The sequence below is a fragment of the Mycobacterium sp. NPDC051804 genome (genome assembly GCF_044452905.1).
Classification (GTDB): Bacteria; Actinomycetota; Actinomycetes; order Mycobacteriales; family Mycobacteriaceae; genus Mycobacterium.
The window spans coordinates 569,015-625,667 of record NZ_JBITCD010000005.1; the positions used below are offsets into that span (position 1 = coordinate 569,015).

At 64.9% G+C, this 56,653-nt stretch carries 56 protein-coding genes (2 of these 56 cut by a window edge); 27 read left to right on the forward strand and 29 right to left on the reverse strand.

The window, feature by feature from the left end; all coding sequences use genetic code 11:
• On the reverse strand, positions 1 to 655 hold the 5' portion of the coding sequence (locus tag ACIA48_RS22535; protein WP_396736567.1) for a hypothetical protein. It extends 38 nt beyond the left edge of the window; 655 of the gene's 693 nt are visible here — the first part of the coding sequence; it begins with the start codon at positions 653 to 655; the stop codon falls past the left edge of the window.
• Between the two features lie 108 nt (positions 656 to 763).
• A complete protein-coding gene (locus ACIA48_RS22540; RefSeq protein WP_396736569.1) occupies positions 764 to 2,233 on the reverse strand; it encodes a carboxyl transferase domain-containing protein in 1,470 nt (489 codons plus the stop codon).
• A gap of 26 nt (positions 2,234 to 2,259) precedes the next feature.
• Between ACIA48_RS22540 and ACIA48_RS22545 the strand changes: the two genes are divergently transcribed.
• The 7 genes from ACIA48_RS22545 to ACIA48_RS22575 are packed head-to-tail and all read left to right on the forward strand — an operon-like array spanning position 2,260 to position 9,211.
• Entirely contained in the window at positions 2,260 to 2,994 is a 735-nt protein-coding gene (locus ACIA48_RS22545; RefSeq protein ID WP_396736572.1) for an enoyl-CoA hydratase, read from the forward strand.
• Positions 2,994 to 4,103, forward strand: a complete 1,110-nt coding sequence (locus tag ACIA48_RS22550; protein ID WP_396736574.1) for an MBL fold metallo-hydrolase — start codon at positions 2,994 to 2,996, stop codon at positions 4,101 to 4,103. Before ACIA48_RS22545 ends, ACIA48_RS22550 begins: the two co-directional genes overlap by 1 nt.
• Before the next feature lie 26 nt (positions 4,104 to 4,129).
• Complete coding sequence (locus ACIA48_RS22555) at positions 4,130 to 5,716, forward strand: serine hydrolase (RefSeq protein WP_396736576.1); 1,587 nt, start codon at positions 4,130 to 4,132, stop codon at positions 5,714 to 5,716.
• The gene (locus ACIA48_RS22560) at positions 5,713 to 8,103 is read left to right on the forward strand and encodes a cation-translocating P-type ATPase (protein WP_396736579.1); all 2,391 of its coding nucleotides are present in this window, start codon (positions 5,713 to 5,715) and stop codon (positions 8,101 to 8,103) included. The genes ACIA48_RS22555 and ACIA48_RS22560 overlap by 4 nt, the downstream gene beginning before the upstream one ends.
• Positions 8,104 to 8,112: 9 nt before the next feature.
• Positions 8,113 to 8,394, forward strand: a complete 282-nt coding sequence (locus ACIA48_RS22565) for an antitoxin (protein WP_396736581.1) — start codon at positions 8,113 to 8,115, stop codon at positions 8,392 to 8,394.
• 3 nt (positions 8,395 to 8,397) lie between these two features.
• The gene (locus ACIA48_RS22570; protein WP_396736583.1) at positions 8,398 to 8,844 is read left to right on the forward strand and encodes an SRPBCC family protein; all 447 of its coding nucleotides are present in this window, start codon (positions 8,398 to 8,400) and stop codon (positions 8,842 to 8,844) included.
• Positions 8,845 to 8,848: 4 nt separating this feature from the next.
• Complete coding sequence (locus ACIA48_RS22575) at positions 8,849 to 9,211, forward strand: glyoxalase superfamily protein (RefSeq protein ID WP_396736586.1); 363 nt, start codon at positions 8,849 to 8,851, stop codon at positions 9,209 to 9,211.
• A gap of 74 nt (positions 9,212 to 9,285) precedes the next feature.
• On the opposite strand, the gene ACIA48_RS22580 is transcribed toward ACIA48_RS22575, so the two are convergent.
• From ACIA48_RS22580 to ACIA48_RS22645, 14 genes are all read right to left on the reverse strand, one after another.
• A complete protein-coding gene (locus ACIA48_RS22580; protein ID WP_396736589.1) occupies positions 9,286 to 9,852 on the reverse strand; it encodes an isomerase in 567 nt (188 codons plus the stop codon).
• Positions 9,852 to 11,078 (reverse strand): cytochrome P450, encoded by a 1,227-nt coding sequence (locus ACIA48_RS22585; RefSeq protein WP_396736592.1) that lies wholly within the window; start codon positions 11,076 to 11,078, stop codon positions 9,852 to 9,854. Before ACIA48_RS22585 ends, ACIA48_RS22580 begins: the two co-directional genes overlap by 1 nt.
• Positions 11,075 to 11,488 (reverse strand): hypothetical protein, encoded by a 414-nt coding sequence (locus ACIA48_RS22590; protein ID WP_396736594.1) that lies wholly within the window; start codon positions 11,486 to 11,488, stop codon positions 11,075 to 11,077. The genes ACIA48_RS22585 and ACIA48_RS22590 overlap by 4 nt, the downstream gene beginning before the upstream one ends.
• A complete protein-coding gene (locus ACIA48_RS22595) occupies positions 11,488 to 12,540 on the reverse strand; it encodes a dihydrodipicolinate reductase (protein ID WP_396736597.1) in 1,053 nt (350 codons plus the stop codon). The genes ACIA48_RS22590 and ACIA48_RS22595 overlap by 1 nt, the downstream gene beginning before the upstream one ends.
• Positions 12,533 to 13,582, reverse strand: coding sequence for a dihydrodipicolinate reductase (locus ACIA48_RS22600; protein ID WP_396736600.1), 1,050 nt, complete (start codon positions 13,580 to 13,582; stop codon positions 12,533 to 12,535). The genes ACIA48_RS22595 and ACIA48_RS22600 overlap by 8 nt, the downstream gene beginning before the upstream one ends.
• The gene (locus ACIA48_RS22605) at positions 13,579 to 14,796 is read right to left on the reverse strand and encodes a cytochrome P450 (protein WP_396736603.1); all 1,218 of its coding nucleotides are present in this window, start codon (positions 14,794 to 14,796) and stop codon (positions 13,579 to 13,581) included. The genes ACIA48_RS22600 and ACIA48_RS22605 overlap by 4 nt, the downstream gene beginning before the upstream one ends.
• The gene (locus tag ACIA48_RS22610) at positions 14,793 to 15,215 is read right to left on the reverse strand and encodes a hypothetical protein (RefSeq protein WP_396736606.1); all 423 of its coding nucleotides are present in this window, start codon (positions 15,213 to 15,215) and stop codon (positions 14,793 to 14,795) included. Before ACIA48_RS22610 ends, ACIA48_RS22605 begins: the two co-directional genes overlap by 4 nt.
• Before the next feature lie 21 nt (positions 15,216 to 15,236).
• Positions 15,237 to 15,932 (reverse strand): hypothetical protein, encoded by a 696-nt coding sequence (locus ACIA48_RS22615; RefSeq protein ID WP_396736609.1) that lies wholly within the window; start codon positions 15,930 to 15,932, stop codon positions 15,237 to 15,239.
• Entirely contained in the window at positions 15,929 to 16,057 is a 129-nt protein-coding gene (locus ACIA48_RS22620; protein ID WP_286201645.1) for a hypothetical protein, read from the reverse strand. The genes ACIA48_RS22615 and ACIA48_RS22620 overlap by 4 nt, the downstream gene beginning before the upstream one ends.
• A 1-nt stretch (position 16,058) precedes the next feature.
• Positions 16,059 to 16,844, reverse strand: a complete 786-nt coding sequence (locus ACIA48_RS22625; protein ID WP_396736612.1) for a CbbQ/NirQ/NorQ/GpvN family protein — start codon at positions 16,842 to 16,844, stop codon at positions 16,059 to 16,061.
• A 61-nt stretch (positions 16,845 to 16,905) separates the two neighbouring features.
• Positions 16,906 to 18,438, reverse strand: a complete 1,533-nt coding sequence (locus tag ACIA48_RS22630; protein ID WP_396736615.1) for a nitric oxide reductase activation protein NorD — start codon at positions 18,436 to 18,438, stop codon at positions 16,906 to 16,908.
• Between the two features lie 129 nt (positions 18,439 to 18,567).
• Positions 18,568 to 19,170 (reverse strand): TetR/AcrR family transcriptional regulator, encoded by a 603-nt coding sequence (locus ACIA48_RS22635; protein WP_396736618.1) that lies wholly within the window; start codon positions 19,168 to 19,170, stop codon positions 18,568 to 18,570.
• Between the two features lie 58 nt (positions 19,171 to 19,228).
• On the reverse strand, positions 19,229 to 19,960 hold the full coding sequence (locus tag ACIA48_RS22640) for a hypothetical protein (protein ID WP_396736620.1): 732 nt from the start codon (positions 19,958 to 19,960) through the stop codon (positions 19,229 to 19,231).
• A gap of 40 nt (positions 19,961 to 20,000) precedes the next feature.
• Entirely contained in the window at positions 20,001 to 20,600 is a 600-nt protein-coding gene (locus tag ACIA48_RS22645) for a TetR family transcriptional regulator (RefSeq protein ID WP_396736623.1), read from the reverse strand.
• A gap of 101 nt (positions 20,601 to 20,701) precedes the next feature.
• Here ACIA48_RS22645 and ACIA48_RS22650 point away from each other — a divergent pair, with 101 nt between their 5' ends.
• Genes ACIA48_RS22650 through ACIA48_RS22660 form a run of 3 tightly spaced genes read left to right on the forward strand, consistent with a single transcriptional unit; the run spans position 20,702 to position 24,830 of the window.
• A complete protein-coding gene (locus tag ACIA48_RS22650; protein WP_396736878.1) occupies positions 20,702 to 21,490 on the forward strand; it encodes an SDR family NAD(P)-dependent oxidoreductase in 789 nt (262 codons plus the stop codon).
• A 9-nt stretch (positions 21,491 to 21,499) separates the two neighbouring features.
• The gene (locus ACIA48_RS22655; RefSeq protein WP_396736626.1) at positions 21,500 to 22,573 is read left to right on the forward strand and encodes a dihydrodipicolinate reductase; all 1,074 of its coding nucleotides are present in this window, start codon (positions 21,500 to 21,502) and stop codon (positions 22,571 to 22,573) included.
• Between the two features lie 52 nt (positions 22,574 to 22,625).
• Positions 22,626 to 24,830, forward strand: a complete 2,205-nt coding sequence (locus ACIA48_RS22660) for a molybdopterin-dependent oxidoreductase (RefSeq protein WP_396736629.1) — start codon at positions 22,626 to 22,628, stop codon at positions 24,828 to 24,830.
• Here ACIA48_RS22660 and ACIA48_RS22665 read toward each other — a convergent pair.
• From ACIA48_RS22665 to ACIA48_RS22690, 6 genes are all read right to left on the reverse strand, one after another.
• Positions 24,814 to 25,473, reverse strand: a complete 660-nt coding sequence (locus ACIA48_RS22665; RefSeq protein WP_396736633.1) for an NAD(P)-binding oxidoreductase — start codon at positions 25,471 to 25,473, stop codon at positions 24,814 to 24,816. The genes ACIA48_RS22660 and ACIA48_RS22665 overlap by 17 nt on opposite strands.
• A gap of 107 nt (positions 25,474 to 25,580) precedes the next feature.
• Entirely contained in the window at positions 25,581 to 27,044 is a 1,464-nt protein-coding gene (locus ACIA48_RS22670) for a long-chain fatty acid--CoA ligase (RefSeq protein WP_396736636.1), read from the reverse strand.
• Positions 27,045 to 27,102: 58 nt separating this feature from the next.
• Complete coding sequence (locus ACIA48_RS22675) at positions 27,103 to 27,873, reverse strand: SDR family NAD(P)-dependent oxidoreductase (protein WP_396736638.1); 771 nt, start codon at positions 27,871 to 27,873, stop codon at positions 27,103 to 27,105.
• 13 nt (positions 27,874 to 27,886) lie between these two features.
• Positions 27,887 to 29,452, reverse strand: coding sequence for an AMP-binding protein (locus ACIA48_RS22680; protein ID WP_396736640.1), 1,566 nt, complete (start codon positions 29,450 to 29,452; stop codon positions 27,887 to 27,889).
• Entirely contained in the window at positions 29,449 to 30,195 is a 747-nt protein-coding gene (locus ACIA48_RS22685; protein ID WP_396736643.1) for a GntR family transcriptional regulator, read from the reverse strand. Before ACIA48_RS22685 ends, ACIA48_RS22680 begins: the two co-directional genes overlap by 4 nt.
• Positions 30,192 to 31,799, reverse strand: coding sequence for an SMP-30/gluconolactonase/LRE family protein (locus tag ACIA48_RS22690; protein WP_396736646.1), 1,608 nt, complete (start codon positions 31,797 to 31,799; stop codon positions 30,192 to 30,194). The genes ACIA48_RS22685 and ACIA48_RS22690 overlap by 4 nt, the downstream gene beginning before the upstream one ends.
• A gap of 138 nt (positions 31,800 to 31,937) precedes the next feature.
• Here ACIA48_RS22690 and ACIA48_RS22695 point away from each other — a divergent pair, with 138 nt between their 5' ends.
• From ACIA48_RS22695 to ACIA48_RS22750, 12 genes are read left to right on the forward strand one after another with little or no spacing between them, the layout of a single operon-like run.
• On the forward strand, positions 31,938 to 32,783 hold the full coding sequence (locus ACIA48_RS22695) for an SDR family NAD(P)-dependent oxidoreductase (protein ID WP_396736649.1): 846 nt from the start codon (positions 31,938 to 31,940) through the stop codon (positions 32,781 to 32,783).
• Complete coding sequence (locus ACIA48_RS22700; RefSeq protein WP_396736652.1) at positions 32,783 to 34,201, forward strand: SRPBCC family protein; 1,419 nt, start codon at positions 32,783 to 32,785, stop codon at positions 34,199 to 34,201. The genes ACIA48_RS22695 and ACIA48_RS22700 overlap by 1 nt, the downstream gene beginning before the upstream one ends.
• Positions 34,202 to 34,203: 2 nt before the next feature.
• Entirely contained in the window at positions 34,204 to 36,045 is a 1,842-nt protein-coding gene (locus ACIA48_RS22705) for a flavin-containing monooxygenase (protein WP_396736881.1), read from the forward strand.
• Positions 36,038 to 36,952: an SDR family NAD(P)-dependent oxidoreductase gene (locus ACIA48_RS22710; RefSeq protein ID WP_396736655.1), complete on the forward strand. Its 915-nt coding sequence runs from the start codon at positions 36,038 to 36,040 to the stop codon at positions 36,950 to 36,952. The genes ACIA48_RS22705 and ACIA48_RS22710 overlap by 8 nt, the downstream gene beginning before the upstream one ends.
• The gene (locus tag ACIA48_RS22715) at positions 36,945 to 38,102 is read left to right on the forward strand and encodes a CaiB/BaiF CoA transferase family protein (protein WP_396736658.1); all 1,158 of its coding nucleotides are present in this window, start codon (positions 36,945 to 36,947) and stop codon (positions 38,100 to 38,102) included. The genes ACIA48_RS22710 and ACIA48_RS22715 overlap by 8 nt, the downstream gene beginning before the upstream one ends.
• A gap of 3 nt (positions 38,103 to 38,105) precedes the next feature.
• The gene (locus ACIA48_RS22720) at positions 38,106 to 39,257 is read left to right on the forward strand and encodes an acyl-CoA dehydrogenase family protein (RefSeq protein ID WP_396736661.1); all 1,152 of its coding nucleotides are present in this window, start codon (positions 38,106 to 38,108) and stop codon (positions 39,255 to 39,257) included.
• A 5-nt stretch (positions 39,258 to 39,262) separates the two neighbouring features.
• Complete coding sequence (locus ACIA48_RS22725; RefSeq protein ID WP_396736664.1) at positions 39,263 to 40,180, forward strand: acyl-CoA dehydrogenase family protein; 918 nt, start codon at positions 39,263 to 39,265, stop codon at positions 40,178 to 40,180.
• On the forward strand, positions 40,177 to 41,094 hold the full coding sequence (locus tag ACIA48_RS22730) for a Gfo/Idh/MocA family protein (protein ID WP_396736667.1): 918 nt from the start codon (positions 40,177 to 40,179) through the stop codon (positions 41,092 to 41,094). Before ACIA48_RS22725 ends, ACIA48_RS22730 begins: the two co-directional genes overlap by 4 nt.
• Positions 41,091 to 42,263 (forward strand): acyl-CoA dehydrogenase family protein, encoded by a 1,173-nt coding sequence (locus ACIA48_RS22735; RefSeq protein WP_396736669.1) that lies wholly within the window; start codon positions 41,091 to 41,093, stop codon positions 42,261 to 42,263. The genes ACIA48_RS22730 and ACIA48_RS22735 overlap by 4 nt, the downstream gene beginning before the upstream one ends.
• A complete protein-coding gene (locus ACIA48_RS22740; RefSeq protein WP_396736672.1) occupies positions 42,263 to 43,201 on the forward strand; it encodes an acyl-CoA dehydrogenase family protein in 939 nt (312 codons plus the stop codon). The genes ACIA48_RS22735 and ACIA48_RS22740 overlap by 1 nt, the downstream gene beginning before the upstream one ends.
• A 12-nt stretch (positions 43,202 to 43,213) precedes the next feature.
• Positions 43,214 to 44,926 carry a thiamine pyrophosphate-binding protein gene (locus ACIA48_RS22745; protein ID WP_396736675.1) on the forward strand — a complete coding sequence of 571 codons (1,713 nt, stop codon included), beginning with the start codon at positions 43,214 to 43,216 and terminating at the stop codon, positions 44,924 to 44,926.
• A 54-nt stretch (positions 44,927 to 44,980) separates the two neighbouring features.
• On the forward strand, positions 44,981 to 46,405 hold the full coding sequence (locus ACIA48_RS22750) for an aldehyde dehydrogenase family protein (RefSeq protein WP_396736678.1): 1,425 nt from the start codon (positions 44,981 to 44,983) through the stop codon (positions 46,403 to 46,405).
• Here the strand turns inward: ACIA48_RS22750 and ACIA48_RS22755 are convergent.
• A complete protein-coding gene (locus ACIA48_RS22755; protein WP_396736681.1) occupies positions 46,402 to 46,722 on the reverse strand; it encodes a DUF1330 domain-containing protein in 321 nt (106 codons plus the stop codon). The two genes, ACIA48_RS22750 and ACIA48_RS22755, sit on opposite strands and share 4 nt — an antisense overlap.
• Positions 46,723 to 46,726: 4 nt before the next feature.
• On the opposite strand from ACIA48_RS22755, the gene ACIA48_RS22760 reads away from it, so the two are divergent.
• Entirely contained in the window at positions 46,727 to 47,626 is a 900-nt protein-coding gene (locus tag ACIA48_RS22760; RefSeq protein WP_396736684.1) for an amidohydrolase family protein, read from the forward strand.
• Between the two features lie 61 nt (positions 47,627 to 47,687).
• Complete coding sequence (locus ACIA48_RS22765; RefSeq protein WP_396736687.1) at positions 47,688 to 48,452, forward strand: VOC family protein; 765 nt, start codon at positions 47,688 to 47,690, stop codon at positions 48,450 to 48,452.
• 4 nt (positions 48,453 to 48,456) lie between these two features.
• On the opposite strand, the gene ACIA48_RS22770 is transcribed toward ACIA48_RS22765, so the two are convergent.
• Entirely contained in the window at positions 48,457 to 49,113 is a 657-nt protein-coding gene (locus tag ACIA48_RS22770) for an SDR family oxidoreductase (protein ID WP_396736690.1), read from the reverse strand.
• Positions 49,114 to 49,303: 190 nt separating this feature from the next.
• Here ACIA48_RS22770 and ACIA48_RS22775 point away from each other — a divergent pair, with 190 nt between their 5' ends.
• Positions 49,304 to 49,681, forward strand: a complete 378-nt coding sequence (locus tag ACIA48_RS22775; protein ID WP_396736693.1) for an RNA-binding S4 domain-containing protein — start codon at positions 49,304 to 49,306, stop codon at positions 49,679 to 49,681.
• A gap of 3 nt (positions 49,682 to 49,684) precedes the next feature.
• On the opposite strand, the gene ACIA48_RS22780 is transcribed toward ACIA48_RS22775, so the two are convergent.
• Positions 49,685 to 50,131: a cupin domain-containing protein gene (locus ACIA48_RS22780; RefSeq protein WP_396736696.1), complete on the reverse strand. Its 447-nt coding sequence runs from the start codon at positions 50,129 to 50,131 to the stop codon at positions 49,685 to 49,687.
• Positions 50,132 to 50,153: 22 nt separating this feature from the next.
• Here ACIA48_RS22780 and ACIA48_RS22785 point away from each other — a divergent pair, with 22 nt between their 5' ends.
• Both ACIA48_RS22785 and ACIA48_RS22790 read left to right on the forward strand, forming a co-directional pair.
• Positions 50,154 to 50,591 carry a hypothetical protein gene (locus ACIA48_RS22785; protein WP_396736699.1) on the forward strand — a complete coding sequence of 146 codons (438 nt, stop codon included), beginning with the start codon at positions 50,154 to 50,156 and terminating at the stop codon, positions 50,589 to 50,591.
• The gene (locus ACIA48_RS22790) at positions 50,588 to 51,184 is read left to right on the forward strand and encodes a GNAT family N-acetyltransferase (protein ID WP_396736884.1); all 597 of its coding nucleotides are present in this window, start codon (positions 50,588 to 50,590) and stop codon (positions 51,182 to 51,184) included. Before ACIA48_RS22785 ends, ACIA48_RS22790 begins: the two co-directional genes overlap by 4 nt.
• On the opposite strand, the gene ACIA48_RS22795 is transcribed toward ACIA48_RS22790, so the two are convergent.
• The 4 genes from ACIA48_RS22795 to ACIA48_RS22810 all read right to left on the reverse strand — a co-directional run.
• Positions 51,175 to 54,459 carry a LuxR C-terminal-related transcriptional regulator gene (locus ACIA48_RS22795; protein ID WP_396736702.1) on the reverse strand — a complete coding sequence of 1,095 codons (3,285 nt, stop codon included), beginning with the start codon at positions 54,457 to 54,459 and terminating at the stop codon, positions 51,175 to 51,177. The two genes, ACIA48_RS22790 and ACIA48_RS22795, sit on opposite strands and share 10 nt — an antisense overlap.
• A 146-nt stretch (positions 54,460 to 54,605) precedes the next feature.
• On the reverse strand, positions 54,606 to 55,055 hold the full coding sequence (locus ACIA48_RS22800; RefSeq protein WP_396736705.1) for an Hsp20/alpha crystallin family protein: 450 nt from the start codon (positions 55,053 to 55,055) through the stop codon (positions 54,606 to 54,608).
• Between the two features lie 116 nt (positions 55,056 to 55,171).
• Positions 55,172 to 56,053: a winged helix-turn-helix transcriptional regulator gene (locus ACIA48_RS22805; protein ID WP_396736707.1), complete on the reverse strand. Its 882-nt coding sequence runs from the start codon at positions 56,051 to 56,053 to the stop codon at positions 55,172 to 55,174.
• Positions 56,054 to 56,653: the 3' end of a carotenoid oxygenase family protein gene (locus ACIA48_RS22810; RefSeq protein WP_396736887.1), read on the reverse strand. It continues 918 nt past the right edge of the window; 600 of the gene's 1,518 nt are visible here — the last part of the coding sequence; its start codon lies beyond the right edge, outside the window; it ends in the stop codon at positions 56,054 to 56,056.

The window sequence follows — 56,653 nt, forward strand, 5'->3', positions numbered from 1 at the left end:
TGGCGCGGGTGATGGCGGGCAACACGATCAGCCCGTCGAGCTCTTTCTGGGCGCGCGCGTACGCGGCCTTGCGCTCCTCGTTCGTGGCGCCGCCGTCCGAGGCGAGGCGCAGCAGATGATGTGCGCTTTCGAGACGTTCCTGCGCCTCGGCGGAGAAGTCGCTACGACGTCTGCGGGTGGCCTCCGCCTCGGCCACGTCGAACGCGGCAACGTATTCGTGGACCGCGTCGCGGTACTCCAGTTGGGCATCGCGATCGTCGAGCATGTCGTCGACGCCATCCGGACGCAGCAGGTCCGCGCGGCTGCGGGCCTTGTGGAACGCGATGGTCAACGGGTCGCGCATATCGGTCATCAGTGGGAAGTCCAGCAGCTTGGCCACGTCGATCTCGTATTCGAGCCAGCGGGCATCGGTGTTGTCATGGCGGGCCAGCACTTTCGTCATCTCCCGGCGGTTGGCGGCCTCGTTGGTGCGGGCCCGGCCCGACGCCTCCGCGAGTGCGACCTTGGTCTGCTGTTTGATCCGGTAGCGCTCGAGCCGTCGTTGCGCGCGACGTTCATTGGCCGCCTGTACGGCCTTCAATCCACCGCCGATGACCCCACTGAGCGGGAAGATCAGCCACCAGAAGTTTCCGGCGAAATGCAGGAAGGCTTCCACCCCTCCCAGAATGCCATCATTGGGCGGCCACGCGTCTCGCGAGATCTACACCAGGGTCGTTGTTTCGCTGGCGCGCACAGCCCTCACGTACATTTCGCGAAAGTTCGCTCAGAGTCCGATCTGGCGGTAGCGCGCGAGCCGGGCGTTGAGTCGCTCGGCGTCCGGCGTCGAGCGCAACGCGTGCAGTTCGTTGGCGATGGTGTCAGACAGTCGTCGCGTGAAGGCCAGCGGCTCGTCGGCCGCATCGGGAGACTCGGGCACGATCGCGTCGACGATACCGCTGTGCAGCAGGTCAGCCGACCGAACACCTTGTGCCGCAGCAAGTTCCGGGGCGTGCTCGGTGTCGCGAAACACGATGGCGCTCGCACCCTCCGGTGGCAGCGGGGCCAGCCAGCCGTGCAGTGCGGCCAGTACGCGGTCAGCGGGCACCATCGCCAGCGCCGGTCCGCCGCTGCCCTGGCCGAGCAGCACTGACACCGTCGGCGTGTCCAGCGTGACGAGATCAGCCAGGCACCTGGCGATTTCACCGGCCAGGCCGTCCTGTTCGGCCTCGACGGTGAGGGCCGGCCCGGCCGTGTCGATGACGAGCACCAGCGGCAGCTTCAGTCCCGCGGCCAGCGCCATGCCGCGGCGCGCCTCGCGCAGCGCCGCCGGGCCGACCATGCCGCCGAGCACACGCTGCTGGCCGAGCACCACGGCCGGTTGTCCGCCGAATCTGGCCAGCGCCAGCAGTGTGGTCGCGTCCTCGCCGCGCCCGGTGCCCGACAGCAGCACCCGCTCGGATGTGCCGTGCTGCAACAAATAACCCACGCCGGGTCGGTCCGGCCGGCGCGAGGCCACCACCGAATCCCACGCGGGGACGTCGGGTATTGTCACCGCTTCCGGCGGCGGCGGTGGAGGGTCGGGCGGGTCGGCGAGAACCTTCAGCGTGCGGTCGAGCACCGAACGCACCGCGTCCAGCGGGACGACACCGTCGATGACGCCGTGGCGCTCGAGGTTCTCGGCGGTCTGCACGCCCGAGGGGAAGGGCTCGCCGTAGAGGTGTTCGTACACCCGCGGGCCGAGGAATCCGATGAGCGCACCCGGTTCGGCGGCGGTCACATGACCAAGGGACCCCCACGACGCGAACACCCCGCCCGTCGTCGGATGGCGCAGATACACCAGATACGGCAGATGCGCCCGCTTGTGCAGTTCTACGGCCGCGGCGATCTTGACCATCTGCAGGAACGCGACCGTACCCTCCTGCATGCGGGTGCCACCCGAACTCGGCGACGCGACGAGCGGCAGTCGCTCGGCCGTCGCGCGCGCGACCGCATTGGTGATCCGTTCGGCCGCGGCCACCCCGATGGAGCCGGCCAGGAAGTCGAACTCGCAGGCCACCAGCGCCACCCGCCGACCGAAAACGGTGCCCTCACCCGTCAGCACCGACTCGTCCAGGCCGGTCTTCGCCGACGCGGCGGCCAGCTCGTCGCGATACTCCTCGCTGCCGCCCACATCGAGCGGCGTGGTGTCCCAGCTGCGGAACGAATCGGGGTCCAGCACGGCATCGCGCAGGTCAAGGGCACCGATCCGACTCACACCCAGAGGGTATATAGGGTGGCCGCATGATTGGTGTGACCCGCGACGGCGATGTCATGACGCTGGAAATGCAGCGTGCCGACCGCCGCAACGCGCTCAACGGCGCACTTGTCGACGGCCTGCGCGAAGCCGTCGAGAAGGCCGCGGCCGAAGACGTCCGGGCCATCGTGCTCACCGGCCAGGGCCACGTGTTCAGCTCGGGGGCGGATCTGACCGACGCCGCCGGTGTGGCCGAGGAGCTGCCCGACAAGGCCAAAGCACTCAACATCGCGATCGACCAGGCCCCTGTCCCGGTTATCGGCGCGATCAACGGCCCCACCATCGGGGCGGGCGTCATCCTCGCGATGATCTGCGATCTGCGGGTTGTCGCCCCCGAGGCCTACTTCCAGTTCCCCGTCGCCAAATACGGCCTGGCCCTAGATAACTGGAGCATCCGGCGGCTCACCTCGCTGGTCGGTGCGGGCCGGGCCAGAGGCATGCTGCTGGGCGCCGAACGGCTGACCTCCGAGGCGGCGTTGCACACCGGCATGGCGAATCGCATCGGCACGCTGGCCGACGCGCAGGCCTGGGCCGCAGAGCTCGCGGGCTATGCGCCCTTGGCACTGCAGCACGCCAAGCGCGTGCTGAACGACGACGGCGCCTACGACGACCCTCGGCCCGAGCACACGGACATGTTCGACCGCGCCTGGGCCAGTCAGGACGTCATCGAGGCGCAGGTGGCGCGCATCGAAAAGCGGCCGCCGAGGTTCCAGGGGGCCTGATGATCGGGGCGGCGCTGCGCATCGGCTTCGGGACGGCTTCACTGCTGGCCGGGGGATGGGCATTGCGCGCGCTGCAGGGCACCCCGTCGGCCCTCGGTGCCTCACCGGTCGACATCGACGCTGTTGCCAAGCGGTCCCCGAACTACAGAGACGGCGTCTTCCTCAACATCGAGTCGGCGAGCCCCGTCGAATTGACCCGCCAGGAGCAGTTCCTGCTGGTGCGTGAGGTCATCGGCGGCAGTTCGAACCAACAGCCGTCCTCGGACGTCCCGTTGGTCACGCCCGACCCGAGCGTGGCGGTGGGCGATCTCGCCGTCACCTGGTACGGCCACTCGTCGGCGGTCATCGAGGTCGACGGCTACCGCGTGCTGGCAGATCCCGTCTGGAGCGACCGCTGCTCGCCGTCGAAGACCATCGGCCCGCGGCGGCTCCATCCCGTGCCCGCCCCGCTGGAGGCGATGCCTGCCATCGACGCGGTCATCATCAGCCACGACCATTACGACCACCTCGACATCGACACCGTCAAACAGCTGGCACGCACCCAGCGGGCGAAGTTCTTCGTCCCGCTCGGCATCGGCGCCCATCTCCGGGCCTGGCACATCCCGCCCGATCGGATCGTCGAACTCGACTGGAACGAGAGCGCCCGCCTCGGCGACCTCACGCTCGTGTGCACGCCCGCGCGGCATTTCTCCGGACGGTTCCTGACCCGCAACACCACGCTGTGGTCGTCGTGGGCGCTGATCGGCCCCAGCCATCGCACGTTCTTCGGCGGGGACACCGGATATTCGAAGATCTTCGGCGACATCGGCGCAGAACACGGACCGTTCGATCTGACCCTGATGCCGGTGGGCGCGTATCACCCCGGCTGGCCCGACATCCACATGAATCCCGAGGACGCGGTCCGTGCGCACCGCGACGTCACCGATGGCGGGCTGCTGGTCCCGATCCACTGGGCGACGTTCCGGCTGGCCCCGCATCCGTGGTCCGAGCCGGTGCAGCGATTGGTCAAGGCCGCCGAATCCGACAACGCCCTGATCGCCGTGCCGAAGCCCGGGCAGCGGGTGCAGCCCGACGCGGCGTTGGCGAACGACCCGTGGTGGCTGCTCTAACCATTTCAACGGGATACGGTGCACCCATGAACGCACTGGCCAGGCTGGCTGTCGTGGGATTGATCGCGGTCCTGCCGGGCTGTACCGCCGACAAGCCCGCCGAACCGGCACCGCCGTCCACGCCGACCCAGGCGGACGTACCGCCGCCACTCGTGCCCGCGATGCCCTTGCCCGAGAACGGCGTCGACAAGGCCGTGGCCAAACTCGACGGCATCGCCGAGGATCTGATGCGTAAGTCCGGGATCCCCGGCATGGCGGTCGCCGTCGTGTATCGCGGGGAAACCGTGTACGCGAAGGGTTTCGGTGTCAAAGATGTCCGAAACGGCGATGACGAGAAGAACCGGGTCGACACCGATACGGTGTTCCAGCTGGCGTCGTTGTCCAAGCCGCTCTCCGCCACCGTGGTCGCCCATCAGGTCGGTGTGGACGCGATCGGCTGGGACACCCCGATCGTGTCCAAGCTTCCGTGGTTCGCGCTGTCCGACCCGGTGGTCACACAGATGGTCACCGTCGGCGACATGATGTCGCACCGCTCCGGACTGCCTGACCACGCGGGCGACATGCTCGAGGACATCGGCCATGACCGCCGGTATGTGATGGAGCGCCTGCGTGACCAACCGCTGGATCCGTTCCGGATCTCCTACGCCTACACGAACTACGGCTACACCACAGGTGCCGAGGCGGTCGCGGCGAGTGCCGGCAAGCCGTGGGACATTCTGGCCGACGATGTGCTGTTGGATCCGCTTGGTATGCCATCGACGAGTTATCGCTTCGCCGATTACGAATCGCGCGCCGACCGCGCGATCGGTCACATCCATGTCGACGGTAAGTACGAGCCGCGCTACGTGCGTGACGCGGATCCTCAGGCACCCGCCGGTGGTGCGAGTTCGTCCGTCAACGACATGACCCGCTGGCTCGCAATGGTGCTCGCGAACGGCAAGCACGCTGACGAGCAGATCGTCGACGCCGACGCGCTGTTGCCTGCGCTCACCCCGCAGATCGTGTCGAGTCCTGCGTCGGAGCCCGCAATGCGGTCCGGTTTCTACGGATTCGGATTCAACGTCGGGACGACGTCGGCGTCCCGTACCGAACTCAGCCACTCCGGCGCGTTCGAACTCGGTGCGGGAACGAACTTCGCGATTCTGCCGTCGGCGGACGTGGCGATCGTCGCGCTGACCAACGCCACCCCTTCGGGCGTACCCGAGACACTGACAGCACAATTCGCGGATCTGGTGCAATTCGGTGAGGTCCGCGAGGACTGGTACGGCCTCTACAGCGGGGTCTTCGCCGAGATGGAAAAGCCGGTGGGGTCACTCGTCGGTAAGCAGCCGCCGTCAAGTCCCGCTCCCGCCGCGCCGTTGCCCACGTACGTCGGCACCTACAACAACGGCTACTGGGGTCCGGCACGAGTCACCGAGAAGGACGGAAAGCTGATGCTCGCGCTCGGCACGAAACTCGATGTGCCGCTGGAGCATTGGGACGGCAACGTCTTCACGTTCAAGTTCGTCACCGAGAACGCGCCCCCGGGGACCATTTCCAAGGCAACGTTCGACGGCGACAAGCTGGTGCTGGAGTACTTCGACGAGTCGGGTAAGGGGACATTTACAAAGTGACCACCGCCCCGGGACTTCAGACAGCAGGTCTCACCGATGCCGAAGTCGCACAACGTGTCTCCGAAGGCAAGACCAACGATGTGCCGACCCGCGCAGCACGCAGCGTATCCGAGATCGTGCGCGCCAATGTGTTCACCCGTATCAACGCCATTCTGGGTGTGCTGCTGATCATCGTGCTGTCCACCGGGTCGGTGATCAACGGAGCGTTCGGGCTACTCATCATCGCCAACAGCGCGATCGGCATCATTCAGGAGTTACGGGCCAAGCAGACGTTGGACAAGCTGGCCATCGTCGGCCAGGCGAAACCCTTGGTGCGCAGGCAATCCGGCACGACGGCGGTGCTTCCAGCAGAGGTGGTGCTCGACGACATCATCGAGCTGGGACCGGGCGACCAGATCGTCGTCGACGGCGAGATCGTCGAGGAGTCCAACCTCGAGGTCGACGAATCCCTGCTGACCGGTGAGGCCGACCCGATCGCCAAGGATGCCGGCGACAACGTGATGTCGGGCAGCTTCGTCGTCGCGGGCAGCGGCGCATACCGTGCCACCAAGGTCGGGAAGGAAGCCTACGCGGCCAAACTCGCCGACGAGGCCAGCAAGTTCACGCTGGTGAATTCCGAACTGCGCAGCGGAATCAACAAGATCCTGCAGTTCATCACCTACCTGTTGATACCCGCGGGCCTCCTGATCATCTACACCCAGCTGTTCACCACCGACTCGGGGTGGCGGGAGTCAGTCTTGCGGATGGTCGGCGCACTGGTGCCGATGGTGCCCGAGGGCCTCGTGCTGATGACGTCGATCGCGTTCGCCGTCGGTGTCGTCCGACTGGGCCGCAGGCAATGCCTGGTCAACGAACTACCTGCGATCGAGGGCCTGGCCCGTGTTGACGTCGTATGTGCCGACAAGACCGGCACACTCACCGAAAACGGTATGCGGCTGTCGGATTTGAAGAAGCTCGATGAATGTGCCGTTGCGGACGTGCTGGCACAGCTCGCGGCGGACGATGCGCGACCCAACGCCAGCATGCAGGCCATTGCCGAGGCCTACAAGATGCCGCCCGGATGGGAACTCACCGCCGCCGCACCGTTCAAGTCCGCCACCAAGTGGAGTGGAGCGTCGTACGGCGACCACGGCAACTGGGTGATCGGTGCGCCCGACGTGCTGCTCGAACCGGGCTCCGAAATCGCCAAGCAGGCAGAGGAAATCGGTGCTCACGGGCTGCGGGTGCTGCTGCTCGGCTCCTGCGACATGCCCGTCGATCACGCGGAGGCGCCCGGACGCGTCACGCCCGCCGCGCTGGTGGTCCTGGAGCAGCGTGTGCGGCCCGATGCCCGCGAAACTCTCGACTACTTTGCGGAGCAGAAGGTTTCGATCAAGGTCATCTCGGGTGACAACGCGGTATCCGTCGGTGCGGTAGCCGGCTCACTCGGCCTCGACGGCGAGACGATGGACGCGCGCCAGCTGCCCGACGAGCCCGATCAGCTGGCCGACACCCTCGAGGAGTACACCACATTTGGCCGAGTGCGACCCGATCAGAAGCGGGCGATGGTGCACGCGCTGCAGTCTCGCGGGCACACGGTGGCGATGACCGGTGACGGTGTCAACGACGTGCTGGCTCTCAAGGACGCCGACATCGGCGTGGCGATGGGATCGGGCAGCTCGGCCTCCCGTGCGGTGGCGCAGATTGTGTTGCTGGACAACAAGTTCGCGACGCTGCCGTACGTCGTCGGTGAGGGCCGCCGGGTGATCGGCAACATCGAGCGGGTGTCGAACCTGTTCCTCACCAAGACCGTGTACTCGGTGCTGTTGGCAATTCTCGTCGGTCTCGGTGGACTGTCGTCGAAGGTCTTCGGCACCGACCCGCTGCTCTTTCCGTTCCAGCCGATCCACGTCACGATCGCGGCGTGGTTCACCATCGGCATCCCGGCGTTCATCCTGTCCCTGGCGCCGAACAACGAACGGGCCCACACGGGATTCGTGCGACGGGTCATGACGGCAGCGCTGCCGTCGGGAATCGTCGTGGGGATCGCGACGTTCACGTCGTACCTCGTGGCATATCAGGGGCGGGCTGCCACCGAGGCGGAGCAGATGCAGGCGTCGACCGCGGCGCTCATCACGCTGCTGGTGACCGGAGTCTGGGTGCTCGCGGTGGTGGCACGGCCGTATCAGTGGTGGCGCGTGGCGTTGGTCGTGATTTCGGGTTTGGCGTACGTGGTGATCTTCTCGATTCCGCTGGCGCGAAAGGCGTTCATGCTCGACCCGTCGAACGTCAAAACCACGACGATAGCGCTGATCATCGGCCTCGTCGGCGCCGCGGCGATCGAGGTCATCTGGTGGGTCCAGGGAGCGGTCTTGGGGGAACGGCGCAGGTTGTGGCGTTCGGAGTAGGGTGGCCGCATGGCATTCCTTGACAAGCTGAAGAGCCTGGTCGCGAAGAATTCCGACAAGGTGGACATGGCGATTGACAAGGCGGGGGACCTCGTCGACAAGAAGACTCAGGGCAAGTACGCCCAGCATGTCGACAAAGTGCAGGGCGCCGCCAAGAAGGCCGTTCAAGACAACGCCAACCAATCCGGGCAGGTGCCTCCCGCCCAGCAGTCCGGTCAGGCCCCGCCACCGCAGCCGCCGCCGGGAACTCCGCCGCAGCAGGAACCGCCGACGGCCCCACCCGTTTCGTAGGCGATGGCCAAACTTTCCGTATCCGTCGATGTCCCGTTACCGCCGGAGACGGCGTGGGAGTGCGCATCCGATCTGTCCCGCTTCAAGGAGTGGCTCAGTATCCACCGGGTGTGGCGGAGCAAGCTGCCCGAGACCCTGGAGAAGGGCACGGTCATCGAGTCGATCGTGGAAGTCAAAGGCATGCCCAATCGGATCAAGTGGACCATCGTGCACTTCAAACCGCCGGAGTCGATGACGCTCAACGGTGACGGGCGCGGCGGCGTCAAGGTCAAACTCATCGGCAAGGTACGGCCCTCTGGCACAGATCCGGAGGGGTCGACGGTCACGTTCGACATACACCTGGGGGGTCCCGCGTTGTTCGGCCCGATCGGTATGGTCGTCGCCGGCTCGCTGAAGGGCGATATCCGAGAGTCGTTGAACCGCTTCAAATCTGTGTTCGCCCCGGCCTGATCGCATGCGATTCGAGCGCGCCGTCCCGGTGCTGCGGGTTTTCGACCAGACCAAGGCTGAGGACTTCTACCTCGACTATCTGGGCTTCGTCACGGACTGGGAGCACCGGTTCGGGCCGGACTTTCCGCGGTATGCGCAAATCAGCCGCTCGGAGTTGATCATTCATTTGTCGGAACATCACGGTGACGGCACACCGGGTAGCGTCGTGTTCGTGCCGATGCAGGGTATCCGCGAGTTCCACGCCGAAATCACCGCTCGTGATTACCGATTCGCGAAACCTGGGCTGGAAACCGAGCCATGGGGTTTGACGGTCGACATCACCGATCCGTTCGGCAACCAGCTGAGGTTCTGCGAACAATCGGGCTGATTTTCTGCGGCGAGTGGCCACTTATACGACGCAAAACGGCCGAATCCGTACGCTAAGTGGCCACTCGAGCTCTCTCAGCGGCGGAGTTGGCGACGCACCAGCTTGGTGAACTCGACCGTCGAGCGGCGGACCGACTCGAACTCCAGCGAGACCAGCAGAGTGTCCACCATGGCGAACGGCAGGGTGGTGGCCACCGCGCCGCGGCCGTACTCGATATGCCACGAGCCGGGATGGATGGTCATGCCGCGGGCCTGCCCGCGCGCCATGTGCGCGTGCTCTCCCGGCAACAGCGTATGGCCGGAAAGGTCATCCGATTCCACGTCATACCAGTCGATTTGGCCGGCTATCAAAAACTTGTGCACATCCACATGCTTATATCGGCCCGAAAAGCCCTGAGTTCCAGTGGGTGTACCGAAGATGACGATGTACTCGCGCGGGCTGAAGTAAAGGAACCGCACCTTGCCGAGGATGCCGCCCGCCGTACTCCCCACCCAGCGCCCCGGCACCGGGTCGATGAGGTCGGGGTATTCGTCGGCGAGCGCTTCGATGGCCCGGGTGATCAGCTCACCGTTCTCCACCGGCAGGCCGACGACCTGCTTGGCCACTTTGCCCAGCACGTCAGGATCGATCTTGTATGACATCAGCCGAACTCTATCGACAGACTGGTCGGTCCGCTGAGGCCTAACAGCGGTTTCCATGGCACCGATTCGGTGCGACGTGGGTGGGGGATGCGGTGGGCGAGGATCTTCAGGGCTTCTGCGAGTTCGAGCCTCGCCAGGTTCGCGCCGAGGCAGTAGTGCACGCCGCCGCCGAACGTCAAAATCGGTGGCGGTTCGTCGCGGGTGATGTCGAAACGCGTCGGATCGTCGTAGATCGCGCTATCGCGATTGGCGGCATAGGTGTTCACGAGGATGAACGTGCCCGCGGGAAAGGTGTAGTCGCCGATCGCGACGTCTTCGGCAACGCTGCGCACCGTGCTACACATCGACGGTGAGTGACGCATCGTCTCCTCGACGGTACGCATCGCGAGGTCCGGCTGGTCTCGCAGCAGCGCCCACTGCGCGGGGTGATCGCAGAGCACCTGCATCGACGCGGCGAGCTGGCTGCGCGTGGTATCGGTGCCCGCCACCAGAATGCTGAACGCCAGCATCCTCAACTCCGAAGCATCCAGGCGATCACCGGCATCCTCGATGCGAATGAGGTCGGAAAGCAGATCGTCGGTCAAGCTCTGCCGCCGCACCGCAACCATCTCGTCGATGTAGTCGTCGAACTCGCCCCACGCCTTGAGGACGACGGGCTCCTCTTCGGCCAGGTTGCAATCGAAGCTGACGATTTTGAAGATGTCGTCGGCCCACCGCGAGAACTGTCGCCAGTCCTCCCGCGGAGCGCCGAGCAGCGCGCAGATGACGGGAATGGGGTAGGGCCGTGCGATATCCGCGACGAACTCGCAGCCGCCCGTATCGGCCACCCGATCGATGAGCTCGTTCACGACGGTGTGGATGGTGTCGTGCATCCGCGCCGTCGCCCGAGGTGTGAACGCCCGCGACACGAGGCTGCGCAGCCGACGGTGTTCGTCGCCCTCCATGTTCAGAATGCTGCGGGTCACCCTGTCCCACAGGGGTCCTGACGTGATGCCGTGGGCGGAGAGGTGGATGCCCTTGGGGACGACGAACCGCGGGTCGCGAAGGACGGTCCGGGCCAGGTCGTACGAGAGCACCTCCGGGCCGATCGGGCCCAACGCGATCGGCGCGGCCTGCTGTGCGGCCCGAAACTGGGGATAGATCTCCTGCGGAGTATCGGTGACGTCGTAGGTGAGCGTCGGAAGGCCGGCGTCGAAGACGCTGGGTTTGGCGGCGGCGACGGTCATGGAATGTTCGTGTCCAGCAGCGTCAGCGGCAGGCCGAGCATCGACAGGTCGATCTCCTCCAGATGTGTGCCATCGCCCTCCAGTCTCTGCCGGAAGCGGACCGCGGCTCCGTACCGTTCGGAGACGGCTTCTGCCGCCGCCGCTCCGGGCACCTGCAGGACGACGGTGTAGATACCGTCGCCGTTGTCGCCGAGGAACCGCTGCACCGATTCGGCAACCTCTGCGGTGGCTCCCGTTAGGGGACTGATGATTTCGATGCCGTGCGTCCAGTCCAGGCTGATCCGGACTCCGAGTTCAGCCAGTTCGGCGGGCCCCAGGGTGAAGCCGAGGTCGGTGAACATCTGCGCGACCTTGTCGTGGCGTTCGGCGGCGACCGCGAAGACGACGTGGTGCAACGACGGCGCGCTCATCAGCGCACCAGGCCCCTGGGTTGGATGAGGCCGAGGTCGAGGTGCGTGTGCCAGCCCGGCGCGGCGTCGCAGACGTCGGGGATCGCGTTGATCGCACCCATCGCGGTCCAGTCGTAACCCGGATGCGTCATCTTTCCATCCGGTCCCTCGACACCCTCGAGGGTCAGGGCAGTCGGCGGATCGCCCTCGATCTCGATGCGGTACAGCGTCTTTCCAAAGTCCCACGGCGGATCGAGCTTGTCAGACGTGGACGTTGTATAGAGCGCCTCGAAGACGATCAGCGGAGCCCCGTCGACCATCGCCGCATACGTGTGGCGCTGTGCCGCGACGGTCCCTTTGGGAATCGCTCCGAGTTCATGCGCGACGTCCTCGGTGGCGACGGCGGCCTCCACGCCCGACGTCACCTCGTCGATCGTGACGCCGAGTCCGTCGGCGAGCATATACATCGACTGGGCGAAGAACACGGCGCCGATCCCCAGAATCGTTGGCTCAGAGAGGAATTTGTCCTTCTCCTTGCCGAAGCCCAGCCAGTCGATGTGGTCCAGCGGTGCATCATGCAGCACGTTCACGATTTCGAGCATTCTGATCTTCTCGATCTTGCTGACCACCCGCGCGAGGGTCAGCGGCAGGATGTCGCCGGCATACCCGGGGTGTATCCCGCCGGCGTGAAATGACGTCCCACCGTCGCTGCAGGCCGCCCGGATCTGGTCGCCCCCGTCGCGGAAAGTTTCAGTGGGATGGAAGAACCCGCTTGTGGTGACGACGTTCTTGCCGGACCGCAACAGGCGGCACACCGTGTCGACATCCATGATGACCGGCGTGTAGAACACGCAGTCGGCGTCCATCGCGATGATCGATTCGACATCGTCGGTCGCGAGGACGCCCGTCGGGCCGATGCCCGCGATCTCGCCCGCGTCTTTGCCGACCTTGTCCGCGCTGTGCACCAGGACGCCGACAAGGTCGAAGACCGGATTGTCAGCGAAGTGCCGGACTCCCACCTGTCCGACGTCGCCCGTCATCCATTGAATGACTCGATAGGTCTTGTCAGACATTGACGACACCTCGCGGTAGGAGTAACGGCAGGTTGTTGTACGTGGCGATGCCCGGCGGCGCCGCGACGACGGCGGGGATCGCTGTGATGGCGGGCACCGCGGTGATGGTCAGACCGAGCAGGATGTATTCCTCGATCGTCTCCGCGACGAAGTCCGGTGGCGGCTCGAACGCGAGGGTCGTCTTGATCGTCGGTCGACCCTCGACCGTGATGTTGTAGCCGAATCCCATCTCCCAAACGGGTTCCAGTGATTGGCCTTTGGTCCACACCGCCCGCACCTCGACGACGTCCCGGTCACCGACGAAACCTTTCCAGCTCACGTCGATTCCCGCGACGCATCCCTTGGCAATGAGCCATTCGCCAGGAAGTTGGACGTCTTCGGTGGCCTGGGCGTACTTGGCTTCGCAACGGATATCGTCGAGTTCGACCCCAATCGCATCGGCGACGAGCATGACCGCTTCACGGAAGATCCCAGATCCTTCCTCGGTCACCGCAAGCAGATCCGGACTGTCGATCGGGTATCCGAAACCCATGATTTTCTCGGTCTCCGGCGAGTTGTAGATGGTGGTGTCGAACGACTCTTCGATGTACACGCGATCGATCCGGTCCGACAGGCCCGCCGAGACGATCGCGAAGAGTTGGATGAAGCCAGGATTGAGTCCGCTGCCGAAGATCGTTGAGTTGCCGACCTCACATGCCTTGGCGATGCGGTCGCGCCCGCCACCGAGCCGGTGGCCGGTGATGAACTCGGATGTGGTCACCACGTTGATGCCCGCCTCGAGAATGCGGACGAGGTGGTCGACGTCGGCGAACATCTGGTTGTAGACAACGCAATCGGGTTTCAGCGCAATCAAGGCGTCGACGTCATCGGTGGCCGTTACACCGAGCGCGTGGATGCCGCATAGGTCGCCGACGTCTCGGCCGACCTTGTCCGGTGACCAGGCGTAGCACCCGACCAACTCGAGCTGTGAGTTCGCGACGATCGCGTGGACCGACTTCACTCCGATGTTGCCTGTCGTCCACTGGACGACCCGGTATGTCACTGCGATCTCTCACCGGGCGTGAAAGTCACTGGGATGGATCGGAACCCCCGGGTCACGGAGTTTCCGTGGAACACTGCGTCCTCGTTCGCTGCGAGTCGGTAGTCGGGCATGCGCGACAGCACCTGCTCGACGCCGATCTGGAACTCCAGACGTGCCAGGTTGGAGCCGAGGCACCGATGAACGCCCGCGCCGAAACCGAGGTGGCGATTGGACGTGCGATCCAAGATGCAGCGGTCCGGATCGGCAAACTGCTCGGCATCGCGGTTCGCGGACGCGTAGTTGACGATGACGGATTCACCGGGGCAGAAGGTGTGCCCGCTCAGTTCGACTTCGCGGGTGACCGTTCGCGGAATCCCGTGTATCGACCCCGAGTAGCGAAGGAACTCCTCGATAGCGCGCGGTCGCAACTCAGGGTCGTCGATGAGGCGGTCGCGCTCCTCGGGATGCGTTGCAAGATAGTGGAAAGCGAATGACATGGCGCTGGCCGTGGTCTCTAGGCCTGCCTGTACCAACAACATCGCGTTGCCGACGATGTCGCCGAACTGCAACTTCTCACCGTCGATTTCGGTATTGAGAAGGACGTCGATCATGTCGTCCTTCGGGGGCTGCGCGGTGCGCGCTGTGATCGCATCGTGGAGGTGCTGATACAGCCCGCCCCACGCTGCCATGCGGGCTTCTTCGGTGGCGCCGTTCAGCGCGGTGTCGGTGAGTTCGATGCACAACGGCACATCGTCGATCGGCAGCCCGAACAGGTACTTGAAGAAGACGACGCCCGGCTGTCGCCACGCGACCTGCGCGAGGTCTCCGCGACCCTGATCGATGAAAGCGTCGATGAGTCGATCGGTTTCGTCACGGATCTGGGGTGTCAGCGCCTTCATCCGTGCCGGTGAGAAGTACGGGTTGAGCACCTTGCGGAACTGCTGCTGCCGCGGCGGATCCAGCGTGATCACCAGATCGCCGGCAAGCTGCTCGGACGCCTCGGGTGTCGGGTTGGACGAGAAATGTTCCCAGTCCTGCAGGATCCGGTAGCAGTCCTCGTAGCGGACGGCCACCCAGGCGCCGCCGGGCGTTGCGCTCAGGAACGGTGTATCGGTGTGCGCAAACGGTGAGTTGCGGCGCATCACCTCGTAGACGTCGTAAAGGAAGTCGTTGTCCTGGAAGTCCTCGTGTCGAAGATCCCAGTTGTCGGCATGCTCCTCAAGAGATTTCGTCACGGTGCCCCTTGCTGGGCGGCCTGCCGCGCCTCCCGCTCTTCGTGAATGCGCACCAATTCGCGGAACCCGATCCGGTTGTACTTCGGGACGGGCTGAATGCCCCACTCGTCCTGCGCGGTGTCCTTGCCCTCAGCGCCCTCCGGCGGACCCAACGGCGGATAGGGCACCTTGCACTCCAGGGTGTCGTCGGAGTAGCGCACCTTCAGCAGCTCGCTGCAGATCTCGGTGAGACTCAGCGTCGGATAGCCGTAGTAGACCGCCATGAACGGCAGCGTGAAAGCGCCCTCGATGACGAGCGCGACGAGGCATACCAGGACGGCGCGCTTGATCCACTTGTGCATCCGAGCGTAGTAGGGCGTGGTGCCCGGTGGCAGATCCTCGGACTTCTGTTCTGCTTCGGTCTCAGGTGTTGTCGTCACAGCAGTACTCCTCGAATGGGTTCAGTCGGAGAAGATTTCGCGATTGACCGTGTGCAGGTACGGGATCGCCAGGAAGGGGGTGATGTAGAAGATGTCGTAGAGCCACCAGCCGATGACCGGGAAGACCACGCCGGCGAAACGGACATCGGCGTACATGGTCATGTTGAAGACGTAGAGGCACCAGATGAGCACACCCATCCAGCAGGTGACGATCATCCACTGATGGCCCCAGCGCTTCATCTGCAGGAACCCGATGGCCGCGGCGCACCGCATCGCGAATACCGTGACGATCATCCCGAACACCATGGACTTCTCGCCCGGTCCGGCCGCGCCCCCGACCCAGAATTCGTTGTAGTGCCAGAAGTATCCGGCGTCGAACATCGCACCCCAGCCGACCATCAGCACGCGATTGATCAGCGTGTGGTTGGCGACGAGATCCAGCGCCCAGCCCAGGCTGTTGAGCATTCCGTCGATCAGCACGAGATAGCCGATCAGCGTGACGATCATGGGGCGCATCGACAGACCGGCGCGCGCCGCCTGGCGCTGCAACCACACCCCCCGCAGGAAGATCGGCAGTCCGAAGATCCCGGGGGCCCACATGCCCATCAGGCCGGCACCGACGATCATCCACTTGTCGGCCCGGCGTTGTGCCAGCCGTGATTCCTCGTCGTGCTCTTCGAGGCTTACCGTGCCGCCGGACCGCACATCCAGGCTCACAACTCCCACCACCCCCGGGCGAAGGACATGTAGAGCTGGATTCCGAACATCGTCAGCAGGTAGCCGTATATGACGATCTGCAAGATGATCAGCGCCCTCTTGCGCTTGCGTTCCTTTTGGTCCATATCAGTTCACTCCTTCCAAGAGGCTGGCTGCCGCGACTTCGCGCAGTCCTTCTGAGATGGCCCCGTCGCTCGACAGCGGCGCGAGGATGCAGGCCTCGGCAGCTTCCAATTCGGTTGCGCCCGCGGCAATCAACTGCGCGGCGGTGACCAGCACCCGGGTGGACGGGGGTTCGAAGTGGAATGCTTCGTCCGCGGTCCTGATCGCCGTCGCGCACTGCACGAGCCGATGGGCCGACCCCGGTTCAATGCCCGCCTCGGCGACGATCACCTCCGCCTCACGGTCCGGCGGGAGATAGCGCATCGGCAGCGTGACGAAGCGCTGGCGGAACGACGGCTTCAGTTCCTTCAACGAACTGCGGTACGCGGGGTTGTAGGAACACACCAGCATGAAGGTCTCGGGCGCCTGCACCACCTCGCCCGCCCGGTCCAGGTAGAGCGCGCGACGATGATCGGTGAGCGAATGCAGGATCGCCAACGAATCGTGGCGGGCCTCCACGACCTCGTCCAGATAGCAGATGGCCCCGGCCTTTACGGCTCTGGTGAGCGGACCGTCCGTCCAAACGACGTCGCCGCCGGTCACCATGAAGCGTCCGACCAGATCCGAGCTCGTCAGGTCATCGTGGCAGCTGATAGTGACGACGGGCCGCCGCAGGAGCAGGCCCATGTGCTCGACCAGTCGTGTCTTTCCGCACCCGGTCGGGCCGGTGAGCATCACCGGCAGACGCTGGCGATACGCCTGCTCGAACAACTGAACTTCGTTGCCGTTGGAGTAATACGTCTCGTTCACGCGGCCTCCTCGCAGGCTCGGATGCCCCGTGCTGTGCGCATTGTTCGCTTGCAAGCTGCGCTCACGCGGCCACCAACTCTCGATGTACATGGGCCAGAACCCTCGGAAGCTCTTCTATTCGCCGGATACGTTGGGAGCGGCGGGGTCCGAAGACCTCGGGCAGCGGATCGACGCGGGTTGGGCCGACGCCGACGTAGTACATGCTCACGCCCGCATCGCTGGCTTCCTCAACGGCATGCGCGGCGTCCGCCCAGGCGTAGCGGCCCTCATAGCCCTCGTCGGAGATCAGGCCGTCGCCGATCACGATGAGCAGTCGCCGTTCGGACGGCTGGGCGAGCAGCCGGCTGGTCAGATGGCGAAGTGGTGCGCCGAGCCGGGTGTAACCGCCCGTGGCGAGGCCCAGACCACCTGGGGGTACGAACCGGCGGTCCTCGAAATCCTTGAGGCAGGTGACCTCGACGCGGTGGCGGGTGTTGCCGGTGAAAACGAAGATGCCGTGACGCTCGCGGGCGAGCGTCATCGCCTGTGAAAGCGCGTCGGCGCAGGCTAATTCGAGCTTGAAGATCTTGCCGCCGTGCACTCCCAGCGACGAGCTGCCGTCGAGCAGCAGTGCGGTAGTGACGTCACGGCTGCTGGGCAGCAGATCACGGAAGATGCGTGGCTCGATGGCCTCGCCGGTCGTCAGATCGATGTAGTGGTTGACGTATTGCTCGACGTCGAGATCGGAACCGTCTTCCAGCCTGTTCTTCATGGCGCGGTGGGTGTGCTCGGAGAACCACTTCCGCAGATCGGTCGAGGGCATCGCCTGATGGCGGTGCTGACTCGCATGGGGGCGCTCGAGCACCGCGACATGGTCGGCCATGAAGCTGTCGGTCCAGGCGTTCCACTCCGGGTACGGAATGCCGGGCCGGTGCTCGGGCGTGATGTCTAGATCGTTGTCCTGCGGCCGGCTCGGCGGAGGCAGGTTCGGATTGCGCACGCCGCCATCACCGCCCACGGGGACGGAATACGGTCGCGGCAGCCGCTTCTGCGTTGTGGTCCAGGGCATCCGGCCGAAGGTGCGACGCAGTTTGTCGGCGATGCCCTGCGGATCGGTGTACACCCGGGGAAGGGTGCCCAGGAGCGGGTCGACAGTCAGCTTCTGCGAAGTGCGCGCCAGCGCGACCGCGCGGTTGAGCATCTCCTTCGCGTCCATATCGCTGGGCGCCGCCTCGAGGTCGGGCAGCAGCCGTTGTATTTCTGCCAGCAGCCCGGGCCAGGTGTCCGCAATCCAGCCCACGGCGACGCCCGCCTCGACGAGGGTCAGCGCGCTCAGCTCCCGCGCGGAGAGTTCGTTCAGTCGATAGTCGACCACACGATCCTTCGACGGTGAACATTGGAGCGCCACACCGCATGTCAGGCTTCGCCGTGTCCAGTCGCGAACCGGCGGCGGATACGGGACATGGATGAAATCGAGGGTCGAGCTCAGACCGAAGTCCCGCCGCTGCCCGCTCACGAGGCGCACACCCTCGCGGCGCTGCCCGCTGAGGGCGACGGCCGTGACGGCGCAGCTGCGTTCTACAGCGAGCGCATGCGTATCGGAGAGCTCAGACATGTCGATCGCTCAGAACGTGCCGATGTTCGAGAACATCCAGTACCAGAACCAGATGATCAAACCGGTGCCGCCCCACGCGGCGACGTATCGCAGGATCTCCCATACCCAATCCACGTCAGGCCTCCTTCGTCATCGGATCTCGAGCCCTCGCACGGCGGTGTCGACCAATTTGGCGAGCATCGTGTCCCGGATCTCGGCGTTGGCCGTAGTCGTGAGCACGCCGTAGACACCGAGAAGGAAGAACGCGGCACTGTAGAACGCGTCGACGGCCGGATGTACTGCGCCGTCGACACGTGCCCGCTCGATCTCGTTGACCAGCAGCACGATCACCGGGTGGTCGGTCCATTCGTCCTTGGTCGGCCGCGTCGGCGAGAAGTGCAACGCCAGAAGCTCTTTGAACAACAGTGAGCCGAGCCGCTGTTCGAGGCCGGTCACCAGGTGTACGGCCTCGTCCAGCACCGTCGGCAGATCGTGTGTGCCGTTCAGAAAGCGGGCGAAGTCGGCGGCCATCCGTGCTTCTTCGCGGCTCTCCAGCTCGAGGAGGACGTGCTCCTTGCTCGGAAAGTGGAAGAAGAACGTTCCGTGCGCGACACCGGCGGCGGTCGCGATCGCGTTCACGTCGGCGCCGGACATGCCTGCGAGCTTGAACTCGGCGATCGCCGCGCCGAGGATGCGTTCCCGCGTCTGCAACCGCCGCGTTTCCCGCGCCGACTGCTTCACCTGAGGCGTCATGGTCCGCTCTTTGTAACTCGTTTACTGACCAAAGTCAATGAGTTGAGTCATTGACTGGCTAGTCGGAGAAGATCTCGCGGTTCACCGAATGCAGATAAGGGATGGCGAGGAAGGGGGTGATGTAGAAGATGTCGTAGAGCCACCAGCCGACCACGGGCAAGACCACGCCGGCGTAGCGGACGTCGGCGTACATGGTCATGTTGAACACGTACAGGCACCAGATGAGCACACCCATCCAGCAGGTGACGATCATCCATTGGTGACCCCAGCGCTTCATCTGCAGGAACCCGATGGCCGCGGCGATTCGCATGGTGAAGACGGTGAGGATCATGCCGACTTCCATGGCTTTCTCGCCGGGTCCCGCGGCACCGCCCAACCAGAGTTCGTTGTAGTGCCAGAAGTAACCGGCATCGAACATTGCACCCCAGCCGTTCAACAAGATTCGGGCCAGGATGGTGTGGTTGGCGACGAGGTCCAGTGCCCAGCCCACGGTGTTGATCGCGGCGTCGATGATCACGAGGTAGCCGAGCAGCGTGACAAGCATCGGACGTACCGTCAGCCCCTCGCGTTGCGCCTTGCGAAGCAGCCACACCCCACGAAGAAACAGGGGCAGACCGAAGACGCCGAGCGCCGCAGTGCCGATGAGCAGGCTGCCGGAGATGAGCCACTTGTCGGCCTGGCGCTGTGCCGCCTGTGACGCCGCCATGTGCTCGTCAAGGCCGCTGCCGGAGAGTTTTGCACTCGCTGCGGCGTCGCGTTTACGGCCCAGATTCACCGTGGGCAGATTCATGCATACTGACTATAGTCAATCAACAACGGTAGTCAATCGGCTACTTGGCCCCGATGCTGCGCAGTGTCCTCGTCACGTAGTCGTCGATCATCGCGGACTGCCCCGGCCAATCGTGCGTCGTCGTCAACAGTGCGTAGAGGCCCAGCAGGAAGAACACCGCGCTGTTCATCGGGTTCACATCGGGGTCTACCTCACCGCGTTTCCGGGCGTGTTCGATCTCCTGCGCAACCTCGACGATCACCGGGTGCTGCCGACTCTCATCGGTCGGTCGGGTCTGCGAAAAATGAAGCGCGAGAAAGTCCTTGAATAGCCCAGCGCCGAGGCGGCGTTCCAAGCCCATCACAAGTCGCACCGCCTCACCCAGCGCCGATGTGAGGTCGTGTTCGGAACCGGTGGCACGCGCCAGTTGCTTGGCGATGCGCTCCTCTTCGCGCTGCTCGAGTTCGAGCAACACGTGTTCCTTCGTCGGGAAATGGAAGAAGAAGGTGCCGTGGGCAACGCCTGCCGCGGCGACGATCGCGCCGACATCCGCTTCGGCCATCCCGGCGCGTTTGAACTCGGCGATGGCCGCTCCCATCAAACGTTCACGAGTCTGCAGACGTTTGGTTTCTCGCGCTGAGGGCTTGTCTACCACTGCCATACGTCAACTCTACCGTTTGAACGGCGACGCATAGCGAACTTCTTATTGACTTCAGTCAATGAAGGTCGTTAGATGATCAGCACTCGATGGAGAGGACGCGTATGGCGCTGGAGCAGTTCAACCTCGCTGGGCAGGTGGCCATCGTTACCGGCGCGGGTAAGGGAGTCGGTCAAGGGATCGCACGAGTGCTCGCCGAGGCCGGTGCGACCGTCGTCGGTACCGCGCGTACAGAGTCTGACATCGTTGCGACGATAGATGGCATCGAGAAGGCCGGCGGTAAAGGGCTTGCGTTGGTTGCCGACGCTATGAGCCGTCCGGACGGTGAACGCGTCGTGTCGACGGCCATGGAGACGTTCGGGCGCATCGACATCCTCATCAACAACGTCGGCGGCTCGACATTCGGGTCGTTTCTCGACATCACCGACGAGGACTTCAGGCGCACCTTCGACTGGTGTGTGACCTCCGCCTTCATCATGAGTCAACTCACCGCCAAGCACATGATCGAAGCGGGCCACGGCAGCATCGTCAACATCTCCTCGGGCTCAGCACGTTTCGGCATCCGTGCCCTCACCGCGTATTGCGTCGCGAAGGGTGGCATGGAAGCGCTGACCCGGGCGATGGCCCAGGAGTTGGCGCCAAAGATTCGCGTCAACGCGATCGCACTCGGCTCCTTCGCCACCGAAGGGCTGCAAAGTGGCCTTGACATGATGCCCGGGGCGCTGGACACGATGCTCAGCCTGACGCCGCTGCATCGTCTCGGAAACGTCGAGGACCTCGGCCGGCTCTGTGTTTACCTGTCTACCCGCGACTGCTACGCCACGAACGCTATCTTTCACGTGGACGGCGGCATCGACTCGAACAACCTACCGCTGCCCATTCCCGACTACTGAGGACGTCGAATGCGAAGAGTTGTGCAGTTCTCCACCGGCAACGTCGGCCAGCATTCGCTCAAGGCCATCATCGGACGGCCGGATCTGGAGCTGGTGGGTGTGCACGCGGCCAGTCCTAACAAGGTCGGGCGCGACGCGGCAGAACTATGTGGGTTGGCCGAGCCGACAGGCATCCTCGCGACCGATGACATCGATGCGCTGATCGCGCTCGAGCCCGACTGCGTCGTCTACACCGCTCAGGCCGAGACCCGTCCGATGGAGGCGGTGGAGCAGTTGGTGAAGCTGCTGGCCGCCGGCATCAACGTCGTGGGCTCGTCGATGGTGTGGCTGGTGACGCCGCGGCAAGCCGACGACTGGCTCACCGGCCCGCTCGGGAAGGCATGTGACGAGGGCAACTCGTCGCTGTATGTGAACGGCATCGACCCTGGCTACTCGGGCGACACCGAGGTGCACAGCGCGCTGAGCCTCGTCACCCGCGCGACGTCGGTTCTCGTCCAGGAGATCTTCGACTACGCGAACTACGACGATTACGAGTTCACCGGTAAGTCAATGGGTTTCGGCCTCAAGGCGGACGACGAGCAGCCGATGTTCTTCCTGCCGGGTGTCTTGACGACGATGTGGGGCGGCCCGGTCCGCAACCTCGCCGATCAGTTGGGCATCGAGCTCGACGAGGTGCGGCAGCGCATCGAGCCCTGGTACACGGATCAGCGGATCGAGTGCAAGCTGTGCACGGTCGAACCCGGCGGCATGGCCGCGATCAAGTTCGCCGTCGAAGGGGTGCGCGACGGCGTTCCGGTGATCACGATGGAACACATCACCAGGCTCACCGCGGTGGCCGCTCCGGACTGGGAGTTTCCGCCCGACGGTAAGCCCGGAGTGCACCGGGTGGTGGTCGAGGGCGAACCGCGGGTGGAGCTGAACACCCACGTCTCCGATCCGCTGCTCGATGTCACTGAAGCCGGGTGTGTGTCCACCGCGGCGCGGGTGGTCAACGTGATCGACTGGGTGTGTGACGCCCCCAAGGGATTGATCGCCGTGGAGGACATTCCGCAGGCAGAGGTGGTTCGCGGGCTGTTTTGGTGACGTCTTCGAGCATTGCCGCCCGCAATGCTGAGCACTCGCCTAGCATCGGGTGATGCCGCAGACCACGACGCGACCAGGCATATGCCGGATCTGCTCGGCACACTGCGGGGTGCTGGCGACGGTCACTGACGGCCGGCTCACGAAGGTGACGGGTGACCCCGACAACCCGATGTTCAAGGGCTACACCTGCGTCAAGGGCCGCACACTGCCCGAAATCCACAACAACCCCTCGCGGCTCCTGCACAGCCAGAAGCGTCAGACCGACGGTAGCTACGCGCCGATCGGATCCGAGCGCGCGATGGACGAGATTGCGGCCAAACTACAGGATTTGATCTCCACCCACGGCCCACGCTCGATTGCGATGTACCTGGGCACCAACGGTCTGCCGTATCCGGCATCGGCGTTGATGGGCAACGCGTTTCTCAGAGCCATCGAGTCGCCGATGTTCTTCACCGCCAACACAATCGATCAGCCGGGCAAGCAGATCGCATTAGCTGCACACGGGCACTGGCTCGGTGGGGACGTCGACTTCCACGAGGCCGACAGCTGGCTGTTGGTTGGAACGAACCCGCTGGTGTCCAAGGCCATCGGCATCCCAGGGCAGAACCCGGCGCAGAACCTGAGGGCGGCGATCAGCCGTGGGATGAAGCTCATCGTGATCGACCCACGCCGGTCGCAGACGGCCGCGCGCGCAGCGATCCACCTGCAGCCCCGTCCGGGCGAAGACGTGACGATCATCGCTGGGATGATCAACCTCGTCATTCGGGAAGGTCTGTGCGACAACGCATTCATCGAAGAGAACGTGGCTGGGTTTGACGACCTGGCGGCAGCGGTGGCCAGCTTCACACCGGCTTACGTCGCCGAGCGTGCCGATATTCCTGAGGATCAGTTCGTCGACGCCGCACGGGTGTTCGCGACCCACGGTGAGCGGCGCGGAATGGTGAACGCGGGTACCGGCGCGAACTTCGCAATGCACGGCAGCCTGCTCGAGTATCTGTGTTTGGCCCTGACCACGATCTGTGGCCGCTGGCAGCGAGCCGGCGAAAAAGTATTGCGGCCCAACACATTGATGCCGGCGTTCACAGCGAAAGCGCAGCCGCATCCGCCGTACGAGGGGTGGGGCTACGGCGAGAAGCTGAGGATGCGCGACCTCACCGACACCGTAGCAGGGATGCCCACCGCGGCGCTCGCCGATGAGATCCTGCTCGAAGGCGACGGTCAGGTGAAGGCGCTGATCTGTATCGGAGGCAACCCGATGGCGGCGTGGCCGGATCAGCGCAAGACGCTGCGCGCGCTGGAGAGCCTCGACCTGCTGGTCACCCTCGATACGGAGATGTCGTTGACGTCGCGGCTCGCGGACTATGTCATCGCCCCGATGATGCAGATGGAAACGCCCGCAATGACGATGGGCAGCGAGCTCATCAAGTACTACACGAGCGGTACCGGAATCCCCGCCGCATACGGACAGTACGTACCGCGACTCCTCGACCCACCGGCGGGTTCCGACCTCACCGAGGAGTGGCAGTTTTTTCTCGGGCTCACCAAGCGCATGAACTTGGATCTGTGGTTTGTCAACTTCTTCGGTGGCGGTGGGGGCAGGTTCATGGAGTCACCCCCAGTGGTGCTCAACATGAATCGCGATACCGAGCTGAGCACCGAAGAGCTGTTCGCGCAGATGTGCTCGGGCTCGCGCATTCCGTTCGAGGAAGTCCGCAGCCATCCGCACGGCAAGATCTTCGACGTGGATGCCGTGGTCGAGGAGCGGGATCCAGATTGCACCGCGCGGCTCGACGTGGGTAACGCGTTTCTGCTCGATGAATTGTCAGAGGTCATGGCAGAGGATTTCGTCAGTGCGCGAACCGATTCCGCGTTTCCTTTCCGCCTGATCCCGCGTCGCAGTCAGAACTTCATGAATTCCTCAGGCACCAACTTGGCCGCGCTACACAAGGGCAAACCGTACAACCCCGCTTACATGCACCCCGACGCTATCGACTCGCTCGGGTTGCAGTCCGGGGCCTCGGTTCGCATCAAGTCGCCGCATGACAGCGTTCCGGCGGTACTGGAAGCCGACGACACTTTGCGTCTTGATGTGATCGCCATGCACCACGCCTTCGGCGGAATGCCTGGAGAAGATGACGAGTTTCGTGACAGGGGGACCAACGTGGGCCGACTCGTCCCCACCGACGTCGACTACGACCGCATCACCGGCTTGCCGCGGCAGGGCAACATCCCGGTCGTTGTCACAGGGCTGACGTAACCGCATCGGCAATCGGAGTCTCGCCGCCGATCAACTCGAACGTTCGGCCTGCCGTGGCGGGGGAGTCGAGTACCGCTAGCAGTACCTTGGCGACGTCGTCACGCGGGATGTCGCCGCGGCCGGTCTGATCCGACAACTCGACCCGGCCGGTGCCCGCGTCATTCGTGAGATGCCCGGGCCGCACGACGGTGACGTCGAGTGCATTACGCGCTCGAATCACATCGTCCGCATGGCCTTTCGCGCGCAGGTAGGCGACGAACACCGGGTCGCCGATCTCGTCGGGTGCCTCGACGTCGGCTCCGATCGCTGAGACCATCACATACCGCCGCACCCCTGCGGCCTCGGCGGCGTCGGCGAGCAGAACGGCGGCGTCACAGTCGACGGTCTGCTTGCGCGCTGCGCCGCTGCCCGGCCCTGCACCGGCCGCGAACACGACCGCGTCGGCGCCCTGCACGTGGGCGGTGACGTCGGCGGCCGAGGTTTCTTCGAGGTCCACCACCACCGCCTCGGCACCCGTCGCTTCCACGTCGGCGACGTGGTCGGGGTTCCTGATCAGCCCGACCGCCGTGTCACCGCGCTCCGCGAGCAGCCGTTCGAGGATCAGGGCGATCTTGCCGTGCCCACCGGCGATGACGACGCGCATGTCGCCATGCTACGGGGACCCGCATCTTCTGCGCCGAACGTGGGTTACCCGCACGTGTATTCGCTCTTTGGCGTAGCACAACCCCACACTCGCTGGTCCGGATCTCATTAACTCAGGCGTTCCCGCAGATCGCGTTTGAGCACCTTGCCATAGCTGTTCTTCGGCAGCTCGTCGATGTACTCATAGCGCTTGGGCCGCTTGAAGCGGGCGATGCGCTCGAGCAGGTGTGCGTCCAGTTCTGCAGGAGATGCCGAGCCCACGATGAACGCGACGACGACCTCACCCCACTCCTCGTCGGGTGCCCCCACGACACCCGCTTCGTCGACCCCGGGATGTTCGAGCAGGATTTCCTCGACCTCACGCGGATAGATGTTGCTTCCGCCGCTGATCACCACGTCCTTCGAGCGGTCCCGCAGCGTGAGAAAACCACGCTCGTCGAACGACCCCATATCGCCGGTACGCAGCCATCCGTCCTGCAATGTCCTCGCAGTGGCCTCGGTGTCGTTCCAGTACCCGGCCATGACAACGTCTCCGCGACAGACGATTTCACCGATCTCACCCGCCGACGCGGGTGTGTCGTGGTCGCGAAGCACCGCGACATCGACACCCGATCGGGCATAACCCACGGAACCCAGAACCGCGTCGTCGGCGTCGATGTGGTCGGCCTTGCGCAGGCCTGTGATGGTCATCGGCGCCTCACCCTGGCCGTAGAGCTGCACGAAGATCGGGCCGAACGCCGCCATCGCCTTCTTCAGGCTGTCGACGTACATCGGGCCGCCCCCGTACACGATTGTGCGGAGATTCTGCGGGCGCGGCCGTCCGGTCTGAACGAGCCGCTGCACCATGGTGGGTGCGAGGAAGGCGCTGCAGCCGGGATGATGCTCACAAAGGTCGAGGAATTCATCCGGCTCGAACGCGGCCGAGGAGGGAATCACTTGTCGCGCGCCGCGTGACACGTAGGGCGGGATGTACAGCCCCGAGCCGTGCGACATCGGCGCCCCGTGCACCAGGCTGCAATTGTGATCTGGCGAGTCGAAGTCCGCCAGATGCGAGACTGTCATCGCCATCAGGCTGCGGTGCGACAGCATCGCGCCCTTTGAACGGCCGGTGGTTCCGCTGGTGTAGAACAGCCACGCCAGGGTCGACGGGTCGGTGACCCGCGGCCGGTCGACCATGGTACCGGTCATTCGCGCCGAATAAGCCTCCGAATCAACGGTTTCGACGTCAACGTCGGTGATCGATGTCAGCTCCGGGCCGATCTTGGGCGATGCGAACACCCGGGAGACTCCGGCGTTCTCGATGATCTGGACCATTTCGCGGGGATGAAGTTTGTAGTTGATCGGCACGACCACGCACTCGGCCGCCCACGTCGCGAACATCAGCTCGACGATCTCGGGGCGATTCTCGCTGGCGACGGCTATCCGGGTGCCGGGCGCCCCGAGGGTGGACGCCATCCGCAGCGCCCGCTCACGCAACTCGGACCACGTGTGCAGTTGACGCTCACCGCAGAACACCGCGCCACGATCGCCGAACCGATCGGCGGCCTGATCCAGGAGGCCGAACAGATTCATGATTGCTGGTCCCCCTGCCCTTCGGGCTGGAGGTGCCCCCACTTCGCGCAAGCGCTCATCACTGCCGCGGAACCCAATCGGCATTCAGCGCGAAATCCGAGAGGTACTTGGTCGACGTCCAACCACCGTCGACGGCGATCTCCTGTCCATTGATGAAGGCCGCCCCATCGGAACAGAGGAACGCGACGGTGCTCGCGATGTCGTCGACCTCGCCCAGTCGCGGATAAGGCGTCATTTCGGTGTTGATCTTCTTGAACCTCGGATCTTCCAGGCGCGTCGCGACCATCGGTGTCAGCGTCACCCCGGGGGCGACGGCGTTGCACCGGATCCCCTGCGGTCCGTACTGCGCGGCGATGTGTCTGGTCAGCGATGTCAGGCCGCCCTTGGCCGCCGAGTACGCGCCGCCGCGCAGCCCGCCAACAATCGCGAACGTCGACGTGATGTTGATGATCGCCGAGCCGGGCTGCATGTGCACGACGACTTCGCGGGCCAGTCGGAACGGCGCGCGCAGCATCAAACCCAGGAAATAGTCGAGTGATTCGTCGTCGGTCTCGTGCAGCGGTTTGGGGCTCCCCACTCCGGCGTTGTTGATGAGGAAGTCAATGCGGCCCCAGCGTTCGATCGCGGCATCGACGATCCGGCGCGGGCCGTCGTCCGCGGTCAGGTCGACGGCGAGCGTCTCGATGTTGTTCGGATCGTGGCTCTTCAGCTCGGCGAGCCTGGCGTCGTCGCGGCCGGTGCCCAGCACCGACATCCCTTGAGAGGCGAGCTTGGTGGCGCAACCGAAGCCGATACCGCTACTCGCCCCTGTCACGATCGCAACCTGCATATCAGTCCACCTTCTATCTTCCCGCCGCCCCGCTCGCCCCGGCTACGAGTGTCGCCCGGATCTGATGCTTCAAGACCTTGCCCGCGTCATTTTTCGGCAGCGCGTCCCAAACAACGATCTGCTCAGGGATTTTGAACTTCGCGAGCCCCTCACCCATGAGCAGATCGGCGAGGTCGGCCAGCTCAGGTGCTTGCTGGTCGGCGGTCACGATCACCGCGCAGGCGCGCTCTCCCGTTCGCTCGTCGGGCACACCGACGACCGCGATCTCGGCGATCGCTGGGTGCGCGATCAGCAGGTCCTCGACTTCCTTGGGCGAGATGTTCTCACCGTTGCGAATGATGATGTCCTTCGCGCGACCTGTCACCACCAGGTATTCGTCGTCGACCCAGCGGGCGAGATCGCCGGTGCGGAAAAAGCCCTCCCCGTCGAAGGCCGCCGTCTCGTCGTCGGAATGAAGGTAGCCGACGAGCATCTGCGGGCCACGGGCGCAAATCTCGCCGTCTGCCAGTTTGATGTCGGCGATACCCGCGCGTCCGTCGGTGTCAGCCCCATGGTCGACGTCGTCTAGTGAGCCCACCGTCGTCACCGGAACCTCGGTCGAACCGTACACCCGAGACACCGCGGCATTCTCGAAATAGTCTGCCGCCCTGCGGATCAGCGATGGGGGCACCGAAGCGCCGCCGCAGATGAACACCTTCAGATCCGGCAGTTGCGTGCCCGCCCGTTCGGCGGCGCCGAGCAGACCATCCAGAAACGGGGTGGCACCTGCCATATGGGTGCTGCGTTCGGTGAGCATCAGCGACACCGCGCCGTCCGGGTCCCATCGCTCCATCAGCACCGCCGTGGTGCCCAACAACAAGGGGCACTCGAACGCGTAAATCGATCCTCCGATATGCGCGATCGGCGACGGGACGAGGAACGTGTCGCCGTCGGCGACTTTCCAATGCTCACCGATCTGCCGGATCAGCGCATGAATCGAGTTATGCGTGTGCAGAACACCCTTGGGGCGTCCCGTCGTACCAGAGGTATAGAGGATCATCCGCACGGAATCCGGATTCAATACCGGCAGCACCACGGTGGACTCGGCATCAAGCATCGATGCGTACGACGTGTGACTGTCACCGCGGACCACGACGACCTCCGGGGGTGACGCCATGGACGCGGTTACGCGCTCGAGCATGGCGGCGTAGTCATGGTTGCCGAAGGTCGACGGTATGAAGATCGCACGGCTGTCGGCGTCCGACAGGATGAACGCGAGTTCGCGATCGCGCAGGGACGGCAGGATGGGGTTTACGACCATGCCGGCCAGGGTCGCGCCCAGATAGATAACGGCGGCTTCGTGCCAATTCGGCAGCATGAACGAGACCACGCTGCCCGCGGGCATCAACCCCATCAGGGTCTGGGCCAGCGCACTGGCCTTGTCGTGTAAACCCTTGCAGTCGAGCCGAATTCCGCCGTCGACCACCACCGCACGATCGGGCGTCGCCTTGGCGGCGTCGCGCAACGAGTCGGCGAGGGTCTCGCTTACCCACAGCCCGCGCCGGTACGCGTCGGCCGCGCGCTGCCCGTCGACCCTCACTGCCCGGCCTGCCCCTTGACGCGGCGCATCGTCATGGAATGCCGGTAGCGCGACGACGGATGCGTGTTGACGGTGACCTGCGCTATCTCACCGTCGGACGTCTTGTACGTGCGCTGCATCTCCAATGCCGCGCTGCCCACCGCGACCTGCAGCGCCTCCGCCAGTTCGGCCGTGACGGGAACCGCGGAGATCTCCTGCCGCACCTCGACGATGCTGACGCCGAACAGATCCTCGATCAACGGAAAGATCGGCCCCGAATGCCGTTGCAGCAGACGGCCCACCGCGGCGAAGGCACGGTTGATGTAGTACTCCGTCGCGCACACCGGTGCGGCGGCGCCGTCCGCGCGGTAGCCCCGGACGGCCAGCCATTCCGTCCCCACGCTGAGGCCCGTCCGCTCGGCCAGTCGTTCGTCGACGACCACCATCGCGTTGCTCTCGATCGTGAGCTGCGCGCCAGAGGCGAATGCGAGCAGGTCGTTGATCGACATCACGTCCTGGGCATAGCTGTTCGCTTCAGGGCGCGGTACCACCAGCGTCCCTGCCCGCGGCCGGGATGCGACGAGGTTGTCGTCGCGCAGCCGTCGCAGCGCCTCGCGCACGGTGTAACGGCTGACCTCGAAACGCTCGCACAGCTGCTGTTCCGTCGGCAGCTGAGAACCGACGGGGTACACCCCGTCGACGATCTCCTTGCGGAGGGTGCGCGCCACCTGGAGATACCGGTGGTCGGCCGGGCTGACGGTCATGTGCGCCGCAGCGCCAATACGCTGCCGTCGCCGTCGGCCGAGATGTACAAGGTGCCGTCGGGGCCCGAGGTGATACCGGCGAATGGCCCCTGCGGACCGGAGAACGGCGGCATTCCCTTGAGCGGCTTGGGATCAACCCCCGGCGGCGGCCCGACAGGCAGACCGGAAGCGAGGGTTTTCCGCTCACCGGTTGTCAGATCGACCGCGACGACTTCCTTGGCGCCCGCGTCGACGATGTATAGCTGACCGTCGCTGACGTGGATGCCCTGCGGTCGTTGCAGTCCGTCGACGACGGTCTCGGTCGAACCGGCCAGTCGCACGACGCGGCCCGCGCCCGACTCCGCGACCAGCGGCACCCCGTCGAGTCCGAAAGTCACACCGATCGGGTCCTGCAGGCCGGACGCGAGCAACTCGACGTTGCCCGATCGCAGCGCGTGCACGCTGCCGGTGCCCAGTTCGGCGAACACGATGCTGTCGCCCGGGCCGATCGCGACGCCGTACAGCTGATCGAATCCGTCTGCCAGGTAGTCGGTTTCGCCGTCGCCCGGCCGGTAGCGGGCGATCTGGCCACCCGACGTAGCCACGACGAAGACGCCGGGACCCGCGGGAGCCAGCCCGCGAAGAAAGCCGGGATACCCCGGGGTGAACAGCATCCCGACGGTTTCCAGCGCGCCGTCGTGACCGACGACATAGAAATAGGTGCCGTCGGCGACGTGTAGCCGGTCGTCGTCGCCGACCACCAGGTCCAGCGGCCAATTCAGGCCGCCGGGAAGCGCGGTGCGCGTTTCGCCTCCGGCCAGCACCTCGGTGATCTCTCCGGTGAAGTTGGAGACGAAGAGCCGGTCGCCGACGAAGGTCAGGTTGTCCAGCCCCGGATTGAGCTGTGCCAGAAGCGTTTTGTCGCCGGTGCGCGGGTCGATCCGCAGCACCTGCCCAGTGGCGACCTGCGTGGAGACGAGGAAGCCCTGCGGGTCGAACTTGACGGCGTCGGGCACGCCGAGGTCGCCGGTCACTCGTTGCGGCTCGCCACCGTTGGGGTCGACGCGCCAGATCTCGTTCGCCGTCATCAACGGGTAGTACAACAATCCGTCGGGCCCGACCTCCATCGCGTTCGGCGACGGCAGGTCTTCTAACAGGATTCGTGATGCGCCGGTGGCCCGGTCTAGTTCCATTAGCCGGCCGCCGTCGCGACACTCGTTGATGAACAGTCGGTCCTGATGCACGGTGATGCCGTTCGCGCACGGGAGGTCGTCGCGCAGTACCCGCACCGCGCCGCGGGCGTCGCGCATGCTGACCCGACCGTCCATCACCTCGGTCGCGTACAGGTTGCCGCTCGAATCGAAGGCGACGTCGTCGGGCGCGATGATGTCGCTGCCCTTGGGGCTGATCGCTTCGACGTCGCCACCGCTGAGATCTAGGGCGCTGATCTGGCTGCCGGTCACCTGCGCGACGTAGACGCGTCCGTCGGGACCGGTCCGCAGCCCGTTCGCACCGAACAGGCGGCTCGGTGTCGTGAGGCGCTCGAGCCGCCAGCCGTCGGCGGTCCTCGAATCGGTCGCGATGTACCGGGAGGGCGGGTGCGAAGCCTTCGCGCGAACACTCATGAACCCGGACGCTACCAAGCCCTGCTAGTCCAGACAATAGCTCGAACTGCCAGCTCGCTCGCCCTTGACGCGGTCATTACCGCTGCGGAATAGTGTTCTTCAATATGCAGAGCACCATATGTTGTCCGGACAAATGACATGACTGACCTCTTGGGACTGGCTGGCCGCGTCGTCGTGGTCTCGGGTGCGGGTGGCGGCGGGATCGGCACCACAGTCACGCGCATGGCTGCGCAGGCGGGCGCCTCCGTGATCGCGGTGAGCCGGTCGAAGGAGAACCTCGACGAACACGTCGCACCGCTGGCCGAGCAGGGTCTGTCGGTGGTGCCGGTCTCGGCCGACGCGTCCACAGACGAGGGCATCGCCGCGGTGATGGACCAGGTGCGGCGTACTGATGGCGCGCTGTACGGATTGGTGAACATCGCGGGCGGCGCGGCGCCGTCGACGTGGATGCCGGCTACTCGGGTGACGCGTGAGGACTGGCGGGCGCTCTTCGCGGCGAATCTGGAGACCGCGTTCTTCATGAGCCAGGCGGTCGCTCGGGATCTTCGAGACCAGGGTCTGAACGGGTCGATTGTCTCAGTGTCTTCGATCAGCGGGATGAACACCGCACCGTTCCACATCGCCTATGGCACCGCGAAAGCGGCGATCGTCGCGATGACCCGGACGATGGCCGCCGAACTCGCCCTGGACAACATTCGCGTCAACGCCGTCGCACCCGGGGTGACGGCGACGGCGGCGTCACGTACCTACGTCGATGACGACCCGGATCGCGATCGGACCGCGATCGCGATGGGCCGTCGCGGCACTCCGGAGGAACAGGCGGGTGCGATCCTGTTCCTGCTGTCGGACATGTCGAGTTACGTCACCGGCCAGACGCTGCTCGTCGACGGCGGCCTCAACCTCAAATGGACTCATCTCGGCGCCGACAACACCTCGCTGTTCCTTGCCGACGATTCCTTCCGCGAAGCCATTAGGAGGATCTAGTGACTCACACCGAATCCGATCTCGACGCCGCGATCGTGGTCGACGGCGATCCGGACGACTCGACGGGGCAGGTCGCCGAAGACCTGTCGTCGCCGATGACCATCGGGGTCGACGCCTACATCTCCGAGGAGTATGCCCGCGCCGAGCGGGATCGGTTGTGGCGCAAGGTATGGCAGCAGGTGGGCCGGGTGGAGGAGATCCCCGAGGTCGGCAGCTATCTGACCTATGACATCCTCGACGATTCGATCATCATCGTACGAACCGGCGCGGACACCTTCGCGGCACACCACAACGTGTGTATGCACCGCGGTCGCAAACTGGTCGACAATCCCGAAGGCGCCAAGAACTGCGTCGGCAGGGCGCGCAAATCCTTTGTGTGCGGATTCCACGGCTGGACATACGGTTTGGACGGCGCATGCACCCACATCCGTGAACAGGACGACTGGAACGGTGCGCTGAACGCGGACAACACCCACCTCGCTCCGGTACAGGTCGACACCTGGGGCGGCTGGTTGTTCATCAACATGGACCCCAGTTGCGAGCCGCTGGCCGACTATCTCTTCCCGGCGGCGAAGATCCTCGACCCGTTCGGGCTGGAGAACATGCGCTTCAAGTGGCGCAAATGGCTGTACTTCGATTGCAACTGGAAAGTCGCGATGGAGGCCTTCAACGAGACCTACCACGTGTTCACCACGCACCCGGAGTTCAACAAGTTCGGTGAGTTCAAGGGCTGGGCGAAGGCGCAGGGCAAGCACAGCAACATCGGCTACGACGCACCCAAAGGCATGGACGAGACCAAGTCCAAGATCCGTCTGGGAACCGGTGATCCGCGCATCTCGACGGCCGAGATGCAGGTCTACACCATGGAGGAGACCAACGCGACCACCACCAACACCCTGGTGAACGCCGCCAAGCGGCTCGTCGACGAATTACCCGAGGGCACTCCCGCCGACCAGGTGCTGCAGCACTGGCTCGCATCCGCGCGCCGTGACGACGAGGCCCGCGGTGTCATCTGGCCGACGATCCCGCCCGACATCCTCGGCCAGAGCGGCACCGCTTGGCAGATCTTCCCGAACTTCCAGGTGGGCCAGGGCCTCACGAGCGCGCTCTGCTATTCCGCCCGGCCCGATCCGAGCTACAACCCAAACAAGTGCATCTTCGAGGTCGCGGTGTTCGAGCTGTATCCCAAAGGGGAAGAGCCGCAGACGGAATGGCAATACACCCCGAAGGATTCGCCGAACTGGCTGTCGGTGCTGCCGCAGGACTTCTCGAACATGGCGGCCGTGCAGCAGGGCATGAAGTCGGCGGGTTTCCCAGGAACCAAGCCCAATCCGTACCGCGAGCGCAGCACCGTCAATCTTCACTACCAACTGTCCAGGTACATGGGCACCGGAGAACCACAGGAGCTTGATCAGTGACGATGTTCGACACGTGCGGGCCGACCCAGACGCCCGATGACATCGACATCCCAGCGATCCGGGAGAAGTACGCGGCCGAACGCGCCAAACGTATTCGGCCCGAGGGGGGTTCGCAGTATCTGGAGCTCGAGGGGGACTTCGCCGAGTTCTCCGAGGTCGATCCCTACACCACGGTGGCCGAGCGTGACCCGATCGCTGAAGACGCCGACGTCGTCATCCTCGGTGGCGGCTTCTCCGGTCTGCTGGCCGGTGCATACCTCAAGAAGGCCGGCGTCGAGGGCATCCGCGTCATCGAGATGGCCGGCGATTTCGGCGGGGTGTGGTACTGGAACCGATTCCCCGGAATCCAATGCGACAACGACGCTTACTGCTACATCCCGCTGCTCGAAGAGCTCGACTTCATGCCGAGCAAGAAGTTCGCCGACGGTGCGGAGATATTCCAGCACTGCCGCAACATCGGTAAGCACTTCGGCCTCTACGACGGCGCGTTGTTCTCCACGCAGGTGCGTGAACTGCGTTGGGACGAAACGACGCAGCGCTGGCGGATCAGCACCGACCGCGGCGACGATATCCGGGCCCGGTTCGTCGTGATGGCGCAGGGCTCGTACAACCGCCCGAAACTTCCCGGCATCCCGGGCATCAAGGACTTCACAGGCCACGTGTTCCACTCCGCGCGCTGGGATTACGACTACACCGGCGGAAACGCTGACGGCGGCCTCGACAAGCTGGCGAACAAGCGGGTCGCGCTCGTCGGTACCGGCGCGACCGGAATCCAGTTGGTACCGCACCTCGGCCGCGATGCCAAAGAACTCTTCGTGTTCCAGCGCACGCCGTCGTCGGTGGATGCCCGCACCAACCCCGCCACCGATCCGGAGTGGGCCGCGTCGCTGCAACCGGGGTGGCAGGAGGAGCGCAAGCGCAACTTCCACAACTGGTCGCCGTTTGTCGGCGTCGTGTTCGGTGAGCCGGATCTGGTGTGCGACTTCTGGACTGAGCTCGGCCGCAATCTGACCGCCCGCATTGCGGGCAGCGATGATCCGACGGCGGTGACCATCGAGCAGATCATGGCCTTCCGGGAGGAGGAAGACTACAAGATCATGGAGCGGCTGCGCCGCCTCGTTGCCGATATCGTCGAGGATCCGGACACCGCTGAGGCGCTCAAGCCGTACTACCGCTTCATGTGCAAGCGGCCGACGTCCAGCGAGCACTACCTCGCCACGTTCAACCGGCCGAACGTGACGCTGGTCGACGTGTCCGCGTCCAAGGGTGTGGAACGGTTGACCGAGAAGGGGATCGTCGCCGACGGCATCGAATACGAGGTCGATTGCGTGGTGTTCGCCAGTGGCTTCGAGATCTCGACTGAGATCAGCCGCCGCTACGCGATCGACGACATCGTCGGTCGCGACGGGCTCTCGCTTTTCGACTACTGGCAGAACGACTACAAGACCCTGCACGGTATGACGAGCCGCGGATTCCCGAACCAGTTCTTCATGGGCTTCATCCAGGGTGGTGTGTCGGCCAACACCACGGCGATGTTCGAGCAGCAGGCCCAGCACATCGCCTACATCATCGCCGAGGCGCAGAATCGGGGCGCCACGACCGTCGAACCCACCCAGGAAGGCCAGGACGCCTGGGTGCAGACGGTTCGCGAAGTCGCCATCGACAACTCCGCCTTCGAACTGTCCTGCACGCCCGGCTATTACAACAATGAGGGCCAGGGTGGCGCGGTGAAGAACGGCGCGTTCCTCGGTGACTTCTACTCGCCCGGTTTCTACGCCTTCGAGGAATTGCTGACCGAGTGGCGGGCCAAGGGCGACCTCGACGGGCTCGACCTCCGTGGATGACCTGAGGTTTGACGGCCGGGTTGCGGTCGTCACCGGCGGCGGTAGGGGACTGGGCCGCTCGTACGCACTACTGCTGGCATCGCAGGGTGCCAAGGTCGTCGTGAACGATCCCGGTGGAGACCTGATCGGGGACGGGTCGGATTCCACCCCTGCCGACGACGTGGTCCGCGAGATCGTCGCTGCCGGAGGAGAAGCGGTCGCCAACACCGAATCGGTGGCCACGCCGGAGGGCGGCAAGGCGATCATCGGGACGGCGCTGGACCGTTTCGGCCGCATCGACATCCTCATCCACAACGCCGGAAACGTCCGACGCTCGCCGTTGCGAGACATGAGCTACGAGGACTTCGAGGCCGTCGTCGACGTCCACCTGCGCGGTGCGTTCCACGTTGTGCGGCCGGCCTTCCCGGTGATGTGCGACGCCGGCTACGGACGCATCGTGCTGACGTCGTCGATCGGCGGGCTCTACGGCAACCATGGCGTAGCGAACTACGCGGTCGCCAAGGCTGGCGTCATCGGGCTGTCCAACGTAGCGGCGATGGAAGGTGTCGACCACGGCATCAGGAGCAACGTCATAGTGCCCGCCGCCGTCACGCGTATGGCCGAGGGCATTGACACATCGGCTTATCCGCCGATGGGACCGGAACTGGTGGCGCCCGTTGTCGGATGGCTGGCCCACGAGACCTGTTCGATCACAGGGGAAATACTCGTCGCTCTCGCAGGTCGGGTCGCGACGGCCGTCGTGGCGGAGACGCCGGGCGTGTACCGCCCGTCGTGGACGATCGAGGAGGTCGGCGAGAACATGACGGCGATCCGCGACGACACCCAACCGCTGGTGTTCCCCGTCGTGCCCGACGGCCACGGCGACCACATCCGGTACAGCTTCGCGATGGCGGCGCAGGATGCCTAGCGGTCCGCTGGCGGGCGTCCGCGTTATCGACCTCACCGCTGTGGTGATGGGGCCGTACTGCACCCAGATCATGGCGGACATGGGCGCCGACGTCGTGAAGGTCGAGCCACCCGAAGGTGACATCGTGCGCTACGTCGCCGAGGGGCCCGCGCCCGGTATGAACGGCGTCTTCATGAACGTCAATCGGGGCAAGCGCAGCGTTGTCCTCGATCTGACATCCGGCGAGGGTGTCGCGGCGCTTCGTGCACTTGTCGAAACGGCTGACGTCTTCATTCATTCCATGCGGGCGAAAGCGGTCGCCAAGCTGGGATTCGACTACGACGCGGTCGCGGCTATCAATCCTAAGATCATTTACACCAACTGCTACGGCTACAGCAGGCGTGGTCCGGATGCCGAACGCCCGGCCTACGACGACACCATCCAAGCCGAGTGTGGACTGCCTGCCGTCCAGAAGGAACTCACGGGCGACGCCACCTACGTGGCAACGATCATGGCGGACAAGGTGACCGGGCTGACGGCGCTGTACGCCACCATGATGGCGCTGTTCCATCGGGAGCGCACCGGTGAGGGACAGGAAGTCGAAGTGAGCATGTTCGAGACCATGGCATCCTTCATGTTGGTCGAACATGCCAACGGCGCCATGTTCGACCCTCCAATGGGTCCGGCAATCTACCCGCGCACCGTGGCACCGAACCGACGTCCGTACCGGACGAAGGACGGTCATGTCGCCGCGCTGATCTACAACGACAAGCATTGGAATGCCTTCATCGCGTCGATACAGCCGGCGTGGAACTGCGATGAGTTTGCGACGCTGGCCCTGCGCGCCAAACAGATTGACAGGGTCTACGGCTTGCTGGCGCAGACCATGTTGGAGCGCACCACCGCCGAGTGGCTCAAGCTCTTCGCTGAACTGGAGATCCCCGCCACGCCGATCAACACGCTCGACTCTCTGTTCGACTCCCCGCAGCTGAATGCGGCCGGCCTGTTCGAGACCGTCGAAACTCCGCAAGGCACGGTGCGGTTTCCGGGTGTGCCGACGTGGTTTTCGCGAACCCCGGGACGCGTCGCTGGTCCGGCGCCGATGCTGGGTGAGGACACCGACGACGTGCTCGGCGAGCTGGGGCTCACCGACCTGAAAAGATCCGGATAGGCCATGGACTTCACGATGGGGCAGAAGGCCGACGAGTTGCGCGCGGAGTTGCGCGAGCTGGTGAACGGCAATGTGCCCGAACACTTTCTGGGCGCTTTCACCGACGATCCCGCTGACCTGGAGACCGCGCAGGCGTTCTGTCGGCTGCTGGCCGAGCGCAACCTGCTGTGCTTGTCCTGGCCCGAGGAGTTCGGCGGCGGCGCCGCGTCGGTGTGGGAACAGACAGTGGTGCGCGAAGAGATGTGGGCACACCACGAACCGCGCGGAGCCCAGTACATGGGGGTCAACTGGGTCGGGCCGATCATCATGCGGCACGGCACTCCCGAGCAGCAGCAGAAGCATCTCCCGCCGATAGCGCGCGGCGAGGTCATATGGTGTCAGGGATTCTCTGAACCCGAGGCGGGTTCAGACCTCGCGTCACTGCGAACCACCGCGCGGCCAGACGGCGACGGCTGGCTGGTCAGCGGGCAGAAGATCTGGACCTCCTACGCGACCATGGCCCAGTGGTGCTTCCTGTTGGCGCGAACCACCAAAGGGGAGAAGAAGCAACGGGGCCTGACCATCTTCCTGGTGCCTATGGACGATCCGGCGATCCAGGTGCGTCCCATCCGCTGCATGATGGGCCCGCACCATCTCAACGAGGTGTTCTTCGACGACCTGCGGGTCACCGAGGCTGACGTACTCGGCACCGTCGATGATGGATGGTCGATCGTGCAGGAGGTGACCTCCTTCGAGCGGGTCGGCATCGCACGGTATGCCCGATGTGAGCGGCTACTGGCCGCAGCGCCAACGGTTCTCGGGGACCGCTGGGACGATGTTCCCGCAGAGCTGCGCGGCCGGTGGTTGCGCATGCTGACGCACTGCCGCCGCGCGCGCCTGATGGCGTACCGCGTGGTGTCGCTGCAGAGCAGCGGCCGAATCCAGCCCGGCGATGCCGCCGCCTACCGGATTGCAGTCACCAAGCTGGACCAGGACAGCGCCGAGGTGTTGATGGACATCGCCGCTGAGGTCTCGCACGACGATCCGCGTGCGGCCTGGTTCCTCGGCGAGGTCGAGGACCACTGGAAGTATTCGCAGGCGTCCACCGTGTCATCCGGCAGCATCGAGATGCAGCGCATCCTGTTGTCCCGCACCCTGCTGGCGGGCGCCAAATGAGCGAGATGACCCTAGACCTCTCCGACGACGCCAAAGAGTTTGGCCGCGAAGCGCGCCGGGCATTCGAGGCTGCCGGCGGCGACCAACTGGTCCAGGACGCCGAAGCCAAACCCGGGAGCCGCGAAACACTCGTCGGGCCCGTCCTGGCCGGACTCGGCGCATGGGAACTCGATCCGCGCAACGACACCGACGGCCTCGAGGCCGCCGCGGCGCTGAGCCGCAGCGCCGGCTATTGGGCCGTGCCCTACCCGGTCGCCGAACGGCTGGCGGCACCCGCCGACCTCGACGTCGACGGGCTGATCGTGGTCGCGGGCAAACGGCCGTCCGGCGTGCTCGCGGGTCTCGAATCACGCTGGGCCGCTGTGACACTGGATGGCGCTCGGTCTACAGTGACGGGCCTCGGCGACGCAGGACCGGGCTTCGTCGCCGAACTCGAACTGTCGGCGATCGACGACGCCGGCGCCGCCGACGTCGCGCTCGGTCTCGTGTTGCCGTGCTGGACGCTGCTCGGCATGCTCGACCGCGCGATCGAGCTGACCGTTTCGCACATCAGCCTTCGCAAGCAGTTCGGCCAGACGCTGTCGTCGTTCCAGGGGGTGCAGTTCCAGCTGACTGACGCCGAAGTCGAGCGCAGCGGGCTGGACATCCTCGCCAAGTACGCGCTGTGGAGCATCGGCACCGACCAGCCGGATGCGCTCAACGATGCTCTCGCACTGCGAATGTCGGCGATCGAGGCGGCTGAGGTCGTCTTCCGGGTATGTCATCAGCTGCACGGTGCGGTCGGATTCTGCGACGAGACGACGCTGTCGTGGCTCTCGCGCTACAGCCAGCCGCTACGCCGGTTGCCACTGGGTCTGTCAGCCACGCGCGACGTGTTGACCCGCCGCGTCGGTGGAACCGGGTTGACAGGCCTGTTCGCATGAAGGTCGTCGTCATCGGGACCGGCTTCGGCAAGCACGCGGCCGCACCCGTATACGAAAATCTCGGGCTAGATGTCGAGGTGATCAGCGCCCGCGACGAAGCGGCGGTGAAGACTGCCATCGCATCGGACGTCGACCTCATCTCGGTGCACTCACCGCCGTTTATGCATACCGACCATGTGAACGCTGCGATCGACCACGGCCACGCAGTGCTGTGCGACAAACCGTTCGGACGGAACGCCGAAGAGGCGGAGGCGATGCGTGAAAAGGCACGCGAGGCCGGTGTGCTGAACTTTCTCAATTTCGAGTTTCGGCGCAACGAGTCGTGGGCGAAGATCAAGAAGTGTGCCGACGATGGAATCATCGGCACACCAAGACATTTGAACTGGTCCTTCTACGGCAGTGGACTGCGCGGACGCAAGTACGGCTGGATCAACGACCGCGAGCGTGGCGGCGGCTGGATCGGCGCCTACGGCTCCCATCTGATCGACTTCACGCGGTGGCTGTTCAACAGCGAGGTCGCCGATTGCGGAGGCGTGACCCGGATCGACGGGTCACCGTCCGAGGCGACGGCCGAGGATGCGTACTCGGCGTGGTTCACGATGACGAATGGCTGCACCGCCGCACACGACACCGGCTTTGCTGGGGCGGTCTCCCTCGCGCCCCGCGCGACACTGCTGGGTAGCGACGGCTCGCTCGAGCTGACGGCAGACACGACGCTGGTCGTATATCGGCCCGGTGAGGAACCGCAGACGTTCGAATTCCCACCCGCGCCAAGGCGGTCGCCACCACCGGCGCTGTCGGCGTTCCTGGGTGACATCGTCGACGCGGTACGTACCGGCACACAGATCGCGCCGTCGTTCGACGACGGAGTGGCGGTATCCCATGCCATGGACCGGCTGCGGGCGAAGTCATGACGAACCTCGACGATTTCCGCGCCACCGTGCGCGAATGGTGTGTCGCGAACATTCCCAGCGATTGGCGTCATACCCAAACCGGCGCCACCGACGAGGAATTCGTCGCATTCCAGAAGTCGTGGTTCGCGACGCTGCACAGCGCCGGCTATGCCGTCCCGCACTGGCCTCGCGAGTGGGGTGGCGGGATGTCAGTGCCCGAACAGGTCGTGCTGTATCAGGAATTGGCCGCCCACGACGCACCCCGGTTGGTGCTGGCGTTCGTCGGTATCCACCACGCCGCGTCGACCCTGCTGGTCGCAGGCACCGACGAACAGCGCCGACGCCACCTGCCGGCCATCCTCGACGGCGAGATCTGGGTACAGGGCTTCTCCGAGCCCGAAGCCGGATCCGACCTGGCGAGCCTGCGTACGTCCGCGCGACGCGAGGGTGACACCTTCGTCGTCAACGGTCAGAAGTTGTGGGCCAGCGGCGGTATGCACGCCGACTGGTGCCTGCTGTTGGCCCGCACCGATCCCGACGCGCCCAAACGTAAGGGCATTTCGTACTTCCTGCTGGACATGACCACGCCCGGGGTCGAGGTGCGGCCGATCCGCAATGCGATCGGTGATTCGCACTTCTGCGAGGTGTTCCTCAACGATGTGCGGATTCCCGCCGTCAACCTCATTGGCGGCGAAAACCAAGGCTGGCAGGTCGCCCAGGCGACGTTGGGCGCCGAGCGGGGTATGACGATGCTCGAGCTCGCCGAGCGCCTCGGCAACGCGGGCTTCCGCTGGCTGCTGGAGAGCAGCCCGCTCGACGATCCGATCGTGGCCGACCGCTTGGCCCAGTTCGAGATCGAGATCACCGCACTGCGCGGTATGTGCCGAAAGGTCATCGAATCCGCCGAAGACCCAGCGTCCGGTGCAGCGGGCCCGGCCGACGCATCCATCGTCAAGCTGTTCTACAGCGAGCTACTACAACGGATGACGGATTTCGGCGCCGAGATCGGCGGGCTGAAGGCCCACACCGAACTCGCGAAGCCCATGGCGAGCGGCTGGGAGTCCGGCGCCTGGGTCCTCGACTTCATTGGCTCGTGGGAGTGGACGATCCCCGGCGGTGCGAGCGAGATCCAGCGCACCATCATCGGCGAGCGCGGGCTGGGCCTGCCGCGAGAACCGAGTGCCGTCTGATGACCGACTACTCCGAGTTTCACGACGAGCTGCGTTCAGTGGCAGGCGACCTGCTGGCCAAGGACCGCGTAGTGGACTGGCCGGTGCTCGTCGACGCCGGCTGGGTCGGCCTGGAGGTACCCGAGGAATTCGGCGGTGCCGGCGCGACGTTCGCCGAAACGGCGGTGGTGTGCGAGGAGATCGGTCGCGCAGCCAGTGCGAACAGCTATCTGGGTAGCGCGGTCCTGGCCGTCGGCGCGCTGAACACGTTGCAGCCCAGTGAGACTCGGGATCAGTTGCTGACCGACGTCGCGTCGGGTGCGGCAAGAGTGGCCGTCGCGCTACAAGCGGACTTCGTGCCCGACGCCGACGGCGCCGACAAGGTTCTCGTCGTCACCCCCGACGGCCTCGCGGTCACCGCGCCAACCGTCACCGCACAACCCGTGCTGGACGAGACACGCCGACTGGCGCAGGTGACGACGGCCGAGACGACAGAGGTGCTGCGCTTCGACGCCGCCGCTAAACGCCACCTACACAATCGAGCCGCGGTCGCCATCGCCTGCGACAGCCTCGGGCTGTCGGAAGCGATGCTGTACGCGACGGTGGGCTACGCGAAGGTCCGCGAGCAGTTCGGCAGGCCCATTGGCTCGTTCCAGGCCGTCAAGCACGCCTGTGCCGACATGCTTGTCGCCCTCTCGGTATCGCGCCAGCTCGTCGACGCCGCGGTGCAAGCCATCGTCGATGACCAGCCCGACGCGGATGTCGCCGCTTCGATGGCCAAGTCGTATGTCTGCGGATCCGCCGTCGACATCGCGGGCAAGGCCATGCAGCTGCACGGCGGCATCGGCTACACGTGGGAGAGCGGCATCCACGTCTACCTCAAACGCGCGGCTCTCAATCGTTCGCTGTTCGGATCGCCGGCAGCGCACCGCAAGGAACTTGCAAAGCGCTACTTATAAAAGGAGTTTCACATGGGTGTACCCGTCTACAAGCGCATTCTCGACCTGTTCGAGGCCGAGGGTGTCAACACGCTGTTCGGCATCCCGGACCCCAACTTCGTTCATATGTTCTCCGAGGCTGACGCCCGGGGATGGTCGGTGGTGGCACCGCACCACGAGTTGAGCGCCGGCTTCATGGCGGAGGCCGCCTCCCGGATGACCGGCAAGCCCGGTCTGTGCATCGGCACGCTCGGCCCAGGTATGGCGAACATTGCGGGCGCCATCCAGTGCGCTCTGGTGGAGAACTCGCCGGTGATTTTCCTCGGTGGTCAGCGCGCTCGTATCACCGAGCGCCGTGTCCGGCGCGGGCGCATCCAATTCATCCAGCAGGAACCGCTTTTCGAGGCGTCCGTCAAGTACAGCAGCTCGATCGAGTATGCCGACCAGACCGACGAGATCATCCGCGAGGCCATTCGTCGCTCGATGTCCGGGACACCCGGACCGTCCTACGTCGAGTTCCCGTCGCACATCATCCTCGACGAACTCGACGTTCCGGACCCGTTGCCGCCCAACCGGTATCGACTCGTGAACCAGGGCGCGGGTGCGCCTGAGATCGCCGAGGCCGCCAAGCTGATCCGTGAGGCGAAGAGCCCGATCCTGCTGGTGGGCCACGGCGTACACACGTCGCGCACCCAGCAGCAGGTCAAGGAGCTGGCCGAGCTGATGAACTGCCCCGTCATCCAGACCTCCGGGGGCACGTCGTACATCCCGGGCCTGCAGGACCGGACCTTCCCGTACCTGTTCTCCCCGGCCGCCAACGAGGCCGTCGAGGAATCCGACCTGTGTGTCGCACTAGGAACCGAACTCGGCGAGCCCATGCACTACGGCCGCACGCAGCACTGGGCGGGCAACGACGCCAACCGCAAATGGGTTTACGTCGAGCAGGATCCGGCCGCCATCGGTGTCAACCGACAGTTCGACGTGCCGCTGGTCGGCGATCTGCGCGGCGTCGTCCCGCAGCTCATCGAGGCACTCAAGGACACCCCGCGGGCCCCGTCGGCCAACCTCGACAAACTCATCAAGGCCGACGCCGAGGAGCTTGCGCAACTCGCCGAGAACGCACCGTCGGGACGTTCGCCGATTCATCCGGCGCGCTACGTCGTCGAGGCCACCAAGGCATTCAAGGAACTCGATGACGGCATCATGGTGCGCGACGGCGGTGCGACCGTGATCTTCCAGTGGACGTACTCGCAGTCCAAGCCTCGCGACGTGATCTGGAACCAGAACTTCGGCCATCTGGGCACCGGACTGCCCTATGCCGTGGGCGCCTCGGTGGCTGAGGGCCGCAAGCGTCCCGTGATGCTGCTGACAAGTGACTCCGCGTTCCTGTTCCACATCGCCGAGCTGGAAACCGCCGCGCGCGAGGGGCTGCCGCTGGTCTGCGTCGTCGGCGTGGACCACCAGTGGGGGCTGGAGGTAGGCGTGTACAAGCGGACGTTCGACCAGCCGTCCCCGCAGCCCGGCGTGCACTGGAGCAAGGACGTCCGGATGGACAAGATCGCCGAGGGCTTCGGCTGCCACGGCGAATACGTCGAGAAAGAAGACGAGATCGGACCGGCGATCGCCCGCGCCTACGCGAGCGGCAAGGTCGGTGTGGTGCACGTGTGCATCGACCCGAAGGCCAACTCCGAGGAGATGCCTAAATACGACCGATTCCGCACCTGGTATGCAGAAGGCACCCAGTAGGCGCCCGCGGTCGAACCGCGGAAATAATCCAGCGACTAAGGAAGAGTGCAAGTTATGCGCGAATATCTGAAGTTCTACATCGACGGCACGTGGGTCGACCCGGTCGAGCCGAAGACACTGGACGTCGACAATCCGACCACCGAACAGGTGTCCGGCAAGATCGCGATCGGCGGAGCCGCCGACGTCGACAATGCGGTCAAGGCCGCGCGGAAAGCCTTCGCCACCTGGTCGGTGAGCAGTCGCGAGGAACGCCTCGATCTGTTGCAGGCGATCCTGGCCGAGTATCAGAAGCGGTCCGCTGACCTCGCCGAGGCGGTGTCCGAGGAGATGGGTGCGCCGCCGTCGCTCGCTTCCGGGGTTCAGGTCTACCTGGGCATGGGGCATCTCAGCGGTGCCATCGACGCGCTGAAGAACTTCGAATTCGAAGTTCCGCGTGGTGCGGCCATGATCTTCAAGGAGCCGATCGGCGTGTGCGGCCTGATCACGCCGTGGAACTGGCCGATCAACCAGATCGCCTGCAAGGTGTTTCCCGCGCTGGCGACCGGCTGCACGATGGTGCTGAAGCCGTCGGAGGTCGCGCCGTATTCGGGACAGATCTTCACCGAGGTCATGGACGCCGCGGGCACGCCGGCCGGCGTGTACAACATGGTGTTCGGCGAGGGTCCCGGCGTGGGCGCGGCGCTGTCGAGTCATCCCGATATCGACATGGTGTCCTTCACCGGATCGACGCGCGCGGGCATCGACGTCGCCCGCAATGCCGCGGCGACGGTGAAGCGGGTGACCCAGGAACTCGGCGGCAAGAGCCCGAACATCGTGCTCGACGACGACGCCTTCGCTGCGAACGTCGCTGCGGGCGTGGCCGCGATGATGCCGAACTCAGGTCAGAGCTGTAATGCCCCGTCGCGCATGCTGATCCCGAAGTCCCGTAAAGACGAAGCACTGGCCGCCGCGAAGGCGGCCGCCGAGCAGGTGACGGTCGGCGACCTCGAGGACAAGACCGCCATCGGCCCCGTGGCATCGAAGGCGCAGTTCGACAAGATCCAGGGCCTGATCCAGAAGGGCATCGAGGAGGGTGCGACGGTCGTCGCGGGCGGTCCGGGACGGCCCGACGGTCTGGAGACGGGCTACTATGTGCGCCCGACGGTGTTCGCCGACGTCACCAATGACATGACGATCGCGCGCGAGGAGATCTTCGGGCCGGTGCTGTGCATCCTCGAATACGACGACGTCGATCACGCCGTCGAGATCGCCAATGACACCGAATACGGGTTGGCGGGCTATGTCGCGGCCGCCGACATCGAGGCCGCGCGTGCGGTGGCTCGCCGGATCCGTGCTGGTCAGATCGCCATCAACCACGCGTTCGATCTGAACACCCCGTTCGGTGGGTACAAGCGCAGTGGCAACGGCCGCGAGTGGAGTGAGTACGGCTTCGACGAGTACCTCGAGATCAAGGGCACGCTGGGTTACTCACCGGCCTAGAGCTTGAGCAGCGGCCGCAGATCGTCGAGGCGGTCGAAGAGGTGCCAGATGTACGACGACGACCCGTTCTCCCGGTGTGCATGCAGATCGGCGAGTTCGGGATCGTCGCAGTAACTGTCGAAGGCCTCGCGTGAGTCCCATTCGACCAGGATCAGCACTTTGCGCGGCTCGATGTCACCAAGGATCGCGTCGCTGAACTGACCGAGTGCGACGACGCGGCCGCCGTGTTTGGCCACCTCCTGGGGCGAGCGTTTCGAGTAGGCGAGGTACTCGTCGCGATCGGCGAGATCGAACAGGTTCAGCGCGTATATCGTCACGAGGGTGACCGTACAGGGCGAAAAGTACGAATATGCGATCGATTTCGACAAGGTCGCGGCAATCGATATTCACACCCACGTCGAGGTCGACGGCCACGGCCACAAGGCCTACGACGACGAACTCGTCGATGCCGTAGGGCAGTACTTCAAACGAGGCCCGGGAGCGTTGTCGAGTGTCGACGCGCTGGCCGACGAGTACCGTCGGCACAACACCGCGGCGGTCGTCTTCACCGTCGACGCGCGCACTGGCATGCGGCACGCGCCGAACTCGATCGAAGACCTCATCGCCGGGGCGGTGCGCAACAACGACGTGCTGATCCCGTTCGGCAGTGTCGACCCGTGGCATGAGCGCCGCGCGGTACACCGCGTCCACGATCTCGTCCGCAACTACGGCGTGAAGGGGTTCAAGTTCCATCCAAGCATGCAGGCCTTCGAGCCGAACAATCGCAAGTTCTACCCAATTTATGAGGCGATCGCCGAAGCCGGCGTGCCTGCGCTGTTCCACACCGGGCAGACCGGGATGGGCGCGGGACTGCCCGGCGGGCACCGCATCAAACTGCGGTACTCGGACCCGATGCTGCTCGACGACGTGGCCGCCGATTTTCCGGAGATGACGATCGTGATGGCGCACCCCGCGGTGCCATGGGTGGACTCGCAGATCGCGATCGCCACGCACAAGACCAATGTGTACATCGACCTGTCGGGGTGGTCGCCGAAATACTTTCCGCCGCAACTGGTGCGCGCCGCGAGCCGGCAGCTGCGGACGAAAGTCTTGTTCGGGACGGACTACCCGTATATCCAGTTGGACCGCTGGCGCCGCGACTTCGATGAGCTCGACCTCGACCCGGCGGTGGTGCCGCTGATCTACAAGGAGAACGCACTGCGGGTTCTGGGCTTGCGATGAGTTTCTGACGCGGCCGCGGTCTGCATGGGGGACAGACCCACCATCCCCGAAGGAGACCATCGTGCCCATCCGTACTTCCGCCCCCGTGGGCGCACCGATCTGGATCGACCTGGCCTCGTCAGACGTCGACCGCTCCAAGGAGTTCTACGCCGCGGTGTTCGGCTGGACCTTCGAGACGTCCGGGCCCGAATTCGGCGGCTACGCCAACGCGTTCTGCGACGGGAAACCCGTTGCGGGCGTGATGTTCAACGACCCGCAGTGGAGCGTCCCCGACACCTGGACCACGTACCTCCACACCACCGACGCCAAGGCATCACTCGACAAGGCGGCCGCGGCCGGGGCAATCATGTGCGCCGAGGGTCCGGCCGAGCCCATGCAGATCGGCGACAGGGGTCAGATGGGCATGCTGAGCGATCCGACGGGCGCGTTCTTCGGGCTGTGGCAACCAGCGGGGCACCGGGGCTTCGAGGTCGTCAACGAGAACGGCGCGCCGGTGTACTTCCAGCTGACCACCGGCGAATACGCCAAGGCGCTCGACTTCTACCGTCGGGTCTTCGACTGGCGGATCGAGACCGTCTCCGACACCGACGAATTCCGCTACAGCACCGCCAATTTCGATGGTGAGGCGTTACTTGGCGTGATGTCCTATGACGTGGGGCCGGACTGGTGTGTCTTCCTCGGCGCGGACGACGTCGACAAGACCGTCCAACTGGTCCTCGATAACGGTGGCACCGTCATCCGCGAGGCGGAGGACACACCCTACGGTCGGTTGGCCGCGGTCGCCGACTCCACCGGAGCCAACTTCAACCTGTCGTCGTTGCAGTGAGTTCCTAGGCGATCTTCAGCGAGTCAGCGCCGCCGACATACACGATCCCGGACGGGTTCGCGGTGTTGGCGGCGTTGACGATCGCGCCCGCGAAGGTCGCGTCTCCCGCGTCGCTGGAGACCACTGTGAAATGCACTCCAGCGCGGCGGAATTCCGAGCGCAGTGCGTAAAGCGCGGTCTCGCCCGCCCACTTGCTCGCCGCGACGGCCGTCTGGCCCTTCGGCACCGCACGGTGGGGGAAGAAGTGGGCCGCGTGGCTCGTGACGAACACGATGCGGCCACCGACCGGCATCAGCGGGACGGTCTTCAGCGCAATCCGGCGCTGGGCGTCGCGGTTGAGGCGCTTGGCGTAACCGAGGTCGGCACCCGACTCGGGGCCGACGGAAGCGTTGAGGATGACGGCGTCCAGGCGTCCAAAGCTCTCCGCGATGGTGTCGATCATGGCTGTGCACTCGGCCTCGTCAGCAATGTCGGCGCGCAATGTCGATGCATGTCCACCTGCATCGCGGATGGCCTGGGCGATGGATTCAGCGCGCTCGGCGCGCTCGCGAAAGTTCACGACGACGTGGGTGTCAGGGCTGGCGAGTTGCTGCGCGATCTCCGCGCCGATACCCCTCGAACCGCCGGTGACCAGGACAATCTTCGCAGGTGCTTGATGCATGTCGGCTTCCTTCCGTCGCTGCAATTCGTGCGCCTGGTGGCCTACGGTACACCAATTATTAAGAAAAATAAGGCTTACATAAGGTCACGATAAGGCTGCAGTATGGGGTGTATCCGTAATACGAAATTGCCGACCAGGTAGTTCACGCCGCGACGATTCGGCTAGGCCTGCCAGGCCGACTGTCTAGTTCATGATGGAAAGCGTGGAGTCGACCCGCGTGGACAGATGGTTGTGGTCGGTCCGGCTCGTCAAGACCCGTCCCGACGCCGCCGACGCCTGCCGGGGTGGGCACGTACGGGTCAACGGCCGGCCCGCGAAACCCGCCACCACGGTGTCACCGGGTGACGAGGTGCGCGCACTCGTCGGCCAGACCATGCGGGTGGTCGAGGTGGTACGGGTGATCCAGAAGCGGGTGGGCGCGGCTGATGCGGCGACGTGTTTCCTCGACCGAACGCCCAAAGTCGAGCCCACCGAGACGATCGCGATCGCCGTCCGGGACCGGGGCGCGGGCCGACCGACGAAGCGGGACCGGCGACGGTTGGACAAACTTCGCGCCGGTCGGCTCTGACGGTTAGTCGGCTGGTGCCCCGAGGGCGAAGTCGGCGAAGTCGAATCCCGGGACCACAACACAGCTGACGAGGCAGGGCTGGTCGTCTCGCGGACGGGCGCGCTGCCAGTCCCCGGGCGGAATGACGATCTGAGGAGATTCGCCTGCCATGATGTCCGCGCCGAGCAGATGTGTTGTGGCGGTGCCCTGTTCGGGTCCGAACTCCAGTAACAGCGGCCCGCCGGAGTGGTAGAGCCACACCTCGGCACTGCGCACGGTGTGCCATGCCGATTGCTGGCCGGGCATCAGGAGGAAAAGGATGGCCGTCCCGGCGTTGCGCGGGCCGTTGTAATCCAGCGGAAGTGCCGATTGAGGCACGGTCAACTCGCTGCGCCAGGTCTCCTTGAAGAAGCCGCCCTCGGGGTGAGGAGCCATGTCGAGGTGGCGCGCCCAGTCGGGTAGTTCGGTCATCGTCATAACGTAGTCTTCACGCATGTCGCGCCTGCGCCCCGGATGGCTGGTCGCACTGTGCGCGTCGATTCTTGTGGTCAATGCGTGGTTGCCCTGGCTGACGGCTGACGGTGCGCGCGCCAGCGCGGTCGGTGGTGTGGTCGGCGATATGGATGAACTGCGGAACCGGCTATCCGGCTTCGGCGTCGGTCAGCTCATCGTCCTGTTGGCTGCGACGTTGATCGTCGCGGGTGCGATGGCGGCGCGCGGGTTGTCGGCCCGCGTGGCATCCTCGGCAGCGCTGGCCATTTCGGTGTTGCTGGTGGTTCTCACGGTGTTCTATTACCGGCTGTACGTGTACACGCCGGTGTCGGCCGGCTACGGCCTCTATATCGGGGGCGTCGTGGCGATCGCGGCTGTGCTGTTGTCGGTGATGACGATGCTCGCGGCATGGTCTGCAGCGGCTCCGCGGATGTCATGAGCGGGTTCGTCGAACCGGTCTCGTTGACCGGAGACCGCTGGGTCAAGCTGGAACCGCTTAGCCCAGAACATCTTCCGGAGATCAAAGCGGCCGCTGCCGACGGCGAACTCGGGAGCCTCTGGTTCACCGCGGCGCCCGGCCCGGAGGAAGTCGAGCGATGGGTCGACGCGCGGCTGGCGGTGCAGACGCCTGACACCGGATTGACGATGGTCGTGCGCCGGCTGGACGGGACGTTCGTCGGCTCGTCGAGTTTCATGAATGTGGACCCGCCCAACCGGCGGTTGGAGGTCGGCAACACCTGGTACGTGGAGTCCGCGCGGCGCAGCGGGGTCAACAGCGAGACGAAGCTGCTGATGTTGGGCCATGCGTTTGATCAGTTGAATTGTGTGGCAGTCGAATTCCGCACGCACTTCTTCAACTTCACCAGCCGCGGCGCCATTGAACGGCTTGGTGCGAAGCTCGACGGCGTGTTGCGGAGTAGCCAGTTGCTGGCCGACGGGTCGCGGCGCGACACCGTCGTCTATTCGATCCTGGACATCGAGTGGCCGTCGGTGCGCAACAATCTGTTGTTTCGACTGAACCGTCACACGTGACGGGCTGCCTCCTGGACGAGCTGGATCCGGGACTCCAGGGCCAGCTTGGCGTAGACATGTGTGAGGTGTGTCTGCACGGTGCGCGGTGAGATGAACAGTCGTTCGGCGATGTCCTTGTTGCCCAGGCCCTCAGCGACCAGCTTGATGACGTCGCGTTCGGTCGGGGTGAGTGATTTCCAACCGCTGGCGGGCCGCTTGCGTTGACCGCGGCCGCGCTGGGCGTAGGCGATCGCTTCCTCGATCGAAAGTGCGGCCCCCTCGGCGCACGCTGCATCGAATTCCTTGCGCCCCAATGCTTCCAGGGCCGCACCGACAGCATCGTCATGCCCACGGGTCAACGCGGGAATGCGTACGATGCCAATCCGCTCCCGCGCTGCTGCCGCCGCACTGAACAAGCGGGCGGCGAATACGTGGTTACCTGCCATTACGGCCAGGCGGGCCAGGCAGTCGAGCGCATCTGGAACCTGCAGGTATGCGCGTATCTCACAAGCGATTGCTAGCGACTCATGTGCGTCATCGTCAGCCTGGTCTGGCTCACCCTGGGCGATCGCGATATAAGCGCGCGTCGCGAGGGCGTGGCAGCGGAACCATCCCGGCACGAATGTGAGGTTTTCGTCGACCCATCGGCGCGCGCTGACGACATCGCCCGTACCCACCAATGCCTCAGGCATCGCGAGTGAGCTTCGTACGTACATGGCTCGTTCCGGAACGGCGCACGCCATCGACGTCTCGGCGGCTTCTTTTGCAGCGATGCAGTCATCGGCGAACACGGCGATGAGGGCGGATGCATTGAAGATGGCGTCCTCATGGAACCCGCCCATGATTGCCGTCAGTTGCCGAGCAGATTGCAACATTTCAGCCGCCATCGGCACATTTCCTCCGAAGGCAAACGCGTTGGACAGACCCACGCTCCCGATCAACGTCAACATCCGTTCGTTCGCGGCTTGTGTCTCCGCTAGCAGAGACGTGAGTACGCCACATGCCTTGGAGATATTTCCCTCGGCCATGAGCGCAAAGCCCAGCCAGAGGCGACAGAACCGGGACATGAAGCGGTCGTCGATCGTATCCGCGATTTCGCCGCCCTCCTCGGCGGCCAACCGCGAAGTCAGTGGTTCTCCTGCGACGTTGGCGGCGAACGCCTGATAGCCGCGAATGTGACATAGCATTGGCCGGTTGCCAACTGCCCGGGCGAGTTCGGCGGCCTCTGTGAAGTAGCGCCGCGCCGCTTCGGGACTGTAGTAGGACAGACCGCCGCATGCGGTCAGGGTCCAGATCACCAGATCTTGGTCGCCGAGTTCGCGTGCCGCTGCCAGAGTCTCTTTTGCGCGCTCCAGGCTGGCTGGCGCACCGATCCACGCCGCCAGGATGTCCCTATCCGCTTGCGCGCGGATCCAGACTCGGGTGGCGACGTCGATGTCGCGGTACCGAACATCGGCGAAGACGCGGTCGAAACCCCCTATTCCTTCAAGGAAACGGGCACGCTGCACCCATAGTCGCTGCAGCGAGGAGACGAAACTCAGCGCGATCTCGAAATCCGCTTTCTCGAGACTCCATGTGTGCGTAGCCCGAAGGTTGTCGATCTCCGATTCGGCCCATTCGACCAGCGAATCGGTCGGTTCGCGCGCGGCTGCTGCCGCAACGTAATGGTCGCGATGGCGGTTGCGTACCTCGTCAGCTTCGCCTGACTCGCTGAGCTTTTCGAGCGCGTACTGCCGCATCGTTTCGAGGAGGCGAAATCGTATGACACCTGACTCGTCGTCTGCAGTGACGAGTGACTTGTCGACCAGCAAGGTGAGCTGGTCGAGGATCTGGAACTGCTCCGCCTCTGTAATGGCTGCGACCGCTTGAGCGGCTTCGAGGTCGAAACCGCCCATGAAGACACCGAGCCTGCGGAACAGGGTGCGTTCCGCGTCGGTCAGCAGCGCGTGGGACCAGTCCACCGAGGCTCGCAGAGTCTGCTGTCGCCGCAACACATTCCGGGCACCGCCGGTCAGCAGGCGGAACCTGTCATTGAGGCTGTCTGAGATCTGACGAAGCGACAGCGCCCGCACGCGTGCTGCCGCCAACTCGATCGCGAGGGGCATGCCGTCGAGGCGCCGGCAGATCTCCGAAACAAGGTCGGCATCCTCACCCGCGGCGCGGAAGGTCGGTCGGGACTGTCGCGCGCGGTCGATGAACAGCGATACAGCGTCCTCGTCCACCGAAAGTGATGGCACGCGCCACGTGACCTCACCGGCAACCGAGACAGTCTCTCGGCTTGTGGCCAGGATCGTCAGTAGGGAGCAATAGTTGAGCAGCGTGGTGATCGTCTCGCCGCAGGCATCCAGCAGATGCTCGCAATTATCAAGCAGCAGAAGTACTTTCTGATCACTCAGGAACCGCAGCACCGTGTCCATCGGCGATCGTCCTGGCTGGTCGGGCAGCCCCATGGTGCGGGCGATCGTCACCGGCACGACGATGGGATCCGCGACGGGTGCCAAGTCGATCCACCAGACGCCGCCGTCGAACTCGTCGGCCACTTCGCCGGCCGTCTCGATCGCGAGACGTGTCTTACCCGCACCACCGGCGCCTGTGAGTGTGACGAGCCGATTGTGGCGAAGCAGTTCGCGAATCTCATCGATCTGCCCGGCTCGTCCGATGAAGCTCGTCAGCTGTGCCGGAAGATTATGCGAACGGGCGGATTTGGCGGTGCGCAGTGGTGGGAATTCGTTGCGGATGTCCGGATGGCAGAGCTGGACGATGCGCTCGGGCCGTGGCAGATCGCGGACCGGATGGCTACCGAGTTCGGCCAGCCAGGCATCGGGCGGAACGTGATCCAACACAAGATCGGCAGTGGTGCCCGATAGAACCGTCTGCCCGCCGTGCGCGAGATCGCGAACGCGTGCCGTGCGGTTGATCGTCGGCCCGATGTAGTTGGACTCGTCACGCAGCTGGACCTCGCCGGTGTGCAAGCCGATGCGCAGCCGGATCGGTGCCAAGGCTGCCCGCTGAAGATCGAGCGCGCACGCCACCGCGTCGCTCGCGCGTCCGAAGGCGACGACGAAGCTGTCGCCCTCACCCTGTTCGATCGGGCGTACACCGCTATGAGTCGGCACGATCTCGGCCAAGACGCGGTCGAGGTTCGCGAAGGCGGCCGTCATCTCGTCGGGCTGGGTCTCCCACAAGCGAGTCGAGCCCTCGACGTCTGCCAATAGCAGCGTCACCGTCCCGGTCGGTACCCGCTCGCTCACGCCCAGATCGCTCCAGTTCAGCACGGCCGCGTCAATTTCGCTCATGCTATCCAGCCTGCAGTGGCTGCGGCCGCCAAACATCAGCGTCGACGCGTAGATGGCGTCCGGGAGGGGGCGTATATATGCCGAGACTGCGAACAGATCGCGTTTTCGAGTCGAATCGCGATCTGCCCGCAGTCTCGAGTCAGCGGTTACTCGGAGTCGACGGTGGTCGGCTCAATCGACTGTTGACGGCCGCTGTGCGTCACCTCGACCTTGCGCGGCTTGGCGCGCTCGGCGACCGGAATGGTCACAGTGAGGACACCGTTTTCATAGGTCGCCGAAATCGCGGTGGCGTCAATGCCGTCGCCGAGCGATAGCTGCCTGCGGTAGGTGCCGAAGAATCTCTCGTTCGCGAGCCACTGGACGGAGTCCTCCGAGCGAGCGGTGCGATGCGCCGAGATTGTGAGGGTCCCGCTGTCGACGTCGACGTCCACGGAGCCCGGGTCGATGCCGGGCAGGTCTGCCGTGAGGACGTAGTGGTCGTCGATCTTGCACAGGTCCATCGGCATGAACCGTGGGGTGCGAGTTGATCCGGTCTGGCTGGTCAGCAGTCCCCGGGTCAGAGCATCAAGGTCACTGAACGGATCAAAACGAAGCACAGTAATCCACCTCCTTGTAACTCAGAGCCCGCCACCCCGGCGGGCGACCAAATCACTGTGCACCAGCGAGATTAGCACTCACACCTTGAGAGTGCCAGAAATTTTTGGACGAAATTTCAGGCTGGTTCGACCAGCGCGCCACGCAGTCGCTCCGCGCACTGATCGCACGTCAGGATCAAGTCGAATCGGCCGCCGCACGCCGTGTGGGTGAGGTTCACCGCCGGGCCCTCGGGTGCTTGATACCAGCGCTGGGCCCATTGCAGCGCGGTCACCAGAACCGGAAACAGCGCACGACCCTTCTCGGTCAGTAGGTATGGGCTGTCGGACACCTCGAACACTCCATTGGCGGTGAAGATCGCCAGCCGGTCGGCGATCGATCCAGGAGGTGCGCCCAGCTGCGTCTGGAAATCGCTGAATCGCGTCATCCCGACAAACGCGGCGACCAGGAGTGCGAAACCCCACCGGTTACCCATGACGCTCATCGTCTGCGGGAACAGGCCTGCGGACTGATCGGAGGACGACCGTCGTCGCGTGGCCGTTACCGGAATCGACCGCGGCCAGGAACCGCTCGGGCCCCACTGTGCGACAACTTCTTTCTCGCTCACCACCTCCGCACATGATCCGCACGTCACGACGGGCGTGAAGTCGCGGCCGCACGTGGTGTGGCGCATACGGGGTAGCGGATCGTCGTGGTCGGGCACCCAGTGGCGCTCCCACTCCCAGATCGACACCAGCACCGGCCACAGCGACCGGGAACGCTCGGTGATGACGTACTCCGACCGCGGCGGATTCGATTGGTACGAACGACGTTCCAGCAAGGCCTCGCCGGTCATCGACCGCAACCGTGCCGTGAGCACCGAGTTCGAAATGGGGAGGCGAGCGCGGAAGTCGCCGTACCGCGTCGCCCCGAGGAGTGACTGCTGGACGACGAGCAGCGTCCACTCGTCGCCGAGCAACCCCAACATACGCGCGACGGCGTTCGGGGCCGGCTCGGTCATCTAGAGGCCGATCGCGCCGGCCGCGGTGTCGGTGTCCTGCCAGCGCCGCAGCTCCGAACCCGGTGCCCACGTCGAGTGTGTTCCGCTGGAAATACGTTCGGGCAGTTCGAGTTTGCACACGGGTCCATCGGCGACCCGGGCGGCGTCGAACACCAGGCAGTACGAGGCGTCCGCATTCATATCCGTCGTCAGCGTCACGAGGTAACCGTCATCCTCGGCGTTGCTGCCCACCCGCGGCGCCATCGCCGTCTCGCTGCCGTATACGCCGTCGTCGAATGCGAAACGTTCTTCGGCGCCGGTCGCGAGGTCGTGCTTCACCAGTCCGTCGAACAGAAACCATCCCGGCTTTCCTGTTGCGGCATAGGTGTATCGGTACTTGCCGCCCGCGTAGCCGCCGTTGATCATGCCAAACTCGGTGGTCGAGTCCGATAGACGCTCTTCACGCGTCTCGCCGGTGACGAGATTGAACCGCCACCGGTGCAGATTGGTCTGCAATCCGTCAAGGGCCAGATAGCGGAATGCCTTCTTGTACTTGTCGCCGGTGAGCGTGTCGACCGGCGTGGGGTCGCCTTCGAAGAAGCCGTCGAGCACGATCTCGTC

Bases quoted from the DNA above. Each gene is read 5' to 3' on its own strand.
- ACIA48_RS22730 (WP_396736667.1), top strand. From the start codon at position 40,177: ATGAAGGTCGTCGTCATCGGGACCGGCTTCGGCAAGCACGCGGCCGCA.
- ACIA48_RS22705 (WP_396736881.1), top strand. From the start codon at position 34,204: ATGTTCGACACGTGCGGGCCGACCCAGACGCCCGATGACATCGACATC.
- ACIA48_RS22740 (WP_396736672.1), top strand. From the start codon at position 42,263: ATGACCGACTACTCCGAGTTTCACGACGAGCTGCGTTCAGTGGCAGGC.
- ACIA48_RS22745 (WP_396736675.1), top strand. From the start codon at position 43,214: ATGGGTGTACCCGTCTACAAGCGCATTCTCGACCTGTTCGAGGCCGAG.
- ACIA48_RS22580 (WP_396736589.1), bottom strand. From the start codon at position 9,852: ATGTCATACAAGATCGATCCTGACGTGCTGGGCAAAGTGGCCAAGCAG.
- ACIA48_RS22775 (WP_396736693.1), top strand. From the start codon at position 49,304: ATGATGGAAAGCGTGGAGTCGACCCGCGTGGACAGATGGTTGTGGTCG.
- ACIA48_RS22805 (WP_396736707.1), bottom strand. From the start codon at position 56,053: ATGACCGAGCCGGCCCCGAACGCCGTCGCGCGTATGTTGGGGTTGCTC.
- ACIA48_RS22785 (WP_396736699.1), top strand. From the start codon at position 50,154: ATGTCGCGCCTGCGCCCCGGATGGCTGGTCGCACTGTGCGCGTCGATT.
- ACIA48_RS22665 (WP_396736633.1), bottom strand. From the start codon at position 25,473: ATGCGCGTCGTCATCGCCGGTGGGCACGGCAAGATCGCCCTGATCCTC.
- ACIA48_RS22780 (WP_396736696.1), bottom strand. From the start codon at position 50,131: ATGACCGAACTACCCGACTGGGCGCGCCACCTCGACATGGCTCCTCAC.
- ACIA48_RS22695 (WP_396736649.1), top strand. From the start codon at position 31,938: ATGACTGACCTCTTGGGACTGGCTGGCCGCGTCGTCGTGGTCTCGGGT.
- ACIA48_RS22735 (WP_396736669.1), top strand. From the start codon at position 41,091: ATGACGAACCTCGACGATTTCCGCGCCACCGTGCGCGAATGGTGTGTC.
- ACIA48_RS22645 (WP_396736623.1), bottom strand. From the start codon at position 20,600: ATGGCAGTGGTAGACAAGCCCTCAGCGCGAGAAACCAAACGTCTGCAG.
- ACIA48_RS22725 (WP_396736664.1), top strand. From the start codon at position 39,263: ATGACCCTAGACCTCTCCGACGACGCCAAAGAGTTTGGCCGCGAAGCG.
- ACIA48_RS22545 (WP_396736572.1), top strand. From the start codon at position 2,260: ATGATTGGTGTGACCCGCGACGGCGATGTCATGACGCTGGAAATGCAG.
- ACIA48_RS22635 (WP_396736618.1), bottom strand. From the start codon at position 19,170: ATGACGCCTCAGGTGAAGCAGTCGGCGCGGGAAACGCGGCGGTTGCAG.
- ACIA48_RS22555 (WP_396736576.1), top strand. From the start codon at position 4,130: ATGAACGCACTGGCCAGGCTGGCTGTCGTGGGATTGATCGCGGTCCTG.
- ACIA48_RS22620 (WP_286201645.1), bottom strand. From the start codon at position 16,057: ATGGACCAAAAGGAACGCAAGCGCAAGAGGGCGCTGATCATCTTGCAG.
- ACIA48_RS22640 (WP_396736620.1), bottom strand. From the start codon at position 19,960: ATGAATCTGCCCACGGTGAATCTGGGCCGTAAACGCGACGCCGCAGCG.
- ACIA48_RS22570 (WP_396736583.1), top strand. From the start codon at position 8,398: ATGGCCAAACTTTCCGTATCCGTCGATGTCCCGTTACCGCCGGAGACG.
- ACIA48_RS22750 (WP_396736678.1), top strand. From the start codon at position 44,981: ATGCGCGAATATCTGAAGTTCTACATCGACGGCACGTGGGTCGACCCG.
- ACIA48_RS22720 (WP_396736661.1), top strand. From the start codon at position 38,106: ATGGACTTCACGATGGGGCAGAAGGCCGACGAGTTGCGCGCGGAGTTG.
- ACIA48_RS22790 (WP_396736884.1), top strand. From the start codon at position 50,588: ATGAGCGGGTTCGTCGAACCGGTCTCGTTGACCGGAGACCGCTGGGTC.
- ACIA48_RS22595 (WP_396736597.1), bottom strand. From the start codon at position 12,540: ATGTCTGACAAGACCTATCGAGTCATTCAATGGATGACGGGCGACGTC.
- ACIA48_RS22630 (WP_396736615.1), bottom strand. From the start codon at position 18,438: ATGTCTGAGCTCTCCGATACGCATGCGCTCGCTGTAGAACGCAGCTGC.
- ACIA48_RS22590 (WP_396736594.1), bottom strand. From the start codon at position 11,488: ATGAGCGCGCCGTCGTTGCACCACGTCGTCTTCGCGGTCGCCGCCGAA.
- ACIA48_RS22685 (WP_396736643.1), bottom strand. From the start codon at position 30,195: ATGACCGTCAGCCCGGCCGACCACCGGTATCTCCAGGTGGCGCGCACC.
- ACIA48_RS22795 (WP_396736702.1), bottom strand. From the start codon at position 54,459: ATGAGCGAAATTGACGCGGCCGTGCTGAACTGGAGCGATCTGGGCGTG.
- ACIA48_RS22770 (WP_396736690.1), bottom strand. From the start codon at position 49,113: ATGCATCAAGCACCTGCGAAGATTGTCCTGGTCACCGGCGGTTCGAGG.
- ACIA48_RS22675 (WP_396736638.1), bottom strand. From the start codon at position 27,873: ATGCAGGTTGCGATCGTGACAGGGGCGAGTAGCGGTATCGGCTTCGGT.
- ACIA48_RS22660 (WP_396736629.1), top strand. From the start codon at position 22,626: ATGCCGCAGACCACGACGCGACCAGGCATATGCCGGATCTGCTCGGCA.
- ACIA48_RS22690 (WP_396736646.1), bottom strand. From the start codon at position 31,799: ATGAGTGTTCGCGCGAAGGCTTCGCACCCGCCCTCCCGGTACATCGCG.
- ACIA48_RS22655 (WP_396736626.1), top strand. From the start codon at position 21,500: ATGCGAAGAGTTGTGCAGTTCTCCACCGGCAACGTCGGCCAGCATTCG.
- ACIA48_RS22565 (WP_396736581.1), top strand. From the start codon at position 8,113: ATGGCATTCCTTGACAAGCTGAAGAGCCTGGTCGCGAAGAATTCCGAC.
- ACIA48_RS22715 (WP_396736658.1), top strand. From the start codon at position 36,945: ATGCCTAGCGGTCCGCTGGCGGGCGTCCGCGTTATCGACCTCACCGCT.
- ACIA48_RS22650 (WP_396736878.1), top strand. From the start codon at position 20,702: ATGGCGCTGGAGCAGTTCAACCTCGCTGGGCAGGTGGCCATCGTTACC.
- ACIA48_RS22585 (WP_396736592.1), bottom strand. From the start codon at position 11,078: ATGACCGTCGCCGCCGCCAAACCCAGCGTCTTCGACGCCGGCCTTCCG.
- ACIA48_RS22550 (WP_396736574.1), top strand. From the start codon at position 2,994: ATGATCGGGGCGGCGCTGCGCATCGGCTTCGGGACGGCTTCACTGCTG.
- ACIA48_RS22575 (WP_396736586.1), top strand. From the start codon at position 8,849: ATGCGATTCGAGCGCGCCGTCCCGGTGCTGCGGGTTTTCGACCAGACC.
- ACIA48_RS22670 (WP_396736636.1), bottom strand. From the start codon at position 27,044: ATGAATCTGTTCGGCCTCCTGGATCAGGCCGCCGATCGGTTCGGCGAT.